Source organism: Komagataeibacter intermedius TF2, assembly GCF_000964425.1.
Taxonomy (GTDB): domain Bacteria; phylum Pseudomonadota; class Alphaproteobacteria; order Acetobacterales; family Acetobacteraceae; genus Komagataeibacter; species Komagataeibacter intermedius.
In genome coordinates this window covers 1-55,419 of the sequence record NZ_BANF01000039.1, presented here as the reverse complement: position 1 = coordinate 55,419, position 55,419 = coordinate 1, and the positions used below count along the sequence as shown (strand labels likewise).

At 63.9% G+C, this 55,419-nt stretch carries 55 protein-coding genes, 1 tRNA gene and 1 pseudogene (1 of these 57 only partly in view); 23 read left to right on the top strand and 34 right to left on the bottom strand.

The genetic code is table 11. The annotated features are described in order from the left end of the window. Positions 1 to 36, bottom strand: the start of a protein-coding gene (locus B7449_RS07745) for an aminotransferase class I/II-fold pyridoxal phosphate-dependent enzyme (protein ID WP_039734284.1). It extends 1,158 nt beyond the left edge of the window; the window shows 36 of its 1,194 coding nt (coding positions 1-36); it begins with the start codon at positions 34 to 36; its stop codon lies beyond the left edge, outside the window. A 61-nt stretch (positions 37 to 97) separates the two neighbouring features. Here B7449_RS07745 and B7449_RS07740 point away from each other — a divergent pair, with 61 nt between their 5' ends. Beyond that, entirely contained in the window at positions 98 to 1,363 is a 1,266-nt protein-coding gene (locus B7449_RS07740) for an adenosylmethionine--8-amino-7-oxononanoate transaminase (RefSeq protein WP_039734282.1), read from the top strand. Positions 1,364 to 1,417: 54 nt separating this feature from the next. Continuing rightward, entirely contained in the window at positions 1,418 to 1,675 is a 258-nt protein-coding gene (locus B7449_RS07735; RefSeq protein ID WP_039734280.1) for a hypothetical protein, read from the top strand. A 56-nt stretch (positions 1,676 to 1,731) separates the two neighbouring features. On the opposite strand, the gene B7449_RS07730 is transcribed toward B7449_RS07735, so the two are convergent. Next, positions 1,732 to 2,271, bottom strand: coding sequence for a DUF4167 domain-containing protein (locus tag B7449_RS07730; protein ID WP_235721016.1), 540 nt, complete (start codon positions 2,269 to 2,271; stop codon positions 1,732 to 1,734). A 282-nt stretch (positions 2,272 to 2,553) separates the two neighbouring features. Then, positions 2,554 to 3,417 carry a peptide chain release factor N(5)-glutamine methyltransferase gene (gene prmC, locus B7449_RS07725; protein ID WP_039734276.1) on the bottom strand — a complete coding sequence of 288 codons (864 nt, stop codon included), beginning with the start codon at positions 3,415 to 3,417 and terminating at the stop codon, positions 2,554 to 2,556. A 30-nt stretch (positions 3,418 to 3,447) separates the two neighbouring features. On the opposite strand from prmC, the gene B7449_RS07720 reads away from it, so the two are divergent. After that, on the top strand, positions 3,448 to 3,912 hold the full coding sequence (locus B7449_RS07720) for a hypothetical protein (protein WP_039734274.1): 465 nt from the start codon (positions 3,448 to 3,450) through the stop codon (positions 3,910 to 3,912). 6 nt (positions 3,913 to 3,918) lie between these two features. Here the strand turns inward: B7449_RS07720 and prfA are convergent, their stop codons facing one another. The 6 genes from prfA to B7449_RS07690 all read right to left on the bottom strand — a co-directional run bounded on the left by prfA (position 3,919) and on the right by B7449_RS07690 (position 11,118). Next, positions 3,919 to 4,980 (bottom strand): peptide chain release factor 1, encoded by a 1,062-nt coding sequence (gene prfA / locus B7449_RS07715; protein WP_039734272.1) that lies wholly within the window; start codon positions 4,978 to 4,980, stop codon positions 3,919 to 3,921. Between the two features lie 2 nt (positions 4,981 to 4,982). After that, on the bottom strand, positions 4,983 to 6,239 hold the full coding sequence (gene hisS / locus B7449_RS07710) for a histidine--tRNA ligase (RefSeq protein ID WP_039734270.1): 1,257 nt from the start codon (positions 6,237 to 6,239) through the stop codon (positions 4,983 to 4,985). 89 nt (positions 6,240 to 6,328) lie between these two features. After that, positions 6,329 to 7,489, bottom strand: coding sequence for a flavodoxin-dependent (E)-4-hydroxy-3-methylbut-2-enyl-diphosphate synthase (gene ispG / locus B7449_RS07705; protein ID WP_010513457.1), 1,161 nt, complete (start codon positions 7,487 to 7,489; stop codon positions 6,329 to 6,331). Between the two features lie 133 nt (positions 7,490 to 7,622). Beyond that, positions 7,623 to 8,777, bottom strand: a complete 1,155-nt coding sequence (locus B7449_RS07700) for a helix-turn-helix domain-containing protein (protein ID WP_039734268.1) — start codon at positions 8,775 to 8,777, stop codon at positions 7,623 to 7,625. Beyond that, positions 8,774 to 9,853, bottom strand: a complete 1,080-nt coding sequence (locus tag B7449_RS07695; protein WP_141654711.1) for an NAD(P)H-dependent flavin oxidoreductase — start codon at positions 9,851 to 9,853, stop codon at positions 8,774 to 8,776. Before B7449_RS07695 ends, B7449_RS07700 begins: the two co-directional genes overlap by 4 nt. An 11-nt stretch (positions 9,854 to 9,864) precedes the next feature. Then, a complete protein-coding gene (locus B7449_RS07690) occupies positions 9,865 to 11,118 on the bottom strand; it encodes an aspartate kinase (RefSeq protein WP_039734264.1) in 1,254 nt (417 codons plus the stop codon). Positions 11,119 to 11,275: 157 nt separating this feature from the next. On the opposite strand from B7449_RS07690, the gene ubiG reads away from it, so the two are divergent. After that, the gene (gene ubiG, locus B7449_RS07685; RefSeq protein ID WP_039734262.1) at positions 11,276 to 12,025 is read left to right on the top strand and encodes a bifunctional 2-polyprenyl-6-hydroxyphenol methylase/3-demethylubiquinol 3-O-methyltransferase UbiG; all 750 of its coding nucleotides are present in this window, start codon (positions 11,276 to 11,278) and stop codon (positions 12,023 to 12,025) included. A gap of 31 nt (positions 12,026 to 12,056) precedes the next feature. Here the strand turns inward: ubiG and B7449_RS07680 are convergent, their stop codons facing one another. From B7449_RS07680 to B7449_RS07660, 5 genes are all read right to left on the bottom strand, one after another. Continuing rightward, positions 12,057 to 13,286 (bottom strand): lactonase family protein, encoded by a 1,230-nt coding sequence (locus B7449_RS07680; protein ID WP_039734260.1) that lies wholly within the window; start codon positions 13,284 to 13,286, stop codon positions 12,057 to 12,059. Between the two features lie 46 nt (positions 13,287 to 13,332). Further along, the gene (locus B7449_RS07675) at positions 13,333 to 13,857 is read right to left on the bottom strand and encodes a DUF2147 domain-containing protein (protein ID WP_039734258.1); all 525 of its coding nucleotides are present in this window, start codon (positions 13,855 to 13,857) and stop codon (positions 13,333 to 13,335) included. A 66-nt stretch (positions 13,858 to 13,923) separates the two neighbouring features. Continuing rightward, entirely contained in the window at positions 13,924 to 14,382 is a 459-nt protein-coding gene (locus tag B7449_RS07670; protein ID WP_039734256.1) for a DUF1178 family protein, read from the bottom strand. Positions 14,383 to 14,407: 25 nt separating this feature from the next. Beyond that, a complete protein-coding gene (grxC, locus tag B7449_RS07665; RefSeq protein WP_010513448.1) occupies positions 14,408 to 14,668 on the bottom strand; it encodes a glutaredoxin 3 in 261 nt (86 codons plus the stop codon). A 66-nt stretch (positions 14,669 to 14,734) separates the two neighbouring features. Next, on the bottom strand, positions 14,735 to 15,499 hold the full coding sequence (locus B7449_RS07660; RefSeq protein ID WP_039734255.1) for a ComF family protein: 765 nt from the start codon (positions 15,497 to 15,499) through the stop codon (positions 14,735 to 14,737). Between B7449_RS07660 and B7449_RS07655 the strand changes: the two genes are divergently transcribed. Then, the gene (locus tag B7449_RS07655) at positions 15,498 to 16,412 is read left to right on the top strand and encodes a methyltransferase domain-containing protein (RefSeq protein WP_048883540.1); all 915 of its coding nucleotides are present in this window, start codon (positions 15,498 to 15,500) and stop codon (positions 16,410 to 16,412) included. The two genes, B7449_RS07660 and B7449_RS07655, sit on opposite strands and share 2 nt — an antisense overlap. 14 nt (positions 16,413 to 16,426) lie before the next feature. On the opposite strand, the gene moaA is transcribed toward B7449_RS07655, so the two are convergent. Both moaA and B7449_RS07645 read right to left on the bottom strand, forming a co-directional pair. Further along, positions 16,427 to 17,458 carry a GTP 3',8-cyclase MoaA gene (gene moaA / locus B7449_RS07650; protein ID WP_039734254.1) on the bottom strand — a complete coding sequence of 344 codons (1,032 nt, stop codon included), beginning with the start codon at positions 17,456 to 17,458 and terminating at the stop codon, positions 16,427 to 16,429. An 11-nt stretch (positions 17,459 to 17,469) separates the two neighbouring features. Beyond that, positions 17,470 to 17,691, bottom strand: a complete 222-nt coding sequence (locus B7449_RS07645) for a DUF3553 domain-containing protein (RefSeq protein WP_048883539.1) — start codon at positions 17,689 to 17,691, stop codon at positions 17,470 to 17,472. A 30-nt stretch (positions 17,692 to 17,721) separates the two neighbouring features. Between B7449_RS07645 and B7449_RS19725 the strand changes: the two genes are divergently transcribed. After that, positions 17,722 to 17,955: a hypothetical protein gene (locus B7449_RS19725; protein ID WP_141654709.1), complete on the top strand. Its 234-nt coding sequence runs from the start codon at positions 17,722 to 17,724 to the stop codon at positions 17,953 to 17,955. On the opposite strand, the gene pgmG is transcribed toward B7449_RS19725, so the two are convergent. From pgmG to B7449_RS07630, 3 genes are all read right to left on the bottom strand, one after another. After that, positions 17,949 to 19,358 (bottom strand): phosphoglucomutase/phosphomannomutase PgmG, encoded by a 1,410-nt coding sequence (gene pgmG / locus B7449_RS07640; protein ID WP_039734253.1) that lies wholly within the window; start codon positions 19,356 to 19,358, stop codon positions 17,949 to 17,951. The two genes, B7449_RS19725 and pgmG, sit on opposite strands and share 7 nt — an antisense overlap. Next, entirely contained in the window at positions 19,355 to 20,224 is an 870-nt protein-coding gene (gene galU, locus B7449_RS07635) for a UTP--glucose-1-phosphate uridylyltransferase GalU (RefSeq protein WP_029329297.1), read from the bottom strand. Before galU ends, pgmG begins: the two co-directional genes overlap by 4 nt. Before the next feature lie 443 nt (positions 20,225 to 20,667). Further along, positions 20,668 to 20,753, bottom strand: a tRNA-Leu gene (locus tag B7449_RS07630). Between the two features lie 60 nt (positions 20,754 to 20,813). On the opposite strand from B7449_RS07630, the gene lipB reads away from it, so the two are divergent. Continuing rightward, positions 20,814 to 21,524, top strand: coding sequence for a lipoyl(octanoyl) transferase LipB (gene lipB / locus B7449_RS07625; RefSeq protein WP_039733502.1), 711 nt, complete (start codon positions 20,814 to 20,816; stop codon positions 21,522 to 21,524). A gap of 3 nt (positions 21,525 to 21,527) precedes the next feature. On the opposite strand, the gene B7449_RS07620 is transcribed toward lipB, so the two are convergent. Further along, complete coding sequence (locus tag B7449_RS07620; protein ID WP_039733501.1) at positions 21,528 to 22,154, bottom strand: LolA family protein; 627 nt, start codon at positions 22,152 to 22,154, stop codon at positions 21,528 to 21,530. Then, the gene (locus B7449_RS07615; RefSeq protein WP_039733500.1) at positions 22,151 to 22,465 is read right to left on the bottom strand and encodes a BolA family protein; all 315 of its coding nucleotides are present in this window, start codon (positions 22,463 to 22,465) and stop codon (positions 22,151 to 22,153) included. Before B7449_RS07615 ends, B7449_RS07620 begins: the two co-directional genes overlap by 4 nt. Positions 22,466 to 22,544: 79 nt before the next feature. Here B7449_RS07615 and B7449_RS07610 point away from each other — a divergent pair, with 79 nt between their 5' ends. The 3 genes from B7449_RS07610 (at position 22,545) to B7449_RS07600 (ending at position 26,263) form a co-directional block, all read left to right on the top strand. After that, entirely contained in the window at positions 22,545 to 23,174 is a 630-nt protein-coding gene (locus tag B7449_RS07610) for a J domain-containing protein (RefSeq protein WP_039735378.1), read from the top strand. A 149-nt stretch (positions 23,175 to 23,323) separates the two neighbouring features. Continuing rightward, a complete protein-coding gene (gene cobS, locus B7449_RS07605) occupies positions 23,324 to 24,349 on the top strand; it encodes a cobaltochelatase subunit CobS (RefSeq protein WP_039735383.1) in 1,026 nt (341 codons plus the stop codon). An 18-nt stretch (positions 24,350 to 24,367) separates the two neighbouring features. After that, entirely contained in the window at positions 24,368 to 26,263 is a 1,896-nt protein-coding gene (locus B7449_RS07600) for a cobaltochelatase CobT-related protein (protein ID WP_039735377.1), read from the top strand. A 161-nt stretch (positions 26,264 to 26,424) separates the two neighbouring features. Here the strand turns inward: B7449_RS07600 and B7449_RS07595 are convergent, their stop codons facing one another. Further along, the gene (locus B7449_RS07595; protein WP_039735374.1) at positions 26,425 to 27,858 is read right to left on the bottom strand and encodes a pyridoxal phosphate-dependent decarboxylase family protein; all 1,434 of its coding nucleotides are present in this window, start codon (positions 27,856 to 27,858) and stop codon (positions 26,425 to 26,427) included. A 100-nt stretch (positions 27,859 to 27,958) separates the two neighbouring features. Then, entirely contained in the window at positions 27,959 to 28,915 is a 957-nt protein-coding gene (locus tag B7449_RS07590) for a bile acid:sodium symporter family protein (protein ID WP_039735373.1), read from the bottom strand. Between the two features lie 89 nt (positions 28,916 to 29,004). Here B7449_RS07590 and B7449_RS07585 point away from each other — a divergent pair, with 89 nt between their 5' ends. Next, positions 29,005 to 29,937 carry a hypothetical protein gene (locus tag B7449_RS07585; RefSeq protein WP_039735372.1) on the top strand — a complete coding sequence of 311 codons (933 nt, stop codon included), beginning with the start codon at positions 29,005 to 29,007 and terminating at the stop codon, positions 29,935 to 29,937. 141 nt (positions 29,938 to 30,078) lie between these two features. Here B7449_RS07585 and B7449_RS07580 read toward each other — a convergent pair whose 3' ends face one another. The 3 genes from B7449_RS07580 to B7449_RS07570 all read right to left on the bottom strand — a co-directional run bounded on the left by B7449_RS07580 (position 30,079) and on the right by B7449_RS07570 (position 34,923). After that, the gene (locus tag B7449_RS07580) at positions 30,079 to 30,972 is read right to left on the bottom strand and encodes an alpha/beta fold hydrolase (protein ID WP_039735370.1); all 894 of its coding nucleotides are present in this window, start codon (positions 30,970 to 30,972) and stop codon (positions 30,079 to 30,081) included. Positions 30,973 to 31,132: 160 nt separating this feature from the next. Then, the gene (gene mfd / locus B7449_RS07575; protein WP_039735369.1) at positions 31,133 to 34,615 is read right to left on the bottom strand and encodes a transcription-repair coupling factor; all 3,483 of its coding nucleotides are present in this window, start codon (positions 34,613 to 34,615) and stop codon (positions 31,133 to 31,135) included. Then, positions 34,612 to 34,923 carry an FAD assembly factor SdhE gene (locus B7449_RS07570; RefSeq protein WP_010507900.1) on the bottom strand — a complete coding sequence of 104 codons (312 nt, stop codon included), beginning with the start codon at positions 34,921 to 34,923 and terminating at the stop codon, positions 34,612 to 34,614. The genes mfd and B7449_RS07570 overlap by 4 nt, the downstream gene beginning before the upstream one ends. A gap of 104 nt (positions 34,924 to 35,027) precedes the next feature. On the opposite strand from B7449_RS07570, the gene recG reads away from it, so the two are divergent. Further along, entirely contained in the window at positions 35,028 to 37,175 is a 2,148-nt protein-coding gene (gene recG / locus B7449_RS07565; protein ID WP_039735367.1) for an ATP-dependent DNA helicase RecG, read from the top strand. Here recG and acuR read toward each other — a convergent pair. After that, positions 37,114 to 37,833: an acrylate utilization transcriptional regulator AcuR gene (acuR, locus tag B7449_RS07560; protein WP_242407794.1), complete on the bottom strand. Its 720-nt coding sequence runs from the start codon at positions 37,831 to 37,833 to the stop codon at positions 37,114 to 37,116. The two genes, recG and acuR, sit on opposite strands and share 62 nt — an antisense overlap. A 371-nt stretch (positions 37,834 to 38,204) precedes the next feature. Here acuR and B7449_RS23505 point away from each other — a divergent pair, with 371 nt between their 5' ends. Continuing rightward, on the top strand, positions 38,205 to 38,888 hold the full coding sequence (locus B7449_RS23505; RefSeq protein WP_039735363.1) for a cold-shock protein: 684 nt from the start codon (positions 38,205 to 38,207) through the stop codon (positions 38,886 to 38,888). Positions 38,889 to 39,033: 145 nt separating this feature from the next. On the opposite strand, the gene smpB is transcribed toward B7449_RS23505, so the two are convergent. The 4 genes from smpB to B7449_RS07535 form a co-directional block, all read right to left on the bottom strand. Further along, positions 39,034 to 39,528: an SsrA-binding protein SmpB gene (gene smpB, locus B7449_RS07550; RefSeq protein ID WP_039735362.1), complete on the bottom strand. Its 495-nt coding sequence runs from the start codon at positions 39,526 to 39,528 to the stop codon at positions 39,034 to 39,036. Positions 39,529 to 39,532: 4 nt separating this feature from the next. Then, on the bottom strand, positions 39,533 to 40,411 hold the full coding sequence (gene dapA, locus B7449_RS07545) for a 4-hydroxy-tetrahydrodipicolinate synthase (protein WP_039735382.1): 879 nt from the start codon (positions 40,409 to 40,411) through the stop codon (positions 39,533 to 39,535). Between the two features lie 154 nt (positions 40,412 to 40,565). Next, positions 40,566 to 41,411 carry a prephenate dehydratase gene (locus B7449_RS07540; protein ID WP_039735361.1) on the bottom strand — a complete coding sequence of 282 codons (846 nt, stop codon included), beginning with the start codon at positions 41,409 to 41,411 and terminating at the stop codon, positions 40,566 to 40,568. Continuing rightward, positions 41,408 to 42,145 carry a 3-deoxy-manno-octulosonate cytidylyltransferase gene (locus B7449_RS07535; protein WP_039735360.1) on the bottom strand — a complete coding sequence of 246 codons (738 nt, stop codon included), beginning with the start codon at positions 42,143 to 42,145 and terminating at the stop codon, positions 41,408 to 41,410. The genes B7449_RS07540 and B7449_RS07535 overlap by 4 nt, the downstream gene beginning before the upstream one ends. A gap of 138 nt (positions 42,146 to 42,283) precedes the next feature. Here B7449_RS07535 and B7449_RS07530 point away from each other — a divergent pair, with 138 nt between their 5' ends. The 4 genes from B7449_RS07530 to B7449_RS07515 all read left to right on the top strand — a co-directional run bounded on the left by B7449_RS07530 (position 42,284) and on the right by B7449_RS07515 (position 46,754). Further along, the gene (locus B7449_RS07530; RefSeq protein ID WP_039735381.1) at positions 42,284 to 42,787 is read left to right on the top strand and encodes a c-type cytochrome; all 504 of its coding nucleotides are present in this window, start codon (positions 42,284 to 42,286) and stop codon (positions 42,785 to 42,787) included. Then, a complete protein-coding gene (locus tag B7449_RS07525; RefSeq protein WP_039735359.1) occupies positions 42,787 to 43,602 on the top strand; it encodes an inositol monophosphatase family protein in 816 nt (271 codons plus the stop codon). Before B7449_RS07530 ends, B7449_RS07525 begins: the two co-directional genes overlap by 1 nt. Before the next feature lie 91 nt (positions 43,603 to 43,693). Next, the gene (serA, locus tag B7449_RS07520; RefSeq protein WP_039735358.1) at positions 43,694 to 44,959 is read left to right on the top strand and encodes a phosphoglycerate dehydrogenase; all 1,266 of its coding nucleotides are present in this window, start codon (positions 43,694 to 43,696) and stop codon (positions 44,957 to 44,959) included. A gap of 355 nt (positions 44,960 to 45,314) precedes the next feature. After that, complete coding sequence (locus tag B7449_RS07515) at positions 45,315 to 46,754, top strand: glycoside hydrolase family 32 protein (protein ID WP_039735357.1); 1,440 nt, start codon at positions 45,315 to 45,317, stop codon at positions 46,752 to 46,754. 11 nt (positions 46,755 to 46,765) lie between these two features. Here B7449_RS07515 and B7449_RS07510 read toward each other — a convergent pair whose 3' ends face one another. Further along, on the bottom strand, positions 46,766 to 47,089 hold the full coding sequence (locus B7449_RS07510; protein WP_039735356.1) for a superinfection immunity protein: 324 nt from the start codon (positions 47,087 to 47,089) through the stop codon (positions 46,766 to 46,768). Between the two features lie 150 nt (positions 47,090 to 47,239). On the opposite strand from B7449_RS07510, the gene B7449_RS07505 reads away from it, so the two are divergent. Next, positions 47,240 to 47,746 carry a hypothetical protein gene (locus B7449_RS07505; RefSeq protein WP_039735355.1) on the top strand — a complete coding sequence of 169 codons (507 nt, stop codon included), beginning with the start codon at positions 47,240 to 47,242 and terminating at the stop codon, positions 47,744 to 47,746. A gap of 1 nt (position 47,747) precedes the next feature. Here B7449_RS07505 and B7449_RS07500 read toward each other — a convergent pair whose 3' ends face one another. Continuing rightward, positions 47,748 to 49,109 (bottom strand): MATE family efflux transporter, encoded by a 1,362-nt coding sequence (locus B7449_RS07500; protein WP_039735354.1) that lies wholly within the window; start codon positions 49,107 to 49,109, stop codon positions 47,748 to 47,750. Between the two features lie 98 nt (positions 49,110 to 49,207). Between B7449_RS07500 and B7449_RS07495 the strand changes: the two genes are divergently transcribed. From B7449_RS07495 to B7449_RS07480, 4 genes are all read left to right on the top strand, one after another. Continuing rightward, entirely contained in the window at positions 49,208 to 50,482 is a 1,275-nt protein-coding gene (locus B7449_RS07495) for a restriction endonuclease subunit S (RefSeq protein ID WP_235721015.1), read from the top strand. A gap of 21 nt (positions 50,483 to 50,503) precedes the next feature. After that, positions 50,504 to 50,998 carry a GNAT family N-acetyltransferase gene (locus B7449_RS07490; RefSeq protein WP_039735353.1) on the top strand — a complete coding sequence of 165 codons (495 nt, stop codon included), beginning with the start codon at positions 50,504 to 50,506 and terminating at the stop codon, positions 50,996 to 50,998. A 178-nt stretch (positions 50,999 to 51,176) separates the two neighbouring features. Continuing rightward, entirely contained in the window at positions 51,177 to 52,226 is a 1,050-nt protein-coding gene (locus B7449_RS07485) for an AI-2E family transporter (protein WP_039735379.1), read from the top strand. 9 nt (positions 52,227 to 52,235) lie between these two features. After that, complete coding sequence (locus tag B7449_RS07480; RefSeq protein WP_039735352.1) at positions 52,236 to 53,900, top strand: class I SAM-dependent DNA methyltransferase; 1,665 nt, start codon at positions 52,236 to 52,238, stop codon at positions 53,898 to 53,900. 67 nt (positions 53,901 to 53,967) lie between these two features. Here B7449_RS07480 and mtnK read toward each other — a convergent pair whose 3' ends face one another. Continuing rightward, positions 53,968 to 55,200 (bottom strand): S-methyl-5-thioribose kinase, encoded by a 1,233-nt coding sequence (gene mtnK / locus B7449_RS07475; RefSeq protein WP_039735350.1) that lies wholly within the window; start codon positions 55,198 to 55,200, stop codon positions 53,968 to 53,970. 142 nt (positions 55,201 to 55,342) lie between these two features. Here mtnK and B7449_RS19715 point away from each other — a divergent pair. Continuing rightward, positions 55,343 to 55,419, top strand: a pseudogene (locus tag B7449_RS19715) (bacterioferritin); the annotation flags it as partial.

Sequence of the window (55,419 nt, the reverse complement as noted above, 5' to 3'; positions counted from 1 at the left end):
CTGGAAAATTGGATCAAAACGGGCCATGAAGCGCATTCTCCTGCCGGAGCATGCTGCCCCGGTCAATCCCGCCTACGCAATATCACGGAGTGGTCGCATGCATGGACCCCAATGGCTGGAACGCGGCATGAAGCATGTCTGGCTGCCTTATGCCCAGATGCAGACAGCCCTTCCCCCCCTGCCTGCCGTCAGCACGCAGGGGCGCACCATTACGCTGGCGGACGGGTCGGAACTGATTGATGGCATCGCATCATGGTGGACGGCCTGCCATGGTTACAACCATCCCCATATCCGCGCTGCTGTCAGCGACCAGCTCGGGCGCATGCCGCATGTCATGTTCGGCGGTCTGGCCAATGCGCCCGCACTGACGCTGGCCAGCCGTCTGGCCGCCATGCTGCCGGGGGATCTGGAGCGGGTTTTCTTTACCGATTCCGGCTCCGTCGCGGTCGAGGTCGCGATGAAAATGGCCATCCAGTACTGGCTGAACCGTGGCCGGACGGGACGGACGAAGCTGGTGGCCTTCCGTGGCGGCTACCATGGTGACACGATGGCCACCATGGCCGTGTGTGACCCGGAGGAAGGTATGCATTCCCTGTATCAGGGGGCGTTGCCGGAACATTTCATTGCCGACCTGCCTGTCGATGCGCGGAGCACCCGGGCGCTGGATGCATTACTGACGCAATCGGTCGACAGTATTGCCGCGATTATTGTCGAGCCACTGGTACAGGGCGCAGGCGGCATGCTGTTTCATTCGCCGGACGTGCTGCGCACCCTGCGCATGCTGGCCGACAGGCATGGCGTGCTGCTGATACTGGATGAAATATTTACCGGCTTTGGTCGCACGGGCAGCATGTTCGCATGTGAACAGGCCGGGATCGTGCCCGATATCATCACCCTGTCGAAGGCATTGACGGCGGGAACGATGGCGCTGGCGGCGACTGTTGCGCGCACGCATGTGTTCGATGCGTTCCTGTCGGACAATCCCATGCATGCGCTCATGCATGGGCCGACCTTCATGGCCAACGCCATGGCCTGCGCCTGCGCCAATGCCTCGCTGGACCTGTTTGAACGCGGGGACTGGCAGGATCAGGTGGCACGGATCGCACAGCAGATGCGCACGGAACTGGAACCGTGCCGTAACCTGCCCCATGTGGTGGACGTACGTGTGATGGGCGCGATCGGCGTGGTGGAACTGGATCGCATACGTGACATGAATGCCCTGAAGGCCGCCCTGATCGCACAGGGGGTCTGGGTGCGGCCATTCCGTCATATCGTCTATCTGACGCCAGCTTTTAACATAACCGCGCCCGAACTGGGGAAACTGACGGCCGCCATCCGGACCGTGCTGGCACATCCGGTGTAAGTGAGGGCTGTATCCGCGCTAGGCCATTGGGGACGGATCTGGTATAGAAAAGACATGACTTTTTTTCAGCATCGATCCTGGCGCATGACAAATCATGACAGCAAGCGGCAGATCGTGCTGAAGATCCTGTCGGACGGGAAAGCCCGTTCAGTGCGGGAAATTGGTGACCTGTTCCCCGAACTGGGAACCTATCACGCCCGGCTGGCGCTGCAGGCGCTGCGCAATCAGGGGCTGGTCACGGTGGAAGATGCCCCGGACGCCAGCGATGGGCGCAGGCGCAAGGTCTGGCGTCTGGTTGACGCGCATACGTAATCGCGACTGACGTCCCACGAAGCCCCGCCCGGCAAGGCGGACGGGGTTGTTCCCATTCAGGACGGGGTGGATTCCAGTTCTTCTTTCTTTTCAACCGGCGGTCTGGCACGGCTGTTACGGCGCGGCGCGCGGGGCGCACGCGGTGCTGGCGCTGGTGCCGGTTCGCTGGCTACGGTCGGCTGCGGGGCGGTTTCCGCCGGTTCGGCTGCCTGCGGCTGGGAGGCTGGCTGTTCGGCCGCGTCCTCGCTGCTGGCGTCAGAGGGCTGGCGATTGTCAGCGGGGCGCTGCTGGCGGGCGGCCATGCGTTCCTGACGTTCCTGCTGGCTCTGCTGTGCCGCCTGCGTCATGGCGTTGAGAATGCGGAAGTAATGTTCGGCATGCTGGAAATAGGCTTCCGCCATCACGCGGTCACCTGTGCTGCTGGCATCACGGCCCAGCTGCAGGTATTTCTCAAACAGTTGCTGCGCCGTGCCGCGCACACGCAGGTCAGGCCCGTTGCTGTCGAATACATGGTTGCGGTTTAACGGGATCTGGCCATTGTTATGGCGCACGCTTCCGCCATTGCTGCCGCCCGAACGATTGTGACGACCTCGCATGCGTTTCATGTTCATAAGCTGTCGCAGCACTTTCCTGTTGCCGGTCGCCGGCGCTGCCCTGGACCGTGGGACGATCTGACCGTCCCGTCTGTTGCCATAGTGGTTGTCCGGTACGAGACCGGACACGGATCCCTGCGCATGGCGGAACCATTCCGGTTCATGACGCCAGCTTTTCTGTTTTGCAATCGGGATCGCCCGCGCGGAAACGGAACAGCAAAATGGGTATGGTGTTCGTGTTCCCTGCGCCTTGGCAATATAGCCCGCCTGTTTCTGTCTGCCAAATTATTTTTTCACGACCAGCGCCCGCCCTATTCCCCCCAGATCAGGGCGGATTTCCAGCACATGCAGCCCGCGCTGGCGCATGATGGCAGGCACGTTGTGCTCCTGGCCAATGCCCAGTTCCAATACCGCAATCCCGTCGGGCGCCAGCAGGTCAGGCAGTATTGCGGACAGTGCGCGATAGGCGACCAGTCCGTCGGCCCCGCCATCCAGTGCACGCGCCGGTTCGTGGCGCACGACTTCAGGCATAAGCCCGTTCAGGTCGGCATGTGGAATATAGGGTGGATTGCTCAGGATCAGGTCGAACGGCCCCGTAATGCCATCGGCCCAGTTGCAGCACAGCATGGCCGCGCGGGCCGCAAGCCCGTTGCGCGTGGCGTTACGGGCGGCAAGGCGCGCGGCATCAGGGTTAAGATCAGTGCCCGTTCCCACGGCCCGCGGATATTCCGCCAGTACCGCCAGCAGCAGGCAGCCCGTGCCGGTCCCGATATCCAGCACGCGCAGCGGGGCGTTACGGTCCGGCAGATGGTCCAGAACGGCCTCCACCAGTGTTTCAGTATCCGCGCGCGGGATCAGCGTCGCGGGCGAAACCGCTATGTCCAGTGACCAGAACCCCGTATGCCCGGTAATATAGGCCATCGGTTCATGGTTCAGACGGCGATGCAGGGTCTGCACGAAGGCCGCATGGGCCGCGGGCGGTAGCGTATCGATGCGCAGCAGTCCCGCAAGGTCGGAGTCCGCCGCATGGGCCGCCAGAAGCCGGGCTTCGCGCTGGGGGGCCTCAATCCCGGCGGCGCGCAGGCGGGCCGTGGCGTCGGATAGCAGATGGCGTAAATTTACGGGTGCCTGTGTCATGGCATCTTTCATCGTGGCCGATTTCCGTCATACTGGGGCATTATGCAACTGCCTGCCTTTCCACTTCGCCTGACAAACATCCTTATGGCCACCATGGTGTGCGTCAGCTTTGCCACGCCTGCCCTTGCGGGATCGTTCGATGTCGAGGACGGGTATGGTGATGGGGAAGTCTCCGAGATCTCGCGTCTGTACGTTGATGAACAGCTTGTCGCGACCTTCCGCCTTGATCACGACCATACCAGCCAGACCGCCCATGTGGAGACAGCGGTCAGCCGTGTAAACCACAGCTACGCCCTGTGTGGCGAGATTACGATCCGCCGTCCCGGGGGCAGGATTGAAATTCATCAGGTCAGTGGCGAAGGCGTGCTGCATGAACCCGACGGCCATCATCTTGTTGCCCTTGGCGCGCGGAATTTTACCGAATTCTATCTGGCCGACCCGGATGACCCGAATGTGGTTGAACGCCATCCCGGCCGCAGCAGCCTGTGTGCCGCGCCAACATCGTAAGGATGTTCAGCTGTCATCTGCTGCAAGAAGTGCTGCCTGTTCTTCCTGCGTCAGCGCATCGACGAATTCATCCAGTTCCCCCGCCATGACCCGGTCGATCTTGTACAGCGTCAGCCCGATGCGGTGGTCGGTGACGCGCCCCTGCGGGAAATTGTAGGTACGGATGCGTTCCGAACGGTCGCCCGTGCCAACCTGCGCGCGGCGGTCGGCGGCGCGGGTTTCGTGGGCTGCGGCGCGATTGCGTTCATACAGGCGCGCGCGCAGGATCTTCATCGCCTTGGCGCGATTCTTGTGCTGGCTTTTTTCTTCCTGCATCGCCACGACGATATTGGTGGGCAGATGGGTGATGCGCACGGCACTTTCGGTCTTGTTGACGTGCTGTCCCCCTGCCCCGGACGCCCGGTAGACATCAATGCGCAGGTCGGTTTCGTTCACCTCCACATCCACCTCCTCCGCTTCGGGCAGGACGGCAACCGTCACGGTGGAGGTATGGATGCGGCCCTGGCTTTCGGTCGCGGGCACGCGCTGGACACGGTGCACGCCGGATTCGTATTTCAGCCGCGCGAATACGCCGCGCCCGGTAATGCTCGCGATCCCTTCGCGCAGGCCACCGAGTTCGGACTGATCATATTCCAGCACCTCGAACCGCCAGCCACGCTGGTCGGCATATCGCTGGTACGCGCCAAACAGTTCCGCCGCGAACAGTCCCGCTTCATCCCCGCCCGCTGCGGGACGGATTTCCAGGATGGCGCTGCGTTCGTCCGCCTCGTCGCGGGGCAGCATGGCAAGGCGGATGTCATGACGCAGTTCGGGTATCTGCCTGCGCAGGGTCTCCAGTTCGGCTTCCGCCAGTTCCTTCAGTTCAGGATCGGCCAGCATCTGGGTTGCGTCATGTTCCGCCTGTTCCGCCGTGCGCAGCGCGCTGACGCGGGCGACGATCGGCTCCAGTTCCGCGTATTCGCGTGAGGCCTGGCTGAAATCGGACCCCGACATCCCTTCCGCCAGAAGGGCCTGCAGTTCCTCGCACCGGGCGACAATGCGGTCCAGACGGTCGTCAAACTTTGCCACGATCAGGCCTTTTTGGGTGTTCCGGACACAAGGAAAGCCGCCACGCCATCCATCGGCACTTCGGTCTGCTGCCCGCTGTCCAGATCCTTGACCTGCACCACGCCGCGCGCGATTTCCTCGCTGCCAATCACGATGGCATGGGTGGCGTTCATGCGGTTGGCGCGTTCCATCCGGCGTTTCATGTTGCCACGATAGGATGTTTCGGCCCGCACGCCGGCCCCACGCACCGCCTGTAGGACGGTTATGGCTGCAGCCTGCGCATCCGACCCCATTGGAATGACGGCAACCGGGCGCGGATCGGCGGGAATGTCTTCAAGCAGCATGGACAGGCGTTCGATCCCGCCAGCCCAGCCGATCGCGGGGGTTTTCGGGCCACCCATTTCGGCCACCAGCCCATCATACCGGCCACCGGCCAGCACGGTACCCTGCGCCCCAAGGCGCTCGGTTACGAATTCGAAGGCGGTATGCCCGTAATAATCCAGCCCACGTACGATGCGCGGATTTTCACGGAAGCGCACGCCCATCACATCCAGCGTCCGGCGCAGGTCGTCCCAGAATGCCAGTGCGTCCGGCGTCAGGAAATCGGCGATCATCGGGGCGTCGGCCAGCAATGCGCGGTCCTGTGCCGCCTTGCTGTCCAGGATACGCAGCGGGTTGCGGTCCAGCCGGGCCTGGCTGTCGGGCGACAGGTCAGCGCGCCGGTCGCTGAAATAGGCGATCAGGGCGGTGCGCCACGCATCGCGGCTGGCCATGTCGCCCAGTGTGTTGAGTTCAAGCACTACGTCATGCGCAATGCCAAGCCCCTGCAGCACGTCACGCCCCATGGCGATGACTTCGGCATCGGCCAGAGGTTCGGCAGCACCCAGCAGTTCCGCCCCGATCTGGTGGAACTGGCGATAGCGTCCCTTCTGCGGGCGTTCGTAGCGGAACATCGGTCCGGCATAGAACACCTTCTGCGGCAGGGACTGTGTCAGCCCGTTGGTGACCAGCGCGCGGCAGATGGCGGCCGTGCCCTCGGGGCGCAGGGTCAGGGATTCGCCGCCCCGGTCCTCGAAGGTATACATTTCCTTGGAGACGACATCGGATGTATCGCCCAGCGAGCGTGAAAAGACCCGTGTGTCTTCAAAAACCGGTGTCGCCCATTCGTCAAACCCGTACAGGCTGACAATTCGGCGCGCGGTTTCCACAACATGGTTGAAACGCCTGCGGTCCTCCCCAATCAGGTCATGGGTGCCGCGAACGGGTTGTAAGCTGCTCACTACGCGATATTCCTGCATTCAATCCGGCCCTGCCTGCATGTGGGCCGCCGGTCAGGCCGCGCGCCATTTTACGGCGCGCGGCGTATCATTCAGTCCGTGGTGGACATGCTGGCCTCGCGGGCCATTTCCTCAGCCGGGGTGTTGTTGGCGTCGGCTGCTTCCAGCGTGGCCACCTTCTTTTCGACCAGATCGACAATGTGCTCGATCATGTCGCCAGCCGGCATGGTGTGGTCCTGCTTGCCCGCGGAATAGACCATGTGACGGCCCGAGCCGCCGCCGGTCACGCCGATATCGGTCATCAGCGCCTCGCCAGGGCCATTGACCACGCAGCCGATGATCGACAGCGTCATGGGCGTCTTGATGTGCGCCAGCCGGTCTTCCAGCGTCTGCACGGTCTGGATCACGTTGAAGCCCTGACGTGCGCAGGACGGGCAGGAAATGATTTTCACGCCACGGTGGCGCAGGCCAAGCGACTTCAGGATATCCCAGCCGACCAGCACTTCCTCTTCCGGCTCTGCCGACAGGGAAACGCGCATGGTGTCACCCACGCCCGCCCACAGCAGGTTGCCCAGCCCGATGGAGGACTTGACCGTGCCGGCGCGCTTGCTGCCCGCTTCGGTAATGCCGATATGCAGCGGATGGTCGCATACATCGGCCAGCTGCTGGTAGGCCGCGACCGCCATGAACACATCCGACGCCTTCACGCTGATCTTGAATTCATGGAAATCATGATCTTCAAGGATCTTGGCGTGTTCCAGCGCGCTTTCCACCAGCGCGTCGGGGTTCGGCTCGCCGTATTTTTCCAGCAGGTGCTTTTCCAGCGAACCGGCGTTGACCCCGATGCGGATGGAACAGTTGTGGTCCTTTGCCGCGTTCACGACCTCGCGCACGCGCTCGGCGCTGCCGATGTTGCCGGGGTTGATGCGCAGGCAGGCCGCGCCGGCCTTTGCGGCCTCGATGGCGCGTTTGTAGTGGAAGTGGATGTCCGCTACGATGGGGACGTTCACTTCGCGCACGATTTCGGCCAGCGCCTTCGTGCTTTCCTCATCGGGGCAGGAAACGCGCACGATGTCCACGCCCGCCAGTTCGGCGCGGCGGATCTGTGCGATCGTGGCCTCGGCGTCCGTGGTCAGGGTGTTGGTCATGGTCTGGACCGAAACCGGGGCGTCACCACCGACCGGCACGTTGCCGACATGGATCTGCCGCGACTTGCGGCGCTCGATGTGCTGATAAGGACGATAGCTGCTCATTATGTGCCCTCCAGATAAGGCGGCGGTTTGTGCTCCGGCCCGCCGTGGCGGGGCGTGGCACGGCCCGTGGATCTGTTACATGCCGGTTTCCGGCATGGTGACCCTCAGGGGACCATGCCGTATGGAGACCATTCTACTCCGGATCGATGTGCTGCGGGAGGGGCGGCGAAAGATTATTGCCACTTCCCGTTATGGATGGTGAATCAGGGGCCTGCGTACTGGCCGTGGATGACGGCGCGGACGGGTGGATGACGGGTGCCGGGCTGGCATGCATGACCGACCCGTCCGCCACGGCTGCGGGGCTGAGCGGAATGTTACGCCGTACTTCCCCATTCCGGCCCAGCGGCTGTGTCGTGACGCCGCCCGCGACCAGTGTCAGGCCGCCCGCATTGCCAACCGTCAGCACAAGGCCGGACTGGTCCTGTGGCGTCTGCCATGTTTCCCCGGGCTGCATGACGTGATCATACAGCACGGGCCCACCGGGTTTGCGGACCTGCACCCATGTCGCGGCGGTGGCGTTCAGGGTTACGCCATCCGTGGGTGCCGCGGGCTGTGCCGCTGCGGCGGCCTGCTGCGCCAGTACATTACGGTCCTCGCCCATTTTCTCCAGTGGCTGCGTGGGGGCCGCCGGGGCGGGTTCGGGCATTGACGGTGCTGCCTGCTGCACGGGTGCAGGCGTGCCGGTCAGGGCGTCGCGCTCCTGCTGGGGAAGCGGTTGTGGCGGGGGTTCGGGCCGTTCATCAGCGGGGGGCAGGACGGATGCCACCTGCGGCGACGCCGTGGTGGATGACGAAGAAATTCCTGGCAGGGTCAGCTTGCCCGGAAGGTCATGGCCCAGCCCGTCCGTGCCGGTCAGCCTGTACCAGCCGATATAGGCCCCCACCAGAATGACGATACCGCATAACAGCAGCACCCCCATGGGCAGCCCCCGGTCGGGCAGCGGCACGGGAAAGGACAGTTCGGATCGGCGGGTGAATGCGCCACGGCTTTCGACCTTGAAGCGTTCGACCAGCGGTTCAGCCTCCAGTCCCAGCGCCTTGGCATAGGTGCGCAGGAAGCCTACGGCATAGGCGCTGCCGGGCAGTTCGCCGGGGCGACCGGCTTCCAGCGCCTCCAGATACGGCAGGCGGATGCGCAGCCATGCCGCGACATCGGGCAGTTTCCACCCCAGTTCCTCGCGTCGTGCACGCAATATGTCCCCTACCGATGCGATGGGTGTCGTGCCGGGTGCCGAGGCTGTCGTGCCCGACGCGGGTTTTGGGCGGAAAATGCGTTTGCCGTCGCTCATCCGTAGCGGGCCCTCTCCTCCTGACGGATCAGGGCATCAATGGCCTGATCGACCAGTTCCTTGATGATCTCACCGACGGATTGCTCGCCCGTGATCATGCCGACCGACTGCCCCGCCATGACGGAACCGTTTTCCACGTCGCCATCCACCACGGCGCGGCGCAGCGCGCCAGCCCAGAAATGTTCGATATCCAGCTGGGCCGCTTCCTTGGTCAGTTCACCGGCCTGGAAACGGCGCAGCGTTTCCGCCTGGTGCTGCACGAAACGCCGCGTGCCGGCGTTGTTCAGCCCGCGGACCGGTATGACGGGAAAGCGTTCATCAAGCTGCACGGACGTAACCGCATCGCGCGCATTGGCGCGGATGAAGGCTTTCTTGAAGTTTTCATGCGCGATGCTCTCACGCGACGCGGCAAAGCGCGTGCCAAGCTGCGCGCCCGAAGCCCCCTGTTCCAGATAGGACAGGATCGCGTCCCCCCGGCCCAGGCCGCCGGCGACGAATACCGGCACGTCATGGATATGGGGCAGGATTTCCTGCGCCAGCACGGTCAGCGAAACCGGACCGACATGGCCTCCCGCTTCCGATCCCTCGATCACCAGCGCATCGACACCAAGGCGCACCAGCCGCTTGGCCAGGACCAGCGCGGGCGCGAAGGCGATGACCCTGGCGCCCCCTTCCTTGATGGCGCGGATGACCGGGCCGGAGGGAATGCCGCCAGCCAGCACCACATGCGTGATGCCCGCGTCGATGCAGACGCGCACAAGTTCATCAAGCTGCGGGTGCATGGTGATCAGGTTGACGCCAAACGGGCGTGTGGTCAGCGCCTGCGTCGCCGCGATTTCCTCGGCCAGGCGCGCAGGTTCCATCGCGCCACAGGCCAGAACACCAAAGCCGCCGGCATTGGAAATGGCGGATACAAGGTTGCGTTCGCTGACCCATGACATGGCGCCCGCCAGCAGCGCGTATTCGCTGCCAAGGAAGCGTGCGCCACGTCCCCACAGCCGGTCAAGCCGGGCGCGGGCTTCCGCCCGGCGCGTGGGGTCCGTCAGGGCGGAGGCGGTATCGGGGGCGTCTGACATCTGTGCCGTGCTCACGCCGCGTCCAGACCGTAGGCGGTGTGCAGGGCGCGCACCGCCAGTTCGGTATATTCGGACGCGATCAGCACCGAGACCTTGATCTCGCTGGTGGAAATGACCTGCACGTTGATGTTGCGCTCGGCCAGCGTGCGGAACATCGTGCTGGCCACGCCCGCATGCGAACGCATGCCAACACCCACGACGCTGATCTTCACCACGTCGTCATCGGTCTGCAGTTCGGTGTACCGGGTGGCGCCATGGTTGGCTTCCAGGACGGAAATCGCACGCGTCAGGTCAGTCTTGCCGACCGTGAATGTCATGTTGGTCGTCCCGTCGTCGCCCGTGCTCTGGACGATCATGTCCACGTTCACGTTGGCATCGGCCAGCGGGCCGAACACCGCCGCCGCAATACCCGGGCGGTCAGGGAGCTGGCGGACGGAAATCTTTGCCTCGTCCCGGGAGTAGGCAATTCCGGCGACCTGTTCCTGTTCCACGATTTCGTCCTCATCCACGACTAATGAACCGGGCAGATGCCCCTCTGACGGTGCGGGACCATCGGTGAAACTGGACAGCACCTGCACCCGCACGCGCTCCTTCATTGCCAGTTCCACGCTGCGGGTCTGCAGCACCTTGGCCCCTACGGACGCCAGCTCAAGCATTTCCTCATAGGTAATCTTGTCCAGCTTCCGTGCCTTGGTAACAATACGGGGGTCGGTTGTATAGATTCCGTCCACATCCGTGTAGATATCGCACCGGTCCGCCTTCAGGGCCGCCGCCAGCGCCACGGCCGAGGTATCGGACCCCCCGCGGCCCAGCGTCGTGATCCGCCCGTCAGGGCCGATCCCCTGGAACCCCGCCACGACCGGCACCTGTCCCGCCTGCATGCTGCTGATCAGATTCGCGCCATCGATCGAGGTGATGCGCGCCTTGCCATGCGCATCATCCGTGCGCAGCGGGATCTGCCAGCCCAGCCATGACCGGGCGTTGACGCCAAGATTCTGCAGCGCAATGGCCAGCAGGCCGCTGGTGACCTGTTCCCCCGTTGCAACGACGGTGTCGTATTCGCGTTCATCATGTCGGGGCGAGAGATCGCGGCAGTAGCCGACAAGGCGGTTGGTCACGCCGGACATGGCGGAGACGACAACGGCAACCTCGCACCCGGCCTCGACCTGTTTCCGGACTTTTTCCGCGACGGCACGAATCCGGTCAAGATCGGCGACGGACGTGCCGCCGAATTTCATCACGATCCGCGGTACGGTAGGGGACATCGGAATAGTGGCTCCATTATGGCTCGGGCTTCAGCATATCCGGAGTGTGGGCCTGTTGGCCAATCCGGGGCATTGCGGTTATGCGCAAGCCGCGTCACATACATCTCCCCAGCTTCCGCGTCCAGCGGGAGAAAGCCAAATGAAAGGCGGTGCACCCATGCAGCATCACGATTCGCCCGTTCTGTCGGCAGATTCCGTCGCCCCGGAGGAGATCGCCCATTTCAGCGATCTGGCTGCCCGGTGGTGGGATCCCGCTGGCCCGATGCGCCCCCTGCACGCCATGAACGACCTGCGCACGGGCTGGAGCATGCGTCACCTGCTCCCCCCGGTGGCGGATGATGGCGCGCGCCGCACGCTGCTGGACATTGGCTGTGGCGCGGGGCTGGCCAGCGAGGCATTCGCCCGCGCCGGATTCGACGTGACCGGCCTGGATGCGTCACAGGCGGCGATTACGGCCGGTCGGCTGCACATGCGCCGGCATCCCCTGCCCGCATCCGCGGGCCCGCTGTCCTACCGTTGTGGCAGCGCCGAGGAACTGGTGGCCGAAGGCGCGCGTTTTGACGCGATTTCCGCGCTGGAGGTGATCGAGCATGTAACCGATCCCGCAGCCTTCCTGCGCATGCTTGGCGGCATGCTGCGGCCCGGTGGCGCCATGGTGGTTTCGACCATGAACCGCACGTGGCGGTCCATGGCCATGGCCAAGATCGGGGCGGAATACGTCCTGCGCCTTCTGCCGGTTGGCACGCATGACTGGCGCAAGTTCATTACCCCGGCCGAAATGGGGCAGTACGCGGCCCGCGCGGGCCTGCGCATAACCGATATCGCGGGTATGGTGCCCAGCCCCGGGGGCTGGCGTGAAAGCCGCGACATGGCGGTGAACTACGTCGCGGCGATGGTGCGCGACTGAGCACGGCGCCCCGGACGGGCACCGCCTGGCGTCAGATCGTATTCATGAACGCGAATGTCGTCGGGCTGCCCACCGGGGTGAAGTTCCATGTGAAGTCCAGCACGCCAGTCTGGGCATTGACCTTGAATGACGTGACGGAATCGCTGCGCTGGTTGGCGCAGAACAGGTAGGTGCCGCTGGGGTCGAACATCATCGCGCGGCCATAATCGGCATGCATCCAGATTTCTTCAACCAGGTTGAGCGTACCGTCGTCATTCACATGGAAGCTGGCCAGCGAATCACCCAGCCGGTTCGATACGTACAGGTATTTGCCGTTGGGCGAGAGCAGGATGCCCGCCGCCAGCGTGCTGCCCCGGAAATGCGGGGTCACGGTGCTGACGGTCTGCTGGGGCACGATTTCGCCGGTCTGGGGGTTGAAGGTGGCGGCGACCACTTTCGAATCCTGCTCGCCCAGGATGTAGATCATCGTCCCCTTCCCGTTGAAGGAGAAGTGGCGCGGCGCGGAGCCCGGCGTCATGGTGATGAACGGCGTTCTGGCAGGGACCAGCCTGCCGGTATGCAGGTCCAGCGTCCAGACGTACACCCGGTCCAGTCCTGCATCACACGCCAGCACGTACCGGCCTGACGGGTCGGACGCCACCATGTGGACATGCGCGCTGGAATGGTCGCTTATGGCGAAGTTGCCCGGCGGGTTATCCGCGGCACGGTCGGGCATGCGCGGGCCGGTATTGTGCACCACGTCCGTCGGATCGCCCAGGCTGCCATCAGGGTGAATGGGCAGGACGCCGACCGTGCCGCCCATGTAATTGGCCACCAGGACGTACTTGCCTGATGCATGCACGCTGAGATGCGCGGGCACCGCGCCGCCTGACCGCACGACGTTGAGCTTGGTCAGTTCCCCGCTGGAGCGGTTGACGGAAAACGCCGTGACGCAGCCTTCGCCATTGGCGTTGAAGTCATTGATTTCACTGAGGGCGTAAAGATGCCTGAAATCAGCGGACATGGCCATGAACGAGGGGCTGGCGATGTCCACATAGGTCATGAGCGGCGACAGGCTGCTGGTGTCGGGGTTCATCTCGAACACGGAAATGCCCTGCCCGTTGCCAGCCCCGCCGGGCGGTCCATGCTGGGTATAGCCACCGATATAGCAGATGGTGCGCGGCCTGGTCGCGACCTGTGCCACGGCGCGGCGCGACAGGGCGGGCACACCGGCGGCGGCCAGTGCGGTGGCAAAGGCACGGCGGGAAATATTGCAGCTCATGGAATAAGGATCATCCCCATTGGTTGAGAATTGTTTTCTGGGGCCTTCAGGGCAGTTTGCACGCCGGGCCGATCGTACCAGTATAGCGGCTCCACGTTTCGGTTTCACCAAATAAAGGCACGGCGACGAAACCACGCAGCTTGAGGTCCCCCGACTGGGACACCCACAGCTTGGCATGATAGACATGTCCCGTGTCGGGATCGGTCACGTGTCCGTTCCAGTGCCCCTCTTCCTTCGGGTCGGGCGTGAACCCGTTCAGCATGGGCAGGTTGCATTCCGGCTCGCCACGCTTGTCGCGCGGCATTTCGGTCGTATAGCGCACGCCAGCCAGCCGCCCGCAGATTTCATTCCCGCAATGGGAAATTTCAAACACGCCATCATGGTCCTTCGTCATCCACCGGCCGATTATGTCCGGCTCGCCCCCCTCGGCATGGGCCGTGGGCAGGTTGGTGGCCCCGATCGCCACCGCGCATAAGGCGGCAATGGCGCCCCTGGCCAGCCAGCGCGCAAGGCCGCCCCCCATGCGGTATCCGGTCTGGCGCGTACCTGTGTGGCTTTTGCTGTCGTGCATTTCCAATCGTTCCCCCACATGGCGCGTGGCGCGGTAGTGTGCGTGCCGCGCGCTTGCGTGTTCCCTCTAGCTGTCGGCCCGGCGGACCCACGGGATGGCATGGACGTCCACCCCTTCCTCATCAAGTTCGGCCTGTTCCTGTGGCGTCATGCTGCCATAGATGCCACGGGCCTCGCTCTTGCCCCGGTGCATGTCCAGGGCCTCGCTGGCAAAGCGGTCCCCCACGTCGTCACAATGTTCCTCTACCGTGTGGCGTATTTTCTGTAACAGAGCGATCATGGCATCGGGCACTCCCGCTGACGCATGGCCGGGTGGCGTGGCTGCGGGGGGCTGTGGCGCGTCCGTCCCCTGCCGGGGGGCTGCAGTATGGATCGCTGGCGCCATGAGCGCGCGGCTGACATCCGCCGTTCCGCATTGCGGGCACGACAGAAGGCCGCGCGCCGCCTGCTGTTCGAATGCGCTGCTGCCGGGAAACCATCCTTCAAATTCATGGCCTGCACGACATCGTAGCTGGTACCGGATCATGCCCTCTCCGTCCGTGTGCCCTGTGTCAGCCCTTGCCCAGAAGGGTATCGAGTTTGCCCGAGCGGTCCAGCGCCATCAGGTCATCACAGCCGCCAAGGGGCGTATTGTCGATGAATATCTGCGGCACGGTGGTGCGCCCACCCGAACGGCGGATCGAATCCGCGCGTTCCGGCGTGCCGTGCGGGGCATTGATTTCGTTGAAGGGCACGCCCTTGTGCGCCAGCAGTCGGACCGCGCGGATGCAGTATGGGCAGCCGGGCTGGGTATAGATGTCAATAGACGGCATTGAACCTTCGCTTGGTCTGGTGTGTGTCCGCCCCCATGGTCGGGCGGGTCTGGTGCCCAGTTTACCCTATTGTTGTTCGTGCTGGCCACAGGCACGGGCGGCGGCCAGCACATCGACCCGTGCCGCACCTGCATCGCACAGACTGCGTGCACATGCCGCAAGGGTTGCGCCGGTGGTCATGACATCGTCCACCACGATGACATGCCGCCCCGCAATGTCACGACGCCTGTGGGCGCGCACGCCAATCGCGCCGCGCATGATGTCGTGCCGCCGCGCCCTGCCCTGCCCCTTCAGCGCGGGGGTAGCCCGCAGGCGTTCCAGCCCGTCGGGCAGAAACGTGGCCCCTGTCCGTCCCGCCAGCGCACCTGCCAGCAGCGCCGCCTGATTGTACCGTCGGGCAAACAGGCGCAGCCGGTGCAGGGGCACGGGTATGAAAATGCTGTCTTTCTGCACCAGTCCGGTAGCGGCTGCCGCCATGTAACGCGCCAGCAGCGCTGCGTTTTCCGTCCGGTCCGCATATTTCAGTGGCAGGATCAGGCGGCGCGGCATGTCGTCATAGACCATCGCGGCACGCCCTTCATGCCACGGCGGCGGGGTTTCGGCGCATGTGGTGCAGGTCAGCGTCGGGCCACCTGCGGCGCGGGAGGGAAACGGCAGCGCGCAGCGGTGGCAATATGGGGACGTGATCAGGTGCAGCTGGCTGACGCATGTCCCGCATAACAGCCCCGCCTGCATGACGTCGGCCCCGCAGCCAAGGCAACGGGGCGGAAACAGCGTGTCCAGCATGCGCGTGCCGACCCGCCGCCACCAGGGGGATGCGTGGAGGTTCATGTCTTCACACGATCGTGGGCTTGGCAGCGGCGGGACATGGGGGCACATCGAAAGCATGGATGTGCCGCAGATATTTGACCGTCATGCCGTGCGTCTGCACCGCGACCGCGCGGCCGCCACAGTCGGCCATGTCCGGCCCGTGCTGGCGGAAGCGACGGATCGCCTGCTGGACCGGCTGGATGATGTTACGCGTCATTTTGGCGCGGCACTGGACATTGGCGGGCGGGGTGTTGTCGCACCCGCCCTGCGGGCGCGTGGCATTCCCACCGTTACGGCCGACCTGTCGTGGCCCATGTGCGCGGAAGATACCGGTCCCGCGGTGTGCATGGATGCGGAATGGCTGCCTTTCGCCCCTGACAGCTTCGATCTTGTGGTGGCCTGCCTGTCGCTGCACTGGATCAATGACCTGCCGGGCCTGCTGGCGCAGGTGCGCAGCATACTGGCCCCGGATGGGCTGTTCCTGGCCTGCATGCCGGTACTGCCCACGCTGGCTGACCTGCGGCGTGCGCTGATGGATGCCGAAATGGCGCAGCGTGGTGGGGTTTCGCCGCGCGTCTCCCCCTTTCCGGGGCTGCGTGACTGTGCGGGCCTGCTGCAACGCGCGGGGTTTGCCCTGCCCGTGGTGGACGCCGATGTGATCCATCTGTCCTATCGCACGCCCATGGGGCTGCTGAGCGACCTGCGCCACGGTGGGGAGACGAACGCCCTGCGTGAACGCACGCGCGGACTGACGCATCCGGCCCTGCTGGCCGGGGCGCTGGAATGCCTGCCCGTGGATGAGGACGGGAACTTGGGCCAGGACCTGCATATGGCGATCATGACGGGCTGGTCCCCTGCCCCGACGCAGCCGCAGGCCCTGCGCCCGGGGCAGTTCAGCGTAAGTCTGGAGGATGCGCTGCGCGAAACGCCGTAACATGGCGTGTGCCCTTATCCGCCGGTGACACTCATGTGCCGTGTGACCCGGGCGGGATCATCGGCATTGCGGCCGATCAGGAAGTCATGCCCGCGCGGTTTGCGCAGGATGGCGGCACGGACGTGATCCATCATGTCCATGTCATCCGCCCCGGCGCGGAGCGGCGCGCGCAGGTCGGTCGATCCTTCATGCCCGAGGCAGGTATACAGCCGCCCCGTGCAGGACAGGCGGACACGGTTGCAGCTTTCGCAGAAATTATGGGTCATGGGCGTGATGAAGCCGATCCTGCGTCCCGTTTCGGCAATGCGGACATACCGTGCGGGGCCGCCGGTGCGGTAGGATAGCGGTTCCAGCGTCCAGCGCTGCTGCAGGTCACGGCGCACATCCGACAAAGGCAGGTAATGGTCGGTCCGGTCCTCGCCCGTCTCGCCCATGGGCATGGTCTCGATCAGGCACAGATCCGCGCCGATTTCGCCACACCATGCAATCAGGGTGTCGAATTCATCCGCGTTTATCCCCGCCATGGCCACGGTGTTGATGCGGATGTCCAGTCCCGCTTCCCGTGCTGCGCGGATGCCGTCCAGCGTACGGGCAAGGTTGCCGCGCCGGGTAATGCGTGCGAACCGGCCGGGATCAAGGGAATCCAGGCTGACATTGACCCGCCGCACGCCACATGCGCGCAGCCCGTCGGCAAATTCGGCCAGTCGGCTGGCATTGGTGGTCAGGGTCAGTTCATCCAGCCCGGCCTGTCCGTCCGGTCGGCCCAGCCATCCGCCCATTTCGCGGAAAAAACCCATGACATCGCGCCGCACCAGCGGCTCGCCCCCCGTCACGCGCAGCCTGCGCACGCCGTGCCGGATGAAGGACGCGCACAGCCGGGCCAGTTCATCCAGCGACAGGATCTCGGCCTTTGGCAGGAAGGACATGTCTTCGGACATGCAGTAGATGCAGCGCATGTCACACCGGTCCGTGACCGATACGCGCAGGTAAGTCAGCAGACGACCATAGGAATCAGGTAACGGGGCAGCCAGCAATGCGGTATTCATGCAGCTCTCCCTTATGACAGCACGGTCAGTTGCACGACCGTGGCATCAACCAGAACCTTGCCAGCATGGGGAAACATGACCGTTACCCGGTGCCCGATGGCGGACTGCACCTGCCCTTCGCCCCATTCCGGGTGATCGGGATGGCTTACGAGTTGCCCCGGCACAAGAAATGAACGGAAGGAAGGGGTGGCCATTATATCGCGCGGTTCCTGCATGGGGGTCATGACCGGCATATCGGACCGGTGCGGGTCTTATTAAACCCCATGGCCCGGCATTCAACAAAAAAACCGCCTGCGCCGGATATATCCACCCCTGTCATGCGGACGCAGGGACTGTTTGAAAATAACTCATTGATGGGAAAAATAAAAATTTGGGGATGCCGGCTTTTTTGCAAAAAGCTTCATCAAAAACATCCTTTGATTTTAAAGCGCTATCATGGGCTGACTGTTCAGACGGTCTTTACAGAAGGACGTTTTTGCCAAGGCGACGTTCAATGAGGTGCGGCCTGATCGGAAAAATCGGGCAGCGTCACGCCAGATCGCGTCAGCTGCGCCGAAAGCGTCGCCATCAGCCGGTCCAGCGCCGCCTGTGTCGTCCCTTCCGCCCGGGCGACAAGGGAGGCCTGCGTATTGGATGCGCGCAGCAGCCACCAGCCATCCGGCGTGCTGACACGCACGCCATCAATATCGCAGACAGTGGCGCCAGCCTGTTCCAGTCGGATGGCGACTTCCGCAATCACGTCGAATTTGCGTGTATCGGGACAGGCAAAGCGCAGTTCGGGGGTGGAAACAGTGTGGGGTAATGCACGTCGTACCGTCGAGAGCGGACCGTCCAGCCGGGAGACGACATCCAGCAGCCGGAGCGCGGCATACAGCGCGTCGTCAAATCCGTACCACCTGTCGGCAAAGAAGATATGCCCCGACATCTCGCCCGCCAGCAATGCACCGGTTTCGGCCATTCTTGTCTTCATCTGTGAATGGCCGGATTTCCACATGCAGGGCTGGCCGCCGCTACGCGCGATTTCATCAAATACCACCTGACTGGTCTTGATGTCGGCAATGACGGTTGCGCCGGGGTGGTCACGCAGCATGTCGCGCGCGAGGATCAGCAGAAGCTGGTCCGCCCACAGGATTTCGCCCGTATCATCCACCACGCCCAGACGGTCCGCATCCCCGTCAAAGGCAATGCCAAGGTCTGCCCCGTCCTGACGGACGGCCGCGATCAGCTGCCGCAGGTTTGCGGGAATGGTCGGGTCAGGATGATGGGCGGGGAAATGGCCGTCAATCGCGGCGTTCAGTACGCGGTGGCGTCCTGGCAGGCGCCTGACCAGAAGCGACAGGACATCGCCTGCGGCCCCGTTGCCGCAATCCCATATGACATTCAGCGGGCGGGTATCGCCCCCACGGTCGCGCAGCAGGCGGTCGATATACGCGCCTTTTACATCCAGCGCGCGGGTCGTGCCGGGTTTATGCGTGCCGACATCGCCCGTGGCGGCCATCTGCCCCAGCATCTGGATATGTGGACCGAAGAATGGCCTGTTGGCCAGTACGAGCTTGAAACCGTTATGGTCAGGCGGGTTATGGCTGCCCGTGACCATGATCGCCCCATCCGCATTCAGCCGGGCAGAGGCGAAATACAGCATGGGTGTGGGACCGCAGCCAATGCGGACCACGTCCATGCCGGACGCCACGGCCCCCTCCACCAGGGCATGTTCGAGGGAGGGGGACGAAAGGCGTCCGTCATATCCGATGACGACAGTACTGCCGCCATCACCGGCCACGATGTTACCAAACGTGCGGCCGATGGCATACGCGTCTTCCGGGCTGATCGTTCTGCCGACCGTCCCGCGGATGTCATATTCCCGCAGGCTGGTCGGATCAAAACGGTGCCGGAAGATCACTTGTACTTCGTAAGGAATTCACGCACGCCCGGCGCCAGTTCTTCACGCTCCAGCGCGAAGGCAATCTGCGCTTCCAGGAAGCCGATCTTGCTGCCGCAGTCGAAACGCTTGCCTTCGTAGCGATAGCCGTGGAACGGCACGTGGCCGATTGTCTTGGCCATGGCGTCGGTCAGCTGCACTTCGCCACCGGCACCCTTTTCCAGCTTGGCAAGGTGCTTCAGCACATCGGCGGTCAGCACGTAACGGCCAATGACGGACAGGGTGGACGGCGCGTCCTTCGGGTCGGGCTTTTCAACCAGGCCCTTGACCTCGACGGTCTTGCCATCGTCCTTGCCGACATCAAGGATGCCGTAGCTGCCGGTCTGCTCACGCGGGACTTCGGTCACGGCCAGAACGTTGCCGCCGGTCTTGTTATAGACTTCAACCAGCTGGCCGATGCACGACTTCTTGCTCTGCACCACGTCATCGGGCAGCAGGATGGCGAACGGGTCGTTGCCGATGAATTCACGTGCGCACCAGATGGCGTGGCCCAGGCCCAGCGGTTCCTGCTGGCGCACGGACAGCATGGAACCCGGGGTGACGCGGGTGGCTTCCAGCGCCTTCAGCGCGGAGGCCTTCTTGCGGGCCTTCAGCGTGTCTTCCAGCTCGTAGGAAATATCGAAATAGTCGATCAGGGAGTCCTTGCCCCGGCTGGAAACGAGGCAGAATTCCTCGATCCCTGCTTCGCGTGCTTCATCGATTGCATACTGGATCAGCGGACGGTCGACGACGGTCAGCATTTCCTTGGGCACGCACTTGGTTGCGGGCAGAAAGCGCGTTCCAAGACCGGCAACCGGCAATACGGCTTTTTTAAGGGGCTTAATCACTAATATTTACCTCAAGATGCATGACAGAAACAGGCAATACCGACTGATGCCCCGTTTCCATAATGAAAACAGGTAACAGGGTGTTACCAGATGGCAATGATGTAGCGTGCTTTATCAGGACCAAACATGATTTAAATCACGATTCCTCCAGCACGCCAGCACCCGCTGCCGATATGACACCTTTTGTAACCATTCGCGCAGTGCGTCAGGTTGCCTGTGGATGTTCATATCATCTGAGGTAGATACCTGCCGTTTATGCGGAAATATTGTGACTTTTTTATGACATAAGGCATCCGGCCCCATGTCGCCCCTGCATGCCACATGTGTGAAGCTGGCCATTTTCCGACTGCGGGACGCCTGCCGTCCATAGACGCAGGTACGCACGGACAGCCTGCCCCGATGGGGGAGGTGGACCGTTTCGCCAATTTTCAGGAAAATCAGGTTGGTGCGGCCAAGAAGACTCGAACTTCCACGGGGTTTCCCCCACAAGCACCTCAAGCTTGCGCGTCTACCATTCCGCCATGGCCGCAACGTGACAACGATGATCGACTGGGCGATACCGTCATGACGATGAAGGGGCGTATAACCGATGGAAGGCCCGTGGGCAATGACTGAAAACGAGTTTTTATGGCACAGGGCGGCAAATCTGGTGCCCTACCCCACCGCGCTGGCGGAAATGGAGGCTCAGGCCCGTGGCATACGCGACGGCAGCCTGCCTGAACGCGTCTGGCTGCTGGAGCACCCCCCCACCTATACTGCAGGGACATCGGCCAAGGATTCGGACCTGTTCAACCCGCGTGGCTATCCCACCTACCCCGCCGGGCGCGGCGGGCAGTGGACGTATCACGGGCCGGGGCAGCGGGTGGCCTATGCCATGCTGGACCTGACCCGGGCGCACGGCATGGCGCCAGCGCGCGACCTGCGGGCCTATGTTCACACGCTGGAAGAATGGATCATCCGTACATTGCGCCGGTTTGGCGTGGCCGGTGAACGCCGCGCGGATCGCATCGGGGTCTGGGTAGTCGATCCCGCCACGGGGCGCGAGGAAAAGATCGCGGCCATTGGCGTGCGTGTCTCGCGCTGGGTCAGCTGGCATGGAATCGCGATCAACGTCGCCCCTGACCTCAGCGATTTTGGCGGAATCGTGCCCTGCGGCATCAGCGAATACGGCGTCACCAGCCTGGCGAAGCTGGGAAAGGCCATCAGCATGGACGAAGTTGACGCGGCCCTTGCGGCCACGTGGCCCGAATGCTTCGGCCCGATTCCCGGCACGCTGGGGGGCGGCCCACGCGCCGGGTAACGTCTAGTTGCTGGCCGACAGGGTAAACATCGCGTCAGGCCATGACTGGCCGCTGACTGAGGTGTCGGTCAGGTCGAGGCGGATGTGCTGGCGTTCCACATCCGTCATCTCGATCACCAGCAGCGACAGCCTGCCGCCGATATCGGAAAAGCCAAGCGTCAGGATCCCCTGTGATTCGCTGTCGCGCCGCGCCAGCGAAACCTGCAGGCTGTTCTGCCCGTGCTGCACCGCCGTCACCGCGATCTGTCCCGACAGGCGCACGGGCTGTTCCAGCAGCAGGCCAAGCGGCTGGTGGCCCAGCGACATGCGGGTGACCGATTCGCGGCGGTGGTCCACGAACAGAAGGTGCCCGCTGGCCGCAACCAGCTTCATCGATCCCGGCGTTTCGTAATCCAGCCGCAGGCGGCCCGGATCGTAATGCATGACCCCCTGCCCCTTTCCGCCATCGGGCCATGTCTGAACGAAATTGGCCTGCAGCCCGTTCGAGGTATTGAGATAGGCCTCGACCCGCGCGATGTCCGCCTGCTGGTCGGGCGCCTGCTGCACGGGGGCGCCGGCGCATGCGGCCAGCAGGGTCAGCAGGCCGCCCATCATCAGCCGCCGCGTGGCGAAGGGAAAGGCGGGCTTCATGCCGCGTCCATCCGGGCCTGTTCGTGTGGCGTGCGCAGCACGAGCGACAGGGCATGCATGCCGCCCGCGAACTCTTCCGCCAGAAGGTCATGCACCATGCGCGATCGCTGCACCCGGCCCATCTGGTCGAATGCAGGGCTGACAATCAGCACGTTGTAGTGGCTTTCCCCCGCCTGTACGCCATTATCGCGCACATGGACGTGATGGGCGTGGCGGGCGCTGTCGTCATGTATGCGCAGTTCCACAGGGGCGAGATGTTCGCGTATGATGCGTTCGATCCGTCCGGCCCGGCCGGTTGCTTGCTGTTCCATTGGCGGCTCCATGATAGCGGGATCATTCATTGCACAGCTTCGCTCTTGCACGAAGCATGAACAGGCGCACATAACGACAATGATGAAGAGAAGGAACACCCGGCATCGCGCCTTTGACCCCGAACCCGACGCGCCTGACCGCTGCTGTGACATGCATGGCTGCGACCAGCCGGCGGGTTATCGCGCCCCGCGTTCGCGCGATGCGCTGAACAAGTATTTCTGGTTCTGCCTCCAGCATGTCCGGGAATACAACGCGAACTGGGACTTCTACCGCGGCATGACCCCCGGCCAGATCGAGGCGCATATCCGTGCCGATACGTCATGGAACCGGCCATCATGGAAACTGGGACAGGGCAGCGCCGCCCATGCCTTCAGCGAGGAGGAGGTGCTTGACCCGCTCGACCTGCTGAAGGGCGCTGCAAAGGCGCGTGCACGAAGCCGTGCGCGCCAGCGGCGGGAAGAAGACAGCCGGGCGGAGGCACCGCAGGCGCTGAAATACCCGCTGGGCGTGCTGGACCTTGGCTGGCCGGTGTCCATGGACGAACTCAAGACCCGGTACAAGGACCTTGCGCGCCGGCACCATCCCGACACCAACGGGGGGGACCGCAAGGCGGAAGAACGGTTCAAGGGCATCAATATCGCCTATGCCACGGTGCGTGCCCACCTTGTCGCCACCGCCGGGCGCGATGGCATGGCCCGCAGCGCCTGACGGGCCACCCGCCTGAACTCACAGGGGGGCGCGGAAACCGTGCACTGGCTGATCGTTACAGGTCAGCCTATACTCCATGACCCGATATGCCGCGCCCTGCGCCGTCATGGCGGGCCAGAACAGATGAAGCGACGGACGAGAAAAAGCAGATGAACGAACCCGCAGACCTGATAACCGCCGCAGCGGACGCCAATGGCGCGCCGCTTCCCGATATTTCGGCCGTGTCCGCCCCTGACCTGCAGGTTTCGGCGCGGGACGTGTTCGGTATCGACAGCGACATGAAGGTGCCCGCCTTCTCGGTCCGGACCGATCATGTGCCCGACATCGACCCGTCCTACAAATTCGACCATGACACCACTCTGGCCATCCTTGCTGGGTTTGCCTTCAACCGTCGCGTCATGGTCCAGGGCTATCACGGCACGGGCAAGTCATCCCATATCGAGCAGGTCGCGGCGCGGCTGAACTGGCCCAGCGTGCGCATCAACCTTGACAGCCATATCTCGCGTATCGACCTGATCGGCAAGGACGCGATCGTGCTGAAAGACGGCCAGCAGATCACCGAATTCCGCGAAGGCCTGCTGCCATGGGGGCTGCAGCACCCCTGCGCGCTGGTGTTTGACGAATACGATGCCGGTCGTCCCGACGTGATGTTCGTGATCCAGCGCGTTCTGGAAATCGAGGGGCACCTGACGCTTCTTGACCAGAACCGCGTGATCCGCCCGCATCCCTTCTTCCGCCTGTTCGCGACCGCCAATACGGTCGGCCTGGGCGATACCACGGGGCTGTACCATGGCACGCAGCAGATCAACCAGGGCCAGATGGACCGCTGGAACATTGTCACCACGCTGAATTACCTGCCCCATGCGCAGGAAACGGCCATCGTGCTGGCCAAGATGGGCATCGACCCCAAAAAGGACGAAGCCGGGCGCAGGCGGGTGGAAAGCATGGTCGCACTGGCGGACCTGACGCGTTCAGGCTTCATTGCAGGGGATATTTCCACCGTCATGTCGCCGCGCACGGTCATAAGCTGGGCCGAGAACTATCGTATCTTCAACGATCTTGCCTTCGCATTCCGCGTTACCTTCCTCAACAAATGTGACGAGGCGGAGCGCCCGACGGTGGCGGAATATTACCAGCGCTGCTTCAACGCCAGTCCGCTGGCGCCCAGAGGCTGATGACAGGGCAGGCACGGCATGCGTGAAAACCGGAAAAAACCTCCTACCCCACAGGCCGGGCAGGACGCCCGTCGGGCCGAAGGCTTCAAGCGCGCGACGGTTGGCGCCGTACGCGCGCTGGGCGGCCACGCACAGGCCGAGGTCTCGTTCCTCAACGGGCCGGTGCCGTCCGGGGCGTCGGTTACCGGCACGCATGTCCGCCTGCCCCAGCCCTCGCGGCAGATGACGGATGCGGACATGACCCGCATGCGCGGCGCGGCCGATTCCGCCGCCCTGCGCCTGCGCCATCATGACGTGGCGCTTCATGCCAGCGCCATGCCCCCCGCGGGCGAAGCGCGCGAAGTGTATGATGTGCTGGAACAGGCGCGTGTCGAAAGCCTTGGGGCGCGTCACATGGCAGGTGTCGCCGCCAACCTTGATGCCCGCCTGGCGCAGGAATGCGCGGATATGGGGCTGGACCGCCTGTCCAGCCACACAAAGCTGCCCACGCCGCTTGCCCTCGGCCTGCTTGCGCGTGAGCGGATGTCCGGCCGTCCCCTGCCCGCATCCATGCGTGCCCTTATGAATGCGTGGTCCGATGATCTGCCGCCTGCCGCCCTGCGGGCGCTGGATGAAATGGTGGCGCGTCAGGACAGCCAGCATGATTTCGCGCAGGCCGCGCGCAGGCTGCTTATGGCATGCGACCTGATGCAGCAGGAAACCACGCCCGATGAGGCGGCCGACGATGGCACGGCCGAAGCGGAGGCCGCCAGCAGCGAGGACGAGGAACAGACAGACGACGCGACGCCCGAACCACAGGACGAAGGGCCGGAGGAAGACGACAATTCCCTGCCCATGCAGATGTCCCAAGGCACGGGTGCTGGTGATGAAGACCCCGATGACGGGGAGCAGGGCGGATCGGCCAGCGGGTCGGAAGAAGCGGGCGGCCCGGGTGAGGACGCGGCGGAAGAGGAAGACGTTCCCCCGTCCTATCATGCATTCACCACCGTGTATGACGAGGAAATCGCCGCCGAAGACCTGTGCGATGCGGAAGAACTGTTCCGCCTGCGCCAGACGCTGGACCAGCAGCTTGTCAGCATGCAGGGCGTGGTGTCCAAGCTGGCCAACCGGTTGCAGCGCAAGCTTATGGCGCAGCAGACGCGGGCGTGGGAATTCGACCTTGAAGAGGGGATGCTTGACGCAGGCCGCCTGTCGCGCATCGTGGTCAATCCCATGCTGTCCCTGTCGTACAAGCGCGAACGCGATACCGATTTCCGTGATACGGTCGTCACCCTGCTGATCGACAATTCGGGGTCCATGCGCGGGCGGCCGATTTCAGTGGCCGCCATGTGTGGCGATATCCTTGCCCGCACGCTGGAACGCTGCGCTGTGAAGGTGGAAGTGCTGGGCTTTACCACCCGTGCGTGGAAAGGGGGGCGCAGCCGGGAGCTGTGGACGCAGGAAGGCAAGCCCGAAAATCCCGGGCGGCTGAATGACCTGCGGCATATCATCTACAAGGCCGCCGACATGCCGTGGCGGCGCGCACGGCGCAATCTTGGTCTGATGCTGCGCGAAGGGCTGCTGAAGGAAAACATTGATGGCGAGGCCCTGCTGTGGGCGCAGCGGCGTCTGGCCACGCGTGCGGAAGGCAGGCGTATCCTTATGGTGATTTCCGATGGCGCGCCGGTGGATGACAGTACGCTGTCGGCCAATCCGGGATCATATCTGGAAAATCACCTGCGCGAGGTCATCGCACATATTGAAAACCGCACCAGTACCGAACTGCTGGCCATTGGCATCGGCCATGACGTGACACGGTATTACCGCCGTGCCGTGACCATTACCGACCCCGAGGAACTGGGCGGCACGATGATGAAGAAGCTGTCCGAACTGTTTGAGGAAGAAGCCACGCGCGGCCGCAGGCGCGGCGGTTAGGCCCCTGCCCCGCCCCGGTTCATGGGGGGCTTTTTTAAGCCTGCCTGCGGAATGCCCTGAAAAGAAGTTTCTGGTGCAGCTTTTTTCAAAAAGCTTCGGAAAGCGCCACCTTTTTGAAAAAAGGCGGCGTCCAGAAATCCTATTTTTCTGTCAACAGCATTTTAGCCCGCCGTCAGCCTGCGGTCCGCAAGGTCCAGCAGCGCGTCCAGCATGTGATCCACATCCACATTGGTTGTGCGGTGGTTGACGATGGCCGCGCGGATGGCCTTGTGCCCGTTGATGATGGTGGTCGAAGGGGCCGCGATCCCGCTTTCATGCAGGTCCTTCACCACCTCCCCGTTGAAATGGTCAAGGTCGGACACGGGGGCGATGATGCGGAAGCACACGATGTTCAGCGTAACCGGGGCCAGCAGTTCCAGGCGTGGATTGGCCTTGATACGTGTGGCAAGGTGCCGGGCGATGGCGCAGCAGTTGGCGATCATCCGGCCCATGCCATCCGCGCCATAGGTGCCCAGCGTCATCCACACCTTTAGCGCGCGGAAACCACGTGACAGGTCGGGGCCGAGGTCGCAGTACCATGGCGCATTGGTGGCAAGGCCCCGGTCCTCACGCGCAAGGTAGGCGCGCGACTGCGCGAAGGCCGCGGCCTGCGCACCGGGGCGGCGGACAAGGATGCAGCCCGCGTCGTACTGCACCTGCGCCCATTTATGGAAATCGAAGGCCACGCTGTCCGCGCGTTCCAGTCCGCGCAGGCCGGGCCGCAGCGTATCGGACAGCATGGCCAGTGCGCCGAATGCGCCGTCGACATGGAACCAGATCTTTTCACGCGCCGCGATATCGGCCAGGGCGCTCAGGTCGTCGATCGCCCCGGTATCCACCGTGCCTGCCGTGCCGATCACCATGAACGGTTCCAGCCCCGCCGCGCGGTCGAGGGCAATGGCACGCTCCAGTTCAGGCAGGATCATGCGGTTGTCTGCATCCACCGGGATCACGCGCAGCGCGTTGGTGCCAAGGCCGGTCAGGTCGAACGCCCGTGAAATACAGCCATGCGCGGTCGCGGCGGCATATCCCGCCAGCCTGCGCGTGCCCACGCCCTCTGCCCGCATGTCCAGCCCGTCGGGCACGGCGCGGCTGGCAGTAATGACGGCAATCATGTTCGCCATGGACGACCCGGTCACCAGCAGCCCTGTGGTGGTGTCGGGAAAGCCGCACATTTCCGCAGCCCAGCGGATGACCTCGCGTTCGACCTCGATCGGGGCATGGTCGCGGCCGCCGCAATTTGCGTTCAGCCCGCCAACCAGCAGTTCCGACAGCATGCCAACTGCCGTGCCCCCGCCATGCACCCAGCCCATGAAACCGGGATGCACGTTGCCGGTGGAATAGGGTTCGACCAGTTCACGAAAACGGGCGTACAGCGCTTCCGGCGGGGTGGGATCATGCGGCAGGCCGGTGCGAAGCCGCGCACGCAGCGCGTCGGGCATGGGTTGCCAGACCGGGCGGTCACGCAGGGTGGACAGGCGGTCGATCATGTCGTCCACCATCTGATGGCCCAGGGCGCGCAGCCCATCCCAGTTGTCCGGATCCAGTCCTGTCATCTCTCTCCACCATATCCTGCGGTTGCAAGGCCCATCTGGCCTGTCTGGCGTGCCCTACATACCGGGCCGCGCGTGTGGGCGCGAGGGGGAAAGGATGCAATCAGTCTCCATCCCCTTCCGCGCCCATGCGTCGCGCCAGGGTGGCGCATACGAAAAGCTGGACCTGATGGTAGATCATGAGTGGCATGACAATCAGTCCGACATCGCCGGGCGAAAACAGTACGCTGGCAATCGGAACGCCTGATGCCAGAGATTTCTTTGACCCGCAGAATATGATGGCGATCCGGTCGGCGCGGGGAAAGCGGCACAGTCGCCCCGCCAGCATGGTCAGCCCCAGCACGATCGCCAGCAGTCCGGCATCCACCAGCCCTACCCGGCCAAGCTGCAGCGGCGGCAGGCGGTGCCACAGCCCCTGCGTCACGGCCTCGCTAAAGGCGGTATAGACCACCACGAGGATCGATCCCCGGTCGGAAAAGGACAGCAGCTTCTTATGCCTGTGCGCCCATGCCCCGATCCATGGCTGGGCCACCTGCCCCGCGATGAAGGGGACCAGCAGCTGCAGCACGATGGGCGTGATCCCGCCGCCACCACCCGTGGCATGTCGGCCGAACACGATCCCCACCAGAAGTGGCGTCAGGAAAATGCCCAGTATGTTGGACAGCGTGGCCGAACAGATGGCGGCGGCCACATTGCCCCGTGCAATCGAGGTAAAGGCGATGGATGACTGTACTGTTGACGGCAGGCAGCACAGGAACAGCACGCCTGTCCACATGGACGCATCCAGCATGCCCGGCAGTGCAGCCTGCAGCGCCATGCCCAGCAGGGGAAACATGACAAACGTGCATGACAGGATGGCAAGATGGAGTCGCCATCCCAGCATTCCCTCCATGACCGCGCGACGGGACAGGCGCGCGCCCTGCAGGAAAAACATGTTCGCGATCATGATGATGGCAAGGATATTGAAAACCCTGACCCCATCCCCGCGACAGGGCAGCACGCTTGCCAGCGCCACGGTGGCCAGCAGGCAGGCAAGGAAGGAATCAATCCGGCGCAGCATGGCGGCGTGGGCGTGGCTGTTTCATCATGGCGGTGGGCATATCATACCCGATTGCATCCGGCGCGTAATCACGCCAACTTGTGCTGCAAATGAAGACATTACTCATCACCACCGCCCTCGCCGTCCTGTCCTGCATCGGGCCGGCCGGGGCCACGGCCCTGCCGGGCACATGTGGCCATGTGCAGGTGGGCAGCAGCCAGCCCCATGGCGATGGTGCCCTTGCCGGGCATGGCTACGACCTGTCGCTGGCGGGGGGTGTGGACCAGACATTCCATGCCACCGACATTGCGGCCAGTGGCACCGGGCTGCCCCCGCAGGCGTTGCGGGATATGGAGGACGTGGCCTCCCTCGTCATGCTGGCGACGCTGACGGGCCATCATTCACAGGGATGTTCGCAGGATTATTTCGTATCCGCCGCCACCCCGATCATGGAAGGACTGCGCGCGGGCCACAGCTATGACCTGACATGGCAGGGCGGCCTGCTGACCAGCGGCCAGACGAAACTGTCCTTCCGTCGCGCGCACCTGCATCTGGCGGGCGCCAGAAGCGACAGCGCTCCGGCCACGCTGACGCTGGAGACGCAGGGCATTGGCATAACCGGCACGCATAACACGCTGCTGGCCAGCGCCCTGCCGCAGCAGGCTGCGGCCAATGCATCCGTACCCGGCGAGTCACTGGTGCCGCTGGCCGCCGCCATTACCGGCCACCCGCCCGAAAACGTGCGCGTGCCGCTGCATGTGGCCTCCCTGACCGCGCAGCGCGGCGCCATGCAGATCACCGGCAATGGTGACGCCAATCTGACAGGCAATACCGACGCGTCATCTGCCACCGGCCATATACAGGTGCAGAACCTTGATGCCGTAATCGAGACCCTGCGCAATGCGGGTCAGACACGGGCCAGCGCCGCGTTGATCCTGGCCAAGCTGTTCGGGCACAAGGCGCCATCGGGCGGCACATCGTGGGATGTCAGCTGGGAGGGCGGGGTCATGACCGTCAACCATATTCCCCTTCCCATCCGCTAGGTCCCTGCCTGCGTGGCGTGCTGGTTCCGTCCCGTGGCCGGGACGCGGCATGCTGGCGCGCGTCTGGGGAATCATGAAGACGTTTTTGCTGAAGCTTTTTGAAAAAAAACCTTCCCGGACTGCCGCATACAGACCGTTTTTTCACCCATGCGGCGCGGCAAGGAAGGGTTCGACCGCCTGCAGGTACCGCCCGGGCTGTTCAATCGCTGGTCCGTGCCCGCATGCGGGGATCACGACCAGCCTTGCGCCGGGTATCCGTGCTGCGAAATCCTGCCCATCAGCCAGCGGTATGATCTGGTCGTCCTGTCCCCAGACCACAAGCGTCGGGATGGTGATGCGGGTCATCTGGTCATCCAGGAAGGTCGCGGGATCGTTGATGTTATGCAGCAGGCTGTCCTGTGTGTACTGCGTGCCTTCGGCAAGGCGGGTTTCAAAGGCGTTTTCCACCACCGCGTCGGTAATCAGGGCATGATTGTGGAACAGCGTACCCAGTCCGGTGCGCGTGCCTTCGATGGACAGGGCATGGCTGAAGGGCGGTGTTCCCTTGCTGAACAGGCTCCGGTGCCCGGCCGCATCGGTCAGCACCAGCTTTTCAGGGCGGGTCATGGCGGGATTGTTTTCCGCCTCGACGGCATACAGACCCGCAATCCAGCCACCCAGCGATTCACCGGCAAGCGTGAAATGCGTGACATGGCGGGCTTTCAGGAAGCCATCAAGCATATCCACCCATGTCTGCACCCCGTAGGCGATCATGGGTTTGGCCGACTGCCCGAAGCCAAGCTGGTCCATGGCCAGCACATGATAATGCCGGGCCAGTTCGGGAATGACCTTGCCCCAGTCGAAACGGGCATTGCTGCCCAGACCATGCACAAGAACCAGATCAGGTCCGTGCCCCGCTTCGATAAAGCGGATCGTCTGCCCATGCACCTGCACGGCCTGCATGGCATCGGCTGCCTGCGCGTGTGGCGCGGCGCATATCGCGCCACAGGCCAGCGCAAGGGCTGCCGTCAGGCGGCGTATCGTTTTGGGGACCATGTCATTCCATCCTTTTCCCTGCGCCACGGAAATGCCGTGGTTACGGACCTTACCCGTCAGGAAAATAGGGGATCGGATGCAGGTCGCCCACTAAAATCATACCGGAACAGCAATGACATGGCGGACACCCCTGCCCCGCGTGTTCAGGCGGCGTCCCGGCTTATGCCGGGATGCTTGTTTCCTCCCGCGCCAGCCGGACCAGCGCCGTCAGCACCTTGCGCGCCTGCGTGATGCGCTGGGCATTGGTCATTTCGCGTATGATCGCAAGCTTGTGGTCGGGACGCAGGCGGACATTGGCTTCCTTCTGCTTCGCAATCCATGCCACCAGTCCTGCCGGATTGGCGAAGGTATTGCCACGAAACTGGATGACCATGCCTTTCGGTCCGGCTTCCAGCCGTTCCACCCCGGCCTCGCGGCACATGCGCTTCAGGGTGACGACATCCAGCAGGTTGCGCACCTCATCAGGCAGCGTGCCGAAGCGGTCCACCAGCTCGGCTTCCATCGCCTCGACTTCCGCGTCATTGGCCAGGGCCGCGATACGGCGGTACAGGCCAAGGCGGACCGGCAGGTCGGTGACATAGGTATCGGGGATCAGCACCGGCAGGCCAAGGATGATGTTGGGCGTCCAGTCACGGTCCTGCAGCTTGCGCCGCCCTTTTTCCGTGCGCAGGTCGGCCACCGCGTCTTCCAGCATCTGCTGGTACAGCTCGATCCCGACCTCGCGGATATGCCCTGACTGTTCATCGCCCAGCAGGTTGCCCGCACCGCGCAGGTCAAGGTCGTGGGACGCCAGCGTGAAGCCCGCCCCCAGCGTATCCAGCGTCTGCATGACTTCCAGCCGCTTCTGTGCTGCGGCCGACAGCACATGCGTCTGGGGCCACGTAAGGTAGGCATAGCCGCGCTGCTTGCCACGCCCCACGCGCCCGCGCAGCTGGTAAAGCTGGCCAAGGCCGAACATGTCGGCGCGGTGGATGATCAGTGTGTTGACCGCTGGCATGTCCAGCCCGCTTTCCACGATGTTGGTGGACAGCAGGATGTCATATTTCCCGTCACTGAACTCGGTCATCACCCGTTCCAGCTCGGTCGGCGTCAGGCGGCCATGGGCCTGCACCAGCCGGGCATCGGGCACGATGTCATGCAGGCGCGCGGCCATGCGGTCCAGATCCTCGATACGCGGCACGACGCAGAAGACCTGCCCGCCACGGAAGCGTTCGCGCTGGATCGCCTCGCGGATCACCACGCTGTCGAACGGCATGATGAAGGTGCGCACCGCCAGCCGGTCGGTGGGCGGGGTGGCGATCAGGCTCATTTCCCGCACGCCGGTCAGGGCAAGCTGAAGCGTGCGCGGCAGAGGCGTGGCGGAGAGTGTCAGCACATGCACGTCCTCACGCAGCGCCTTCAGCTTTTCTTTATGCGCCACGCCAAAATGCTGTTCCTCATCGACGATCAGCAGGCCGAGATCGGCGAATTTGACCGTCTTGGCCAGCAGCGCATGCGTGCCGATCACGATGTTGACCGTGCCATCAGCCAGCCCCTTGCGCACGGCGGTGGCTTCCTTGCCTGTCACCATGCGCGAAAGCTGCGCCACCTTGACCGGCAGCCCGGCAAAGCGGGCGGAGAACGTGCGGTAATGCTGCCGCGCCAGGAGCGTGGTTGGCACCACAACCGCCACCTGCGCGCCTGACATGGCGGCAACAAAGGCGGCCCGCAGCGCAACTTCGGTCTTGCCAAAGCCCACGTCGCCACAGACCAGCCGGTCCATCGGCCTGCCCGACGCCATGTCATCCAGCACGTCGGCAATGGCGCGGGACTGGTCCTCGGTCTCAACAAAGGGGAAACGGGCGCAGAATTCATCCCACAGCCCGTCTTCGGGCGTAATGGCCGGGGCTTCGCGCAGGGCGCGGGCGGCGGCCGTGCGGATCAGTTCACCCGCCATGTCGCGGATGCGCTGCTTCATCTTCGCCTTGCGCGACTGCCATGATACGCCGCCCAGCCTGTCCAGCGCCACATGGGCCTGATCCGAACCGAAGCGGCTGAGCAGTTCGATATTCTCGACCGGCAGGAACAGCTTTTCATTGCCGTCATAGATCAGACGCAGGCAGTCATGGGGTGCGGTGCCCACGCCAATCGTCTCCAGCCCGTCATAGCGGCCAATGCCGTAATCCTGATGGACGATCAGGTCGCCTTCGGCAATTTCGGAGGCTTCGGATATGAACTGGTCCGCCTTCTTGCGGCGGCGCGGCGGGCGGGAAATCCGCTCGCCCAGCAGGTCCTGTTCAGATACGAAGGCCACGTTATCGGCCACGAAGCCGCGTTCCAGCCCCAGTGTCAGCAGCCCCACGGTGCCGGGATTCAGCTTCTGCGCGTCCTTCCATGTGGCGAATGTCTGGACTGGCAGGCGGTATTCACGCAGCAGCACGCCAATCCGCTCGCACGATCCCCGGCTCCATGCCGTGACATAGGCGCGCCTGCCCGTCTGGGACCATTCCTCCACCTTCGCGTGCAGCATGGGAAAGACGTTTTCACGTCCGTCGGTCACGGTTTTTGCGAACATCTGCCCCGGCCTGCCGCCTGCGTCCATGCCGGGCGCGCCATCGGGCTGGGCAAAGGGCATGAACACTACGGCCTTGCGGCCCGCGATCATCGCATCCCAGCCCTTGCGGTCGAGATACATGAGGTGCGGCGGCAGCGCGCGGTAGGGCACCTCGCCTTCCCGTGTCGGCTGCCTGCGGGCGTCGTAGTGGTCCGCGATCATTTCCAGCCGGGTGACCAGCACTTCTTCCGCCTGGTTGGCCAGCGATATGGATACGCCGGGCAGGTAGTCCACCAGCGTTTCCATCTGTTCATGAAACAGGGGCAGCCAGTGTTCCATTCCCGCATGCCGCCTGCCGTCCGATATGTGCTGGTACAGCGGATCATTGGCCGCGGCCGGGCCAAACAGGTCGCGCCAGCCGGTGCGGAAGCGTGAGATACTGGCGGGATCAAGGCTGAAATCCGCCACCGGCCGCATGGTCAGGCTGTCGATTTTCGCGGTCGAGCGCTGGGTGCCGGGGTCGAAGCGGCGGATGTTCTCCACCTCGTCGCCAAACAGGTCAAGGCGCACGGGTTCGCTGTCGCCTGCCGGGAAAATATCAAAAATGCCGCCACGGGTCGCGAACTCGCCCTGATCCATCACCGTGTCGGTGCGGTTGTAGCCATGTGCGATCAGCAGTTCCATCAGGAACGGCGCATCCAGGCTCTCACCCGTCTTTATGGTCATCGACTGGCCGTCAAAGGCCGTGCGAGGCGCCACGCGCTGCACCACGCCCATCACCGTGGTCAGCACGATGCGGGGCGTGGTGGCCTTTTCCAGCAGGCGGGTCAGCGTTGCCACCCGTTCCGCCACGATGGCGGGATTGGGGGAAACACGGTCATACGGCAGGCAGTCCCAGCCCGGAAAACGCAGGATTTCCGCCTTGGGCGCAATGAAGGCCAGCAGGTCCGCGATGCGCGCCATTGAGGCGTCATCGCGGCAGACATGCAGCACGGGGCCATCATGTTCCCCTGCCCTGCGCGCCAGCAGGAAAGCGTCATACCCATCCGGCACGCCCCATACGTGAAGCGGCGCGCCGGGTGCGAGTGAGAAACCTGCCGTATCGTTCATTTTCCGCCCCGGATCGCAGCAAGCCGCGCGGGGTCAGTGGCGTCGGCCATGATTTCCTTCATCATGGGGGTATTGAGTTCGTCCGGCACCGGGCGGCGGCCGCTCAGCCAGTCCGCAAGGTCGGCATCCGGCAGGTCCATCACCGCTTCCAGCGCATCAAGCTGGGCTTCGGTCATGCCTTCCAGCCGGGGGGCGACAAAGCCCCCGATCAGCACGTCGGTTTCGTGTGTGCCGCGATGTGTGGCGCGGTAATATATCTTGCGCCGTCGTGTATCGAGGCGCGAGAGATCAGGCGTTCTGGCTTCCATTGCGTTCCACCCATGATGGTTGTGTTTTGTTCCGTAACGCAGGTGTCCTATAGCCGTCACGCGGGCATCTGTCAGCCCGCATGACAAGCATGCCACCCCGCAGGATGAACCACCGCGTGTCCGATACCGCCTCCCCGTCCGTCAATTCCCTTCTTGCCCCGCTGCTTGCGGGGGTGGAGACGCTGAAGGGCGTGAAGCCCGCCACAGCCAGACTGCTGGCGCGCGTGGCGGGTGGCGGCCGGGTGATCGATCTTCTGTTTCACCTGCCGGAATCGGTGGTGGACCGGCGGTATCGCCCCAGCCTGCGGCAGGCCGGGCCGGGGCGCGTGTGCACCCTGCATGTCACGATTACGCGCGTTGTGCCGCCCGCACCCGGCGGTGGTCGGGGCAAGCGGCCGTGGCGGGTTGTCGTGACCGACGGCACGGCGGACGCGGACCTGGTGTTCTTTTCCCCCCATCAGGTCCGCAGGCTGGAAGCAGGACAGGATATATGCGTGTCGGGCACGCTGGAACGCTTTGGCGACCGGCTGAACATGACCCATCCCGATTATGTGGTGCCTGCCACCCGCATGGCCGAAATCCCGCTGCTGGACCCGGTATGGCCGCTGACGGCGGGGCTGTTCCCCAGCCAGGTGCGTGCTGCCGTGCGGGCGGCATTCGATGTCTTTCCCCCCCTGCCCGAATGGCAGGACGCCAGCGTGCTGAAGCAGCGGAAGTGGCCGGGGTTCGAGGAGGCGCTGCGCACGCTGCACCGCCCGTGTGACATGCCTGACCTGCTGGAAGGCGACGCGCTGGTGGCTGCGTCCGAACGCGCCCGTGCCCGCCTTGCCTGTGATGACCTGCTGGCGCAGCAGGTGTCCATGGCGCACGCGCGCAGGCTGAACCGGCTGCGGCCGGGGCGCGCGGTAGTGGGCGATGGCAGCCTGCGCCGCATTGCCCTGTCGCGCTTCGGCCATGAACCCACCACGGCGCAGGTCCGCACGCTGGCGGAAATCGACGCCGACCTTGCCGCCCCCCGGCAGATGACGCGCCTGCTGCAGGGGGACGTGGGCGCAGGCAAGACGCTGGTTGCGCTGCTGGCCATGCTGGCGGCGGTGGAAGCAGGGCACCAGGCAGCCCTGATGGCGCCGACCGAAATCCTGGCCCGCCAGCATCTGGCCACCTTCCGCAGGCTGTCCCCCGTGCCGGTCGCCTTTCTCAGTGGCAGCGTGAAGGGCAAGGCCCGGCGCGAGGCGCTGGCCATGATCGCCGATGGCACGGCGCGGCTGGTGATCGGCACCCATGCGCTGTTTCAGGACAGCGTGGTATTCCACGACCTTGCGCTGGCGGTCATTGATGAACAGCACCGTTTTGGCGTGGAACAGCGCGCGATGCTGGGTGAAAAAGGCCCGCGCACGGATGTGCTGGTCATGACGGCCACCCCCATCCCGCGCAGCCTGCTGCTGACGCAGTGGGGGGACATGCTGGTCAGCCGGCTGGATGTGAAGCCCGCGGGGCGCAAGCCCGTGCGCACATCGCTGCACGCGCTGTCATCCATGGGGGACCTGCTGGCCGGGCTGGAGCGCGCGCTGGCGCGTGGGGCGCGCATCTTCTGGGTCTGCCCGCTGGTAAGCGAGAGCGAGACGAGCGACATCGCCGCCGCCGAGGCCCGCCACGCCGCCCTGTGCGCCCATTTTGGCGAGGGTGCCGTGGGGCTGGCCCATGGACAGCAGGACATTGCCGTGCGCGAGCAGGCCATTGCCGATTTCGCGGCGGGAAAGACCCGTATCCTTGTGGCGACGACCGTGATCGAAGTTGGCGTGGACATACCCGACGCCACGGTCATGGTCATCGAGCACGCCGAACGCTTTGGCCTTGCGCAGCTGCATCAGTTGCGCGGGCGCGTGGGGCGTGGGCAGGCGGAATCCTACTGCCTTCTGCTGCATGACGCCGCGCTGGGGCAGACCGCGCGGCGCAGGCTGGCCCTGCTGCGTGAGACGGAGGACGGGTTCCTGATCGCCGATGAGGATTTCCGCCTGCGCGGCGGCGGGGATCTGACGGGGCGGCGTCAGTCCGGCCTGCCGGACCTGCGGCTGGCCAGCCCGCTGCATGTGGACATGCTGCTGCGGCTGGCAGCGCAGGATGCACGGCGGATTGTCGATACCCCGCCGGCAGATGCCCCGCCCGCGCTGCGCGCGCGGCTGCCTGCCGTCAGGTTGCTGCTTGAACTGTTTTCGCGGGCGCAGGCGGTGCGGGCGATCCGCGCGGGATAGCGGGCGGGCTGATCCCCAGTTCGACCGCAGCCTGCGCAAGGTAGAAGGTGGCGAACAGGTTCAGCGCCTCGGGCGTCTGTTCCATGCGCGTGCGCAGCACTGCGCCTTCCCACCCGATCCAGAAATAACGCGACAGCCGCGCGCAGGACTGTTTCTGCGTGGCGGAGGGATGCGGGCCACACGCCGCCAGCAGGCACTCGGTCACGCGCTGTTCCCACCCCTCCAGAATCGTCAGGAGCATATTGCGGAACGAATCGGGCAGCGTGTCGATTTCCTGTCCCAGGTTGCCAATCAGGCAGCCACGGCGGAAGTTGTAGCGGGTCATGCCCGCCCGGGCGTCGTGCATGAAGTTGAGCAGGCGCTGCAGCGGCGGCGTTGCCGCGTCCTTCAGCCACAGGTCCAGCTTGTTGTTGAAATACGTGGCATAGCTGTCAATCAGCACATGCCCGAAATCTTCCTTGCTGCTGAAGCAGTAGTAGAATGATCCCTTGGAGATTCCGGTAGCGTTCAGCACGTCATCCACGCAGGTGGAAGAAAATCCTTTTTCCGTCAGCAGTCCGACGCCCGCCCGTACCAGCATGGCCCGGGTGCCTTCGGGCGCACGGGCGATTTTGGGCGGGCGGCCACGACCTCGACGTGGGGGGGGTGTATTGGACATGGATCGTTTTCTTACCTGTATGGGGGCATATGAATCAGGGTATTAGTGCCGATAATGTGCGAATGCGAATGGAAATCAAGAATCATTCCTGAATTTAATCCGCATCTTTTTCACGACTTTTTGCATCCCTGCCCCTCACAAACCGTTCACAGATGAAAATTCGTGTGGAAACCAACGACGGGAATATGCTTTGGTGTTGTTGATGCCAATGCGATTTATGCTAGGATCACCGTAGGACAGAGGATGTTTTCCTGAGCCGCGCCGCCTAAACAACGGTCAACGACATACAGGCAGTCTCTATTCTGCAAACGTGCTTTCATTCGGTGATGCCCCACAGGGCAGCCACCACCTAGACCTCGGGATTACGACCGTTGAGAAGTAACAGGACCGACCGCAGCTCCCGCTCCCCGCGCCGCGGCGGGTTTGACGATGATTTCATGTCGTCGCCTTCATTTGGTGATCGCGGCGCCCCGCCGCCGCGCCGTTCCTTTGGTGGTGGAGGTGGTGGTCCCCAGATCGTCGCATCCGGCCCGGAAATCAGCGCCACTGTAAAGTGGTTCAACAGCGAAAAGGGCTTCGGCTTTGTCGAGCTGTCAGACGGGTCGGGTGACGTGTTCCTGCACGCCAATGCCCTGAACCCCACCGGGCACGCGACGGTTTCGCCGGGTACCACGCTGGTGGTGCAGATCGGTCAGGGCCCCAAGGGCCGTCAGGTCGCAAGCGTGCTGTCTGTTGACGAAAGCACGGCGCAGCCCGAACGCCCCCGCAGTGGTGGCTTCGGCGCGGCACCTGGTGCGCGTGGCGGTTTCTCGCGCTCCGGTCGTCCCGCCCCTGACCTGTCGCATGCGCAGGATATGCGCGGCACGGTCAAGTGGTACAACGCGACCAAGGGATTCGGCTTCATCACGCCGGAAAATGGCGGCAAGGACATTTTTGTCCATGCTTCCGCGCTGGAACGTTCGGGCCTGTCCGGCCTGACGGAAGGCCAGACGGCGAACGTGCAGGTTGTCGAAGGCCAGAAAGGCCCCGAAGCAGCAGCACTGTCGGTGGACTGATCCTCCCTGCCCTGTCCCGCCCCGTCATCATGGCGGGGGCGGGATGGTAAACGGATAGAATGAAAACAGGGCCATCCCGGCTGGGACGGCCCTGTTTTTTATTATGCATCCTGTCCGGGCAGGCCGGAAGCGGGCGGATGGCGAATCAGTAGTCGCCGCCCTTGTTACGGATCAGGCGGGCCTTGTCACGCTGCCAGTCACGGTCGGCTATGGCCTGTCGCTTGTCGGCTTTCTTGCGTCCTTCGCCTACGCCCAGCGTCAGCTTGGCCAGGCCTCGGCTGTTGAAATGGATGTCCAGCGGCACAAGGGTCACGCCACTGCGGGCGACTTCCCCCAGCAGCTTGTCCACCTGCTTTTTGTGCAGAAGCAGTTTGCGTGGCGCACGCGGTTCAAACCGCGACAGCACACCGCCCTGATATTCGGGGATATAGCTGTTGATCAGCCATATTTCCCCATTGCGTTCACCGGCATAGGCTTCGTTTATGGTGGCGCGGCCCATGCGCAGGCTTTTGACCTCGGGACCCTTGAGCACAAGCCCAGCCTCCACCGTTTCCACAATGGTGTAGTTGAAACGGCCCTTGCGGTTCTGGGCTGCGATCCCGGTCGAGATCATGCCGCTGCCCTTGTTCCTGGCTGCCATGGGGTTAATCCAGCAGCCCGACGGCGGACAGGGCATCCTTGACCTTCTGCCGGCTTGCGTCGCTCAGCGGGGCCAGCGGCAGGCGGCATGTCTCCCCCATCAGGCCCAGAACGCTTGCGGCGAACTTGACCGGGACGGGGTTGCTTTCACAGAACAGTGCATCATGCAGCGGCAGCAGCCGGTCCTGCAGTTCCATGGCGTCCATCACATGGCCGTCGTTCCAGCTCTGCTGCACCTGTGCGCACAGGGCGGGCGCCACATTGGCGGTCACGCTGATGCAGCCGTCGCCGCCGGCGGCCAGGAAGGAAACGGCAGTGCCGTCTTCGCCTGAAATCTGGTTGAATGGCTTTTTCACTGCCCGGCGCACCAGTAGCGGACGCAGCAGGTTGGCGGTGGAATCCTTCACGCCGATGATATTGGGGTGCTGCGCCAGGCGCGCCATGGTCTCCACCGAAATGTCGATGACCGACCGGCCAGGAATGTTATACAGGATAAGCGGAATGTTGATGGCGTCCGCCACGGCCATGAAGTGGCGGTACACCCCTTCCTGCGTCGGTTTGTTATAGTACGGTGTTACCACCAGCACGCCCGATGCCCCGGCCTGCTGGGCCTGCTGGGCCATGGCGACGGCTTCCGCCGTGCTGTTGGACCCCGCGCCCGCAATGACGGGCACGCGCCCCGCCACGGATTTTATGGTGTATTCCACCACCTTGGCATGTTCATCATGCGTCAGGGTCGGGCTTTCGCCCGTTGTACCGACCGGAACCAGGGCGGATGCGCCCTGCTGGACCTGCCAGTCGATGAATCGGCCCATGGAGGGCAGATCCAGCGATCCGTCCTCGTTCATGGGGGTAATAAGGGCGGTAATGGAACCCTTGAACATGGTTGTTTCCACCTGGATCCTGTGTCGTGGCTGTGCGTGCGCCGGTGGGGCCGGCACGTTGTTTTCCTGTGGCCCGTCCCGGGCATGGGGCAGACCGGACCGTTATATAGACAATGGCACGGCGGGCAAAACATGCCCGCCATGTCCAGTCCCGTCAGGGTGTATGCCGGAAGGGCGATGCGGGATAGACGCCCAGGATCTCCTGCTGTTCCGAAAAGAACGAAAGTTCATCCAGCGCACGGGCCAGCGGCGGGGCTTCGGGATGGCCTTCCACGTCCATAAGGAACTGCGTGGCCGAAAACGACCCTTCCAGCATGTAGCTTTCCAGCCGTGTCATGTTCACGCCTGCCGTGGCAAGGCCGCCCAGCGCCTTGTACAGTGCGCCCGGCTGGTTGTTGACGCGGAACAGCAGCGTGGTCATGAAACCCGGCCCGGCTGGCGGTAGCGTGTCGGGCCTGCGTGATGCGATGTAGAAGCGCGTGGTGTTGTGGGTGGCGTCTTCCACATTGCGGCGCAGGATTTCAAGCCCGTTGAGTTCGGCCGCAAGTGATGACGCCACGGCCACATCTTCCTTGCGGCCCCAGTCGCGCACCATTTCGGCTGCGCCCGCGGTATCGAATTCCACCACCGGGTCCAGGCCCAGTTCACCAATGATGCCCCGGACCTGCGCCATGGCGACGGGATGGGTATGCACCCGCCGCGCATCTGACAGCGTGCTGCCGGGTATGCCCAGCAGGCAGTGTTCCACGCGCTGGAAATGCTCCCCGACAATAAACAGTCCCGCTTCAGGCAGCAGCGCGTGAATGTCGGGCACACGGCCCGCCAGGCTGTTTTCGCATGCCAGCATGGCCAGTTCGGCCTGACCGTCATGCACGGCGGCAATGGTCTGGGCAAAGGTCTGGCATGGCAGCGTGGTCCAGCCGGGCCGCGCCTGCCGGCAGGCAAGGTCCGAATAGGCGCCCGGCCGTCCCTGAAAGGCGATGATGCGTTCGCCGCTCATGTCACGGCCCCCAGTGCCGTCCGCGCGCGTTCAAGGTCGGCGGGCGTATCAACGCCAAAGGGCGCGGTGGCGATCCGCGCGCAGCCCATGGTCAGGCCCGCTTCCAGCGCGCGGAGCTGTTCAAGTTTTTCACGTTTTTCCAGCCCGCTTTCCGGTAGGCTGACAAAACGGGCCAGTGCCGCGCGGCGGTAGGCGTATATGCCGATATGGTGCCACAGCGGCCCGTCCCCCCATGGAATGGGCAGGCGGGAAAAATACAGCGCGCGCGCCACCTGTGCGTCTGGTGCGAAGGCGCAGGCGACCTTGACCACGGATTGTGCGGTGGCTTCCGCCCCGTCGCGCACGGGGGCGACCAGGGTTGCGATGTCGGTCGTCGCATCAGCCAGCGGGCGCAGCACGTCACGCAGGTTCTGCGGGTCTACGCCCGGCAGGTCGCCCTGCAGGTTGATGACCGTGTCATGCAGCCCCTGCGGGTCCAGTTGCTGCAGGGCCTGCCATATACGGTCGGACCCCGATGGAAGCGCCGGGTCGGTCAGGACCGCCGTGCCGCCAGCGCGTTCCACCACATCGGCAATGTCACGGTCCGCCGTGGCCACGGCCACGGGACCGATATCGGCCGCACGCGCGCGGTCAAGCACATGTACGATCATGGGGCGGCCGGCAATGTCGGCAAGCGGTTTGCCCGGCAGCCGGGTCGAGGCCATCCGGGCCGGAATCAGGACAATGGGGTTCATGGGATCTGGGTCTGGGCCATCCGTAATCTGTCGCGGCGGCAGGGGCCGTCCGCTGCCGTGCGTGCTTCACACAGGGCGCGCGGCAGTCTAGGTAAGGAGCGGTTTTCATGCAACCGTATGGGAAGGACGCCCGATTTCATGGACAGTGTACGCCTAAACCAGATCGGGGCAGCCTGCCTCTTCGCAGCGCTGGCGGTGGGTGCCAGCTGGGGTGTGGCCCATACCGCCGTGCCCGAACCGACCCCTGCGAAGCCCGGCGTGGCCGTCCCGCATCCCGCAGCCCCCGCGGGCGCGTCGATCGATGATCTGGTCGCCAGGGCTAGCGTGGAAAAGGGGCACGCCATTGCCGACCGGCAGTGCGCGATGTGCCACAGCCTTGCGCCACAGGGGCCTGCCATTATCGGCCCGGCCCTGTTTGGTGTGGTTGGCACGCATGTAGGCGACATTCCGGGGTATGAGTTTTCGGATGCGCTGAAGGCGCACAAGGACGAGACATGGAACAACGCCACCCTGTCCACCTGGCTGAAATCCCCTGCCGATTACGCGCCGGGCACCAAGATGTCGTTCCCGGGCCTTGAATCGGAAACCGAGCGCGCGGACCTGATCGCCTACCTGAATTCCCTCAAGCCGGAGCCGCAGTAATGACCACCCTGCCAGCAGCCTTTCCGCGCGATGCGGTGCTGGAGGCGGCGATGGCTGCGGCCGACGTGGCGCGCACCGTGGTGCTGCCCTTTTTCCGTCGTGGTGTCCGCGCGGATGAAAAAAGCGATTCCAGTCCCGTCACCATAGCCGACCGTACGGCGGAGCGCGCGATTCGGGCCGTGCTGTCCGAACGCCTGCCCGGTTTTGGCGTGATGGGGGAGGAATTCGGGCTGGAACGCGGCGAAAGTCCGTATCGCTGGGTGGTGGACCCGGTGGATGGCACGCGGGCCTTCCTGACCGGGCGACCGACCTTTGGCACGCTGATCGCCCTGCTGCACGACAATGTTCCGGTGCTTGGCGTGATTGACCAGCCCGTGACAGGGGAACGGTGGATCGGACTGCGTGGCGAGGCCACGCGGTACATGTCCGCCCTGCCCGGTACGCCCGTCACGCGCGCATGCGCCGATGTAGGGCATGCAGAACTGTCATGCACCGCGCCCGAAATCCTTGACCCGCCGCACCGGCCCGGTTTTGACGCGCTGGCCGCCGCCGTCAGGCGGACAAGCTGGGGCGGCGACTGTTATGCCTATGGCCTGCTGGCGCTGGGGCAGATCGACATTGTTGCAGAATGCACCATGAAGATATGGGACTGGGCGGCACTTGTGCCCGTGGTGGAAGGGGCTGGCGGCCGCATGACCGACTGGTCGGGCCGACCACTTCGCGCTGATGGCGATGGCACGGTCCTGGCGGTGGGGGACGGCGCCCTGCTGCCCCGTGTGACGGGGCTGCTGTCGCGTGGCATTGCCATAAAGTAACGGCGGTAAATGATCTTTCCCCCTAGCGGGGGCACGGGCAATCGGATAGGGACGGACCCATCTTGACCGTAAAGAAGCGGGAGCACGCGACATGACCAGCCAACCCAACGGACATCTTTCCCTGCCCAAGGACAAGATCCGTATCCTCCTGCTTGAAGGCATCCATGACAGTGCCGTAAAGCTGCTGAAGGACAACGGATACGAAAACGTCACCCGCCTGAAAACGGCGCTGGAGGGCGATGCCCTGCAGAAGGCGCTGGAAGGCGTGCATATCGTTGGCATCCGTTCGCGCACGCAGCTGACGCGTGAGGTGATCGAAAAGGCTGATCGCCTGATCGCCATCGGCTGCTTCTGCATCGGCACCAACCAGGTGGACCTGAACGCCGCGCGTGAAGGCGGTATTCCTGTTTTTAACGCACCATACAGCAATACGCGTTCCGTTGCCGAACTGGTCATGGGCGAAATCGTAATGCTGATGCGCCGCATCTTCCCCAAGTCGGAGGAATGCAACGCCGGGATCTGGAAGAAGTCCGCCACCAACAGCTGGGAAGTGCGTGGCAAGACGCTGGGTATCGTGGGCTATGGCTCCATCGGCTCACAGCTGTCCGTCCTGGCCGAAGCCTTCGGCATGCGCGTGTTCTATTACGACGTGATCGACAAGCTGGTGCATGGCAATGCAACGCCGGTCGATACGCTGGAAACCCTGCTGGCGCAGAGCGACGTGGTCAGCCTGCACGTGCCCCAGACGCCGGAAACGGCTGGCATGATTGGCGAAGCCCAGATCCGTGCAATGAAGAAGGGTTCGTTCCTGATCAACAACGCCCGTGGCAACGTGGTGGATCTGGATGCACTGGCTGCCGCGCTGAAGGACGGCCACCTGCTGGGTGCCGCGATTGATGTGTTCCCCAAGGAACCGAAGGCGGCAGGCGAGGAATTCCAGACCCCGCTGCGTGGTCTGGACAACGTGATCCTGACCCCGCATATCGGCGGTTCCACGGCGGAAGCGCAGGAACGTATTGGCGTGGAAGTGGCGCGCAAGCTGGTAGAATATTCCGACGTTGGCTCCACGCTGGGCGCGGTCAACTTCCCCACCGTGCAGCTGCCGGAAAATCCGCACGGGACACGTTTCATGCATGTGCATAAAAACGTGCCGGGCATCATGCTGCAGATCAACGAGATCTTCTCATCCGAAGCCTGCAACATCACCGCGCAGTACCTGCAGACGGCGGGTGAACTGGGTTATGTCGTTGTCGAGGCCGATACGGGCCGCGACGTGGAAAAGGACAACCGTATCCTTGACCGCCTGCGTGAACTGAAGGGCACCCTCCGCGCCCGCCTGCTGTACAAGCAGCAGTAAAATAAGCTATTGGGGCCTGTTGGGAATTATCGTGAACTGTTGCTTGCGGCTGTGAGATGGGTCATGGCCGCAAATGACCCATCTGTCCTGTCGCCCTGCACAGGACTCCCATCGAATGGGCGTCCGTCAGTATGAAGCGATCCATATGGACCTTGAATCACCCCATGGCGCTTCAGAAAACATAATTCCCAACAGTCCCTGATAAAATTGTAAATTTTTTGGATGCTGCCTTTTTTAAAAAAGGCAGCGTTTTCTTTATTTGTGGGAAAATACCCGGCGGCTGATGTTGGCAATGGTCTTGTCACACCAGCCTGCCTCCATAATAATAACGGTATCGTTATGTACTGGATGTGCAATGCCTGTCATTTCCCGACGATCCGTTCTGGGTGGTGTCGCCATGCTGCCATGGGTCGGCGCGCGCGCGGCAACAGCGCGGCCGGTGCGCCTGCCCCAGGCATTGGTGCTGGCCGCTGATCCGCTGCGACCACAATATCACCTTATCGCCCCCTATGGCTGGATGAATGATCCCTGTGGCCCCGTCTGGGTACGGGGGCGTTATCACATGTTTTATCAGTGGGGGCCGGACAAGGCCGCGTTTGGCGATATTCACTGGGGGCATGCGGTCAGCACGGACCTTGTACACTGGCGCAACCTGCCCGCGGCACTCGCCCCCCAGCCCGGCGGGCCAGATGCGCAGGGCGTGTTTAGTGGCTGCGTGGTGATCGACGGTGCGCGGGCGGTGGCGTTCTATACCGGGATCGAGCCTTCCGTGCAGTGCATGGCCACCTCCGATCTGGACATGATGCACTGGACGCGCCGCCCTGAACCCGTGATCGCGACCCCGCCCGAAGGACTGCAGGTGGAAGGATTCCGGGATCCGATGGTGTGGAAGGACGGTGCGCGGTGGTGCATGGTGCTGGGGGCCAATGTCCACGCTTCCCCCGCGGGACCGGGTGGTGTCGTGCTGCTGTATGACAGCCCCGACCTGCTGACATGGACCTATCGCAGGGTTCTGTATGGTCCGACCCATATTGCTGGCGGATATGATGATGCGATGGAGTGTCCGGATTTTTTCGCGCTGGAGAGCTCTCAGGTTCTTGTCTATTCGCTGGGCGATACCGTTTATGCAGCTGTCGGCACGTTCGGGCAGGACAGGTTTCACGTCCGCCATGTTGCGCCGTTGGGGTATGGGTCATTCTATGCCGCGCGGACCATGCTGGATGCGGACGGGCGGCGCGTGGTGTGGGGCTGGATTCCTGAAAAACCGGGGCGGGCCAAGGCGGCCATGCAGGCGGGCTGGAACGGGGTGATGTCCCTGCCCCGCGTCATGACCATAGGTGCGGATGGCCTTGTCAGGGTGGCCCTCCATCCGGCGATTGCAATGCTGGAAGGGCCGGTTTTCATGCAGGGGATCGGGCGTGAAACGGGGCATACGGACGGGCCGAATGCCCGTATCCGCGTATCCTTTTCCGGGCAGGCGCCGGGACGGATCATTTTTGGTGGTCGGGATGCCTTCCTCGATCTGGATTACGATCCCTACCGGCCCGGGCGTGAACTGATCGCCAATGGGGATGCGGCCCCCCTGCCCCTGGCTGACCACAGCACCCTTGATATTCTGGTTGATGCTTCGGTTATCGAAATCTTCGCATCCAGCGGGATTGGCCTGAGCACCCGCGCCTATGGCGACCCTGCGGGGCCGTTCGTACTGAAAACGCAGGGTACGTTCGAAAGTGCATCCATACAGGCGCGGCGCATGGCCCCGATTTCTCCGGACCGGCTGACGGCGGAACCGTAACCAACCGGTGGCTAGGGCACGCCAGGGAAGGTCTGTTCGCTCCGGCCCAGGCGGGCATGGCGCTGTATGTCGGTTTCCATCATGCAGGCCATGAGCAGCGCAATCACCCAGCCAACCCCGGTCATGCCCGTGGCGCAGTTCACCACGGCTACCACCGCCGCGTTATGCACCCCGCGGCGACACGCAATGAACGTTGGCAGCAGGAACAGCACCATGCTTCCCGCCAGTCCGAAGGCCAGGACCAGAAGGACAGCCGTGCCTATTTCCAGCCCCGTGCCCTGTATGGACTGCCAGCCACGGTAGACCTCGTAAGTGGAGGGAACATGGATATTCATAACACTTCATGCTAACCCTTAATACAGGCGTGCCGCCACATCATATCGCGCGCTGGGCACCGGCATGCAGCATGAACATGTCGGTCGGATCCAATTTGTCAGGGTTTTTTTTACAGTGCGCAGTCATGTGTGCCCCGATGGGGACAACCTGTGATCTGGGGTGATTTCCAGGCGGTGATCCAGCTGTCAGCCGGACTGAATGTCGCCATCCTCAGTTTCGTCGATATCAGCCTGCCGGCCATAAAGGAGCGCAGGCGCGTCTTTGCCAAGGCCCGGCAGGAACTGGAACTGCACCGTAGCGGTACCGACCACCAGCACCCCGATGATGCGGAGGAATATGCCGCCGCCGTGCAGGAAATGGACCGCAAGCTGTTCCTGTTATGGCAGGAATCCTCCACCTTCATCCGGGAGGAGGAATCCCTCATCCGTTCCACCGGCGTGCTGGGCGTGTTTGGCGCGGTGCTCAGCCTCGGGCTGCTGTGGTACTCGGCCGAGCATTACGGCGGGGTCATATCGCTGATGGGACGGGTGCTGATCATCCTGTCCTTCTGCTCGCTGCTGGGCGCCTTCCTGATAAACTTCATGACCGCGTCGCAGGCGGGCGTGTTTACCAAGAAGTGCAATTCCATCCGCGAGGAAATGCACAAGCGGCTGTAGCTTATCCCCGCGCGCCGTGCGGGCGCATGCGCCACACGATACGCGTGCCCTGCATCATGAACACCGCCACCAGGCCGATCCCGTTGCCGCACCACAGTCCCGATGGCCCCATGCCGTGGTGAAAGGCAAGGTAGACCCCGCTGGGAAAACCAATGCCCCAGTACCCGATAACAGCCAGCACCATCGGGACCGTCGTATCGCCCTGCCCGCGCAGGATGCCGGTCGTGATGACCTGCACTGCATCGGGAATCTGGAATGCCGCCCCCACCAGCAGAAGCCCCAGCGCCATGCTGACCGCCTGTGTGTTTTCCGGCAGCGACATATTCAGGTAGAGGCTGATGATGGCATGCCGCCCCAGCGCCATTCCCAGTGTCATGACGGCCGCCACCGCAATGCCCAGCAGCATGGCCGCCCATGCCGCGCGGCGCATCATGGCCGGGTCGCCCCGCCCGGTCCAGTACCCGACACGGATGTTGCATGCCTGCCCCAGCGCCATGTACACCACGAAGCACTGGACCCCTATTCCCAGCATGATCTGGAATGCTGCCAGCGCGCTGTTGCCAAGGCGTGCGGCCTCAAGGCTGTTGGCCTGGAACAGCGAGACCTCCGCCATGGCGGCCGCCAGCATTGGCAGGCCGGTGCGCAGCAGCGCAAGCGTCTGTCCCCAGTCATGCGGGCGGGGACGCAGTATCTTGCGCAGGTCCGGCCTGCGGGACACGAAGGCCAGCATGATGAACGGCATGCACCATAATGTCGTGACCGTAGCGATGGCCGATCCATACAGCCCCAGCGCAGGCAGCCCGAACCAGCCGTGGATCAGGGCTGCGTTCAGCACCCCGTTGACCACCGTGATGCACGGCATGACGCGCATGAGGATGCCCTGCGCCCCCATGACCGGCAGCGCCGTGGTCACGATCCCCTGTCCCAGCAGCGCGGGCGGCACGGCCCACATCAGGATATGGACGAAATGGATGACGGGCGCGCGGATGGCCTCGGGTTCGTTCATCCACGCCAGCAGCCGGTCGATATGCCACAGGCAGAACAGTTCAGGCACGCACAGCGCCACCGCCACTGCCAGCATGGATGTCATGATGGTGCCCAGGCTGGCATGATCCTGCCGCCCACGCGCCTGTGACAGCAGGATGCCGCCTGCCTCGATCATGGCGGCAAGGATGGCATTGAGCGTGAAGAACGAACTGGTCGCCAGTCCTCCGATCGCCAGCGCCGATGCGCCCAGCCCCCCCAGCAGCACGTCATCGGTCGCGCCCATCAGCATCTGGACAAACTGTGACAGGCCCATCGGTCCCGCGATGGCGAGAATGGAGCGGAATTCCGCCCCGAATGCGTGTGGTGAACGCGTCATGCAATCCTACTGTCAGCCATGCGGCATGGTTATGTCTGCCGTACGGTATCTGTGGGGGTTTATATCATTCCGTCGCATGCCGCCAGCATATGGGGATCATGATTGACACATCATGCTTTTCACGTCACCCGTACCGCATGGACGGACCGGCGGATGGCACGTGGCAGACGCGTGATGGCGGATTTGCGGGGCATATGCATGCATCGTGCTGGCCCGCAGTCCCCCTTGGGGCACTGGTGGACTGTCTGGATGCAGGGCGCGTGCCGCTCAATCGCGCGCAGCGGGCGCGTTGTCCGGGCGATGTGCCCTATCATGGCGCCAGTGGTGTTGCGGGATATGTGGACCGGGCGCTGTTTGATGGGCCGCTTGTGCTGCTGGGGGAAGATAGCGCTCCCTTTTTCGATTCCGTCCGTGATGTCGCGTTTTTTCATGATGGCCCGTTATGGGCGGGCAATCATGTGCATGTGCTGCGTCCGCGGACAGGGGTGGATGGGCGTTTTCTGGCGCATGCGCTCAATACCCTGTCCTATGCTGCGTATGTGGACGGCACGACCCGCCCCAAACTGACCCGTGCACGGATGAACAGCCTGCTGGTACCCTGTCCACCATTGCAGCGCCAGCATGCCATTGCACAGGCGCTGGACTGTCACATGGACCGGATCGACCGTCAGATGCATGAACTGGATATGCAGGCGGTGGCGGCCAGCGAATACACGCAGGCGGCCATCCATCATGCGGCCCTGCCCCATGGCGCGACATGGCCCGGCCCCGTGCCGGCTGGCGGGACCATCCGGCCCGTGGGCAGCGTGTTTGACATCGTGGGCGGCGGCACGCCCGCCACGGGCAACGCGGCCTGCTGGGGACATGACGTGGCGTGGCTGACGCCTGCCGACCTGCCTGCCGGGCCGCCTGCATGGGTGGACCATGGCACGCGCGGCCTGTCCACGATGGGGCTGGCAGCCTGCCGCGCCACGGTGGTGGAAGCGGGCGCGCTGGTTATCTCCACCCGTGCCCCGGTGGGCCGGGTGGGCATGACGGCGGCGCCTGTATCCGTAAGCCAGGGATGCAAGGCGCTCGTGCCGCGCGCAGCGGACATGGACCTGCGCTTTCTCGCCCTGCTGCTGCATGTGGCGGCCCCGGAACTGCGGCGACGCGCAGGCGGAAGCGTCTTTCCCGAAGTGGATACCCGGACCCTTGCCTCGCTTGAACTATGCCTGCCCCCACTGCCCCGCCAGCGCGCGGTTGCGCAGGAGGTGTGGGAGATACTGGACCGGCAGGCACGTCAGGCGTATGCCCGCGAACGGTTGCACGCCGTGCTGTGTGAATATCGTCCTGCCCTGCGGCAGGCCCATATCAGCGGACGGGCGACGTGAAGACGGTGGAATGGGACGGGAATGAGTACAACGGACAAATGTCGCGCCCGCACGCCCGGCTCCCCCGGTTCGGGAATGGATGTGGAAATTGCCGTCCTGCCGCGTCCGACGCGGGCGGATGAGGACGCGGTGCTGTCCATACTGCGTGATTTCACATGCGGCGTGGTGGGATACATTGACTGCCATGACCTTGTCATCGTGATCCGCGACCGCGTGACGGGGGCCATCCGGGGCGGGCTGGTGGCGCAGTCCCGCTGGGGGGAGATGCATATCGACATGCTGGCCGTGGCCCCCCGCCTGCGCGGGCGCGGGATGGGACGCAGGCTGGTGTTGATGGCTGAACACGAAGCCCGCCGGCGGGGCTGCACCCATATGTGGCTTGATACCTATGCGTTTCAGGCACGGGTTTTTTATGAAAAGGTGGGGTTTGAGGTGTTCGGCCAGCTTGATGGCCCGGCGCCTTTCTTTCCGCGCTATTTCATGCGCAGGCTGCTGTCGGGCGTGCAGGCACGCTGATATATGTTCAGCAGTTGTTAAACCGGGCGCGATAGCGTGCGGCGCGCCGTCCATGCGCATGCATGGGACGGCACCGATCATGGACATGCACGGGGTCGGGAAAATGCGCGGTCCCGTGTCGCGCAGGTTATGTTACCATACGACGTATCATCATCACATCAGGAACAGATCATACCATATGGATGAAAACCGGAGCCGGACCCAGTATATCGGGACCTTTATATTTGTATGCGCGGTCGTGCTGTTTTCCGCGTGGATCGAACAGTCCTTCCTGTTTGCCTTTGTCTGGGGCGGTATCCTGAGCATCACGACCTATCCGCTGTACCACCGTCTGGTCGGGCGGGGCATGGGCAACCGCATGGCCGCGGGCCTGATCGCGGCGGGGATATTCGCGCTGCTGGCCGTACCCATGATCGCCATGGTGGTGCGGGCGGGCATGGATCTGCCATCCCTTCTGGCATGGGGGCGCGGGGCGTTGCATGATGGTATCCCTGTCTCGCCGCAGGTGGCGGACATCCCGCGCATCGGCCCGCGCCTGTCGGCATTGTGGAGCCGCTACCTGTCCGACCCGGATGAACTGCGGCACTGGACCAGTGTGGCCTCGCACATGTTCGCAACGGGCGACGGGCGCGCACTGCCACACCGGGTGATGGACATGACGGAAACCTTCGTCATCGCCACCCTGTCAGTCTATTTCTACCTTGCTGCGTCGCATGTGCTGGTAAGCGATATCCGCGCCGTGGGCCGCCGCTTCCTGGGGGAGCGGACAGGTGATGTCATGCGCAACACCGTTGGCGCCGTGCGCGGCACGGTCGCGGGGCTGGTGCTGGTCGGGCTGGGCCAGGGCGTGCTGGTGGGGATCGGCTATTTCATTGCGGGCACCCCTCACCCTGCCCTGCTGACGCTGCTGACGGCGGTGGTCAGCATCATTCCCTTCTGCGGGCCGATCCTGCTCTGTGCCACCACGCTCATGACCTTTGCCGCCAATGGCGTGACGCAGGCGGTCATCGTGGCGGCGCTGGGGACGATCGCCTATGGCGCGGGGGACCATTTCGTCCGGCCCAAGCTGATCAGTGGCAGCACCAGCATTCCGTTCCTTGCGGTGCTGACGGCCATTCTGGGGGGACTGCACATGTTTGGTCTGCTGGGGCTGTTCATGGGGCCGACGGTCATTGCAGTCGCCCTGTCGCTATGGCGCACGGCGGCGGCGGAAGAACAGGCGCGTTAAGGCTGGCAGATGGCTGAGGCCCGGCCCCCTCCGCTGCTGTCGGCTGCCGCCATCTGGCGTGTGGCCGACCTGCTGCGTGGTGGCATGGAACCGGCGGAGTACGGGCCGGTCATTCTGGTATTCACCATGCTGCGGCGGCTGGAACTGTCGCGTGCGCGTCCTGCCCGCTGGCTGGATGCCGTGGCGCGCGCGCCTGACCCGCTGGCCTGTCTTGATCGCCTGACGAACCGTCTGCCTGGAGTCGTGCGCGATATCATATCGCAGCTGGAGGTCATGCCCCTTGCCCGTCGTCTGGCGCGCGCGGACCTGCTGGGGGGACTGGCGGCGCATTTCACCGCGCTTGACCTGTCGCCCGCCCGGCATGGCACCGAGGCAATGGCCCGGCTGTTTGAGGAACTGGTCCATCATTTTGCCGATACCCGGCGAACGGGGGCACATTTCACCCCGCCGGAGGTCACGGACCTTATGGTGGATCTGGTTTTCGCCCCCGATGGCCCTGGTGCGCGGCACAACCTGTATGATCCCGCTGCCGGGACGGGCGCGCTGCTGGGACGGGCTGCGGACCGGTTACGGCAGCGCGGCATTACGGTTGACCTGTTCGGTCAGGAAATCAGCCACCGCGCCTGTGCCCTGTGTCGCGCGGACATGCTGCTGCGCGGACGCGCACCGGGGCAGATCGTCTGTGGTGACACCCTGGCCCATGACGGGCATGCAGGCCGCCGTTTCGCCCGCATGCTGTCGAACCCGCCCTTCGGGCTGGACTGGCGGCATATCCGCGCGGCCATACAGGCTGAGCATGCGCAGGGGCATGCCGGACGTTTTGCCCCCGGCCTGCCCCGCGTGGCGGACGGGTCCATGCTGTTCATGCTGCATCTTGTAGCCCATATGCGCAGCCCGCGTGCAGGTGGCGCGCGTATTGGCGTGGTGACACACGGGGCGGCATTGACCGGTGGTAGCGCGGATTCCGGTGAATCCGCCATCCGACGGTATCTGGTGGAACACGACCTGATTGATGCGGTCATCGCCCTGCCTGCAGATATGTTCGTCAATACCGGTATCGCGACCTATGTGTGGATACTGGACAACAACAGGCCAGCGGCACGCAGGGGCACGGTCCGGCTGGTTGACGCGACGGGGCTGTGGCAACGCGCGCTGTCCGGTGGGGGGGAAAAACGGCGCGAGATGACGTCGTACCATATCGACGCCGTACTACGGGCCTGCACGGTCGATGCGGCAATGGATGTGCTGCTGCGCGATGGGGCGGATGGCGCACCCGTTGCATGGCAGGTGCTGGCGCATGACGCGCCCACGCCGGACGGGGCGGCGGATATGCGTCGGACCCCGTTTTCATGTCTTCTGCCGGGGCGGGAATTCCTGTACCGCAGCCTGATGGTCACGCGTCCCGGCCGTGATGGCGCGCCGGTGCGGACCGCATTCCGTGTGGGGATGGAACACGACCCACAGGCATGGTTCAGCCAGATGATCCGACCATACGACCCGGATGCCCGGCTGGATACGACCCGGACCGCTACTGGCTGCGCCATTTCCTTCGCGCGGTATTTTCACCATCCCGTTCCGCTTCGGCCGTTACAAGAGATCGAAGCCGACCTGCGTCGATCAATGGCACGACTTGTGGCCCTTATGCCCGGTGGAGAACCGACCGCGGACCCATAATGGTGCAGTGATGAAGATGGATAAGAGGTTTCGGGTTGCCGCCCTGTTTCAAAAAGGCGGCGTTTTTTTACAGTCCCACGAATTCCTGCTCATCCAGATAATACAGGAAATCGTTGATGGCGTGGAACTCGCTCAGGTGATCCAGCACGTGATAGGCGAAGGACAGCGCCCCCGCCCGGCACGTCGCGCGCTGCTGCGGGTCGGCTATGGTGTCGAAATCCGCCGTGTGGGCATAGCCAATGATGCGGCGGATGATCTCGATCCCGGCAAAGCCGATGGTGTCGCCCATGATTTCCTCCATGAACGCCTGTTGCGCCACGTGCGCCGCCGGTCCGTAGGCCAGCGGGCGCAGCGTGCCCGGCGGAGGGGATTCATTTCCGTTCCACAGTCCCATGAACTGTTCATGGAAACTGTTCCAGAATGCCGTGATATCGCGCAGGGTGGCCTTCCGTGCCGTCCGGTCCGGTGTCGCGAAATAATGCAGTACCAGATTGCCCACGAACATGCCGCAGTCGAACCCGATGGGACCGTAGATCGCGAATTCCCCATCAATGACCCGGGTATCGTCCGCCGTGCTCATGATCGAACCGGTATGCAGGTCGCCATGCAGCAGTGCCTGCGGTTGCGACAGGAAACGCCGCCGCAGGTTTTCAACCGCCAGCAGCGTTGCGGCGCTGGAGCGGATGTCCAGCACGATGGGCGTCAGGACAGGGTCATGCCAGTGGTTGCGCGGATGGTCGCGGTACGGGTCATCCAGCACGAGGTCCAGCGTGATGCGGGTCAGGGCGAGGTTGGCGGCAAAGGTGCGGCGCGTGGTGAATACCTCTTCGAACGGGCGGGCCAGAAGCGATGTGCCAAACGTGGCGTGGGCGATGAAGGTGCCGATGCGCGGCGCAACGCCTGGCCAGTCCGCCCCCTGCATCAGGGCCGTGCGCAGCACGGTATGGTCTGACAGGCTTTCGATAATCAGGACATACAGATCACGGTCGAAATACAGGCATTCCGTCGTCAGTCCACCCACCAGCGGCAGGACCGCGCGCAGCCATGCGGCTTCGAAAAACGTACGGTCCAGCGGCATTTTCCATGACGGGTCCACGCGCACATGCGGCAGCGACTGCTTCAGGCAGACTTCCCCCACCGGACCACCGACAAGAAAGACATTGTTGAGGTTGCCATCACTGACCTCGCGCACCTGCCATTGCGCGGGTGCGCCGCCAAGGCGGGTGGCCACGTCCGGCAGGCCCGCGATCAGGCTGCGTATGCCCTGTGCGTCCAGCGTGTGGTAGGGGGTCTGGGTCATGCGGCTCTCCTCATGCCATGCGCCGCGTGCTGCGGGGGGCGGCAGGGTCGCGCGCAGGCTGCGGTTATGCAATGCTTTTTTATAATTGCGCGCACGGATGCCGCGCAGTAACCCGTAAGCATAACAGAAGAGGAACGCCGGTATGCCGATCAAGGATCCAAAGGTTATCGAACATCTGAACACGCAGCTGACAAACGAGCTGACGGCCATCAACCAGTA

What these genes read in the sequence shown, in the direction of transcription:
- B7449_RS07595 (WP_039735374.1), bottom strand. Translation starts at nt 27,858, where the DNA reads ATGACAGGACTGGATCCGGACAACTGGGATGGGCTGCGCGCCCTGGGC.
- B7449_RS07530 (WP_039735381.1), top strand. Translation starts at nt 42,284, where the DNA reads ATGGACAGTGTACGCCTAAACCAGATCGGGGCAGCCTGCCTCTTCGCA.
- B7449_RS07585 (WP_039735372.1), top strand. Translation starts at nt 29,005, where the DNA reads ATGAAGACATTACTCATCACCACCGCCCTCGCCGTCCTGTCCTGCATC.
- smpB (WP_039735362.1), bottom strand. Translation starts at nt 39,528, where the DNA reads ATGGCAGCCAGGAACAAGGGCAGCGGCATGATCTCGACCGGGATCGCA.
- B7449_RS07500 (WP_039735354.1), bottom strand. Translation starts at nt 49,109, where the DNA reads ATGACGCGTTCACCACACGCATTCGGGGCGGAATTCCGCTCCATTCTC.
- serA (WP_039735358.1), top strand. Translation starts at nt 43,694, where the DNA reads ATGACCAGCCAACCCAACGGACATCTTTCCCTGCCCAAGGACAAGATC.
- B7449_RS07720 (WP_039734274.1), top strand. Translation starts at nt 3,448, where the DNA reads ATGCAACTGCCTGCCTTTCCACTTCGCCTGACAAACATCCTTATGGCC.
- recG (WP_039735367.1), top strand. Translation starts at nt 35,028, where the DNA reads ATGAACCACCGCGTGTCCGATACCGCCTCCCCGTCCGTCAATTCCCTT.
- B7449_RS07700 (WP_039734268.1), bottom strand. Translation starts at nt 8,777, where the DNA reads ATGAGCGACGGCAAACGCATTTTCCGCCCAAAACCCGCGTCGGGCACG.
- prmC (WP_039734276.1), bottom strand. Translation starts at nt 3,417, where the DNA reads ATGAAAGATGCCATGACACAGGCACCCGTAAATTTACGCCATCTGCTA.
- cobS (WP_039735383.1), top strand. Translation starts at nt 23,324, where the DNA reads ATGAACGAACCCGCAGACCTGATAACCGCCGCAGCGGACGCCAATGGC.
- B7449_RS07660 (WP_039734255.1), bottom strand. Translation starts at nt 15,499, where the DNA reads ATGAACCTCCACGCATCCCCCTGGTGGCGGCGGGTCGGCACGCGCATG.
- B7449_RS07590 (WP_039735373.1), bottom strand. Translation starts at nt 28,915, where the DNA reads ATGCTGCGCCGGATTGATTCCTTCCTTGCCTGCCTGCTGGCCACCGTG.
- mfd (WP_039735369.1), bottom strand. Translation starts at nt 34,615, where the DNA reads ATGAACGATACGGCAGGTTTCTCACTCGCACCCGGCGCGCCGCTTCAC.
- B7449_RS07690 (WP_039734264.1), bottom strand. Translation starts at nt 11,118, where the DNA reads ATGTCCCCTACCGTACCGCGGATCGTGATGAAATTCGGCGGCACGTCC.
- B7449_RS07495 (WP_235721015.1), top strand. Translation starts at nt 49,208, where the DNA reads ATGATTGACACATCATGCTTTTCACGTCACCCGTACCGCATGGACGGA.
- ispG (WP_010513457.1), bottom strand. Translation starts at nt 7,489, where the DNA reads ATGAGCAGCTATCGTCCTTATCAGCACATCGAGCGCCGCAAGTCGCGG.
- B7449_RS07480 (WP_039735352.1), top strand. Translation starts at nt 52,236, where the DNA reads ATGGCTGAGGCCCGGCCCCCTCCGCTGCTGTCGGCTGCCGCCATCTGG.
- B7449_RS07485 (WP_039735379.1), top strand. Translation starts at nt 51,177, where the DNA reads ATGGATGAAAACCGGAGCCGGACCCAGTATATCGGGACCTTTATATTT.
- B7449_RS07615 (WP_039733500.1), bottom strand. Translation starts at nt 22,465, where the DNA reads ATGGAACAGCAAGCAACCGGCCGGGCCGGACGGATCGAACGCATCATA.
- mtnK (WP_039735350.1), bottom strand. Translation starts at nt 55,200, where the DNA reads ATGACCCAGACCCCCTACCACACGCTGGACGCACAGGGCATACGCAGC.
- B7449_RS07515 (WP_039735357.1), top strand. Translation starts at nt 45,315, where the DNA reads ATGCCTGTCATTTCCCGACGATCCGTTCTGGGTGGTGTCGCCATGCTG.
- B7449_RS07645 (WP_048883539.1), bottom strand. Translation starts at nt 17,691, where the DNA reads ATGCCGGTCATGACCCCCATGCAGGAACCGCGCGATATAATGGCCACC.
- B7449_RS07490 (WP_039735353.1), top strand. Translation starts at nt 50,504, where the DNA reads ATGAGTACAACGGACAAATGTCGCGCCCGCACGCCCGGCTCCCCCGGT.
- B7449_RS07680 (WP_039734260.1), bottom strand. Translation starts at nt 13,286, where the DNA reads ATGAGCTGCAATATTTCCCGCCGTGCCTTTGCCACCGCACTGGCCGCC.
- acuR (WP_242407794.1), bottom strand. Translation starts at nt 37,833, where the DNA reads ATGTCCAATACACCCCCCCCACGTCGAGGTCGTGGCCGCCCGCCCAAA.
- B7449_RS07600 (WP_039735377.1), top strand. Translation starts at nt 24,368, where the DNA reads ATGCGTGAAAACCGGAAAAAACCTCCTACCCCACAGGCCGGGCAGGAC.
- B7449_RS07655 (WP_048883540.1), top strand. Translation starts at nt 15,498, where the DNA reads ATGTCTTCACACGATCGTGGGCTTGGCAGCGGCGGGACATGGGGGCAC.
- B7449_RS07735 (WP_039734280.1), top strand. Translation starts at nt 1,418, where the DNA reads ATGACTTTTTTTCAGCATCGATCCTGGCGCATGACAAATCATGACAGC.
- ubiG (WP_039734262.1), top strand. Translation starts at nt 11,276, where the DNA reads ATGCAGCATCACGATTCGCCCGTTCTGTCGGCAGATTCCGTCGCCCCG.
- B7449_RS07740 (WP_039734282.1), top strand. Translation starts at nt 98, where the DNA reads ATGCATGGACCCCAATGGCTGGAACGCGGCATGAAGCATGTCTGGCTG.
- B7449_RS07620 (WP_039733501.1), bottom strand. Translation starts at nt 22,154, where the DNA reads ATGAAGCCCGCCTTTCCCTTCGCCACGCGGCGGCTGATGATGGGCGGC.
- B7449_RS07535 (WP_039735360.1), bottom strand. Translation starts at nt 42,145, where the DNA reads ATGAACCCCATTGTCCTGATTCCGGCCCGGATGGCCTCGACCCGGCTG.
- B7449_RS07695 (WP_141654711.1), bottom strand. Translation starts at nt 9,853, where the DNA reads ATGTCAGACGCCCCCGATACCGCCTCCGCCCTGACGGACCCCACGCGC.
- B7449_RS07525 (WP_039735359.1), top strand. Translation starts at nt 42,787, where the DNA reads ATGACCACCCTGCCAGCAGCCTTTCCGCGCGATGCGGTGCTGGAGGCG.
- B7449_RS07675 (WP_039734258.1), bottom strand. Translation starts at nt 13,857, where the DNA reads ATGCACGACAGCAAAAGCCACACAGGTACGCGCCAGACCGGATACCGC.
- B7449_RS07580 (WP_039735370.1), bottom strand. Translation starts at nt 30,972, where the DNA reads ATGGTCCCCAAAACGATACGCCGCCTGACGGCAGCCCTTGCGCTGGCC.
- grxC (WP_010513448.1), bottom strand. Translation starts at nt 14,668, where the DNA reads ATGCCGTCTATTGACATCTATACCCAGCCCGGCTGCCCATACTGCATC.
- B7449_RS07730 (WP_235721016.1), bottom strand. Translation starts at nt 2,271, where the DNA reads ATGCGAGGTCGTCACAATCGTTCGGGCGGCAGCAATGGCGGAAGCGTG.
- B7449_RS07540 (WP_039735361.1), bottom strand. Translation starts at nt 41,411, where the DNA reads ATGAGCGGCGAACGCATCATCGCCTTTCAGGGACGGCCGGGCGCCTAT.
- B7449_RS07670 (WP_039734256.1), bottom strand. Translation starts at nt 14,382, where the DNA reads ATGATCCGGTACCAGCTACGATGTCGTGCAGGCCATGAATTTGAAGGA.
- lipB (WP_039733502.1), top strand. Translation starts at nt 20,814, where the DNA reads ATGGAAGGCCCGTGGGCAATGACTGAAAACGAGTTTTTATGGCACAGG.
- B7449_RS19725 (WP_141654709.1), top strand. Translation starts at nt 17,722, where the DNA reads ATGGCCCGGCATTCAACAAAAAAACCGCCTGCGCCGGATATATCCACC.
- B7449_RS07510 (WP_039735356.1), bottom strand. Translation starts at nt 47,089, where the DNA reads ATGAATATCCATGTTCCCTCCACTTACGAGGTCTACCGTGGCTGGCAG.
- B7449_RS07610 (WP_039735378.1), top strand. Translation starts at nt 22,545, where the DNA reads ATGATGAAGAGAAGGAACACCCGGCATCGCGCCTTTGACCCCGAACCC.
- moaA (WP_039734254.1), bottom strand. Translation starts at nt 17,458, where the DNA reads ATGAATACCGCATTGCTGGCTGCCCCGTTACCTGATTCCTATGGTCGT.
- B7449_RS07570 (WP_010507900.1), bottom strand. Translation starts at nt 34,923, where the DNA reads ATGGAAGCCAGAACGCCTGATCTCTCGCGCCTCGATACACGACGGCGC.
- dapA (WP_039735382.1), bottom strand. Translation starts at nt 40,411, where the DNA reads ATGTTCAAGGGTTCCATTACCGCCCTTATTACCCCCATGAACGAGGAC.